Here is a 49,610-nt window from a genome sequence, read left to right on the forward strand (position 1 = left end):
GCTGAAAACTTGTCTGGGCTATCAGAGGTCAGCTATCAGTTATCAGATGATTTCGTTTAGGATACACGTATCCATATTCAATGTTAATCCTCAATAGACTTATTATCTCTGAACAGGAGCGGCAATGGCTGAAAGCTAAACGCTGATTGCTGAAAGCTGGCTACTACCCCGAACAGGAGAAGGCCCAACTGAAAACTAATAACTGAAGGCTGAAAACTAATCACTCCCACTAAATCACTTCGGCGGTGGTTTCAGATTGATCTCCGGCTCCAACGTCCAGTTGGCTTTAAAAGTAAGCTTACGATCCAGGGGCACAATGATCTCGGGCTGTATATGTTTGAGAAAATTTCCGGCATCCCATTTCCCATTCCCGTTCCGGTCAAAAAGCACCTGCAGATCATAGTCGCCCGGAGCGTATAAATCAATCTCAAGAATATTCGAGTGGAGCGGGAACGCATTTTTCAGTTGATCGCCCTGCGAAATCAGCAGCACCGGATGTACGGACGTATCCAGGTTATTAAAAGTGATCCGTGCCTGCCCGTAATCTTTCCTTGCCAGTGTTGAAAACTTCAACGTATCGGGTTTTAGCAGGCCCCGGTCCAGGCTGTCGGAGGCAAAATCCTTTGGCAGGATCAGGTTATACTTTGTGCCCTCCTGCCACTGGATGTTCATGGTAATGATTTTCCGGGTACTGTCCAGTGTAAATTTATACCCGGTGGCGGGCGTAAATGTACTGTCCGTTGTCAGCACCATTTTTTCCGGGAAATAGTTCTTTAAAGGCGTTGGGAATGTGATCCTCAGCGGCGCCAGCAGGTCCTGCTGTTGCGACTGTAAATTGGTTTGAAACTTCAGCCGTTTTTCTTTTTTGTCAATCTCCTGCTCTTCGGCGGCGCCTTTGCCTTTTTGCTCTTCTTCTTCTACATAAGCGTAAAGCCGTACCGGCGGAGGCGGAATGGGGCGCACAACAATGGGCGTATCGGCAAACGCAAATACCTGTTGTTTGCTGGTATACATATAAGAGCTGCCTTCGCTCTTAATGGCATAAAGCCGGTATGTGCCGGGTCTCAGGTAACGAAACAGGAAATTGCCGTTGCTGTCCAGTTTCGCAATATAATCGGGGTTTTGTTTATACACGGAGCTGTCTTCCAGGTTGGAATGCAGCATTACCGTTAAGGTAGAATCCGGTTTTACGGTTCTCGCCATTTTTACGTTGCCGCTCAGCTGAAGCGAATCAAAATAATCGCCGGTGGTAACCACATACAACATATCCTTGGCCTTATTCCCCTCGGTAATATCTTTAATTACATTGGTAAAATTAAGCACATAAGTAGTGTTGGCTTTCAGACTGTCCTTAAGACGCACGGTAACTGTTTTCAGTTTGCGGTCTACCTGGGGCATCACTTTAGGAAGGGGAGAAATTACCAGGTTCTGGTACACATCATTCAGATCCACATATTCGTCAAAGTAGAAGGTGATCCGCTGCTGGTCAAAATGTTTGGTTTCATTCGGAGGGGTCACCCGAACGATCTGCGGCGGCAGACTATCTTTTGGTCCGCCCGTAGGGGCAATGATATTGGCGCATCCGCCGCCTGAATAAATCAACACGATAACAGCAGCAGCAGCGAAAAATAAACCCGTAAGACGCTTTATTTGCATATGAATTGCAAACATAATCGCTTTTAGGGAAATGGAACGCGTCGCGGTGCTTAGTGATTGTTAATATCTGTGGTTTATAAACCGGAAAAGGCTTTCCCTGAGCCAATTAAACAGGCTAACAGGTGTTTTGTTCCGCTGGATTGACAGGATGGGGGCCGCATTTTCTGTTTTCCGGTGTATCTTTGCAGGATGCAATTTTCTTCCGGTTTATTGGAGTCAGCGGTTAATGAGTTTGCAAAACTTCCGGGTATTGGTAAAAAAACGGCGCTGCGCCTGGTGCTGCACCTGCTGCGCCAGGAGCCGGGGGAGGTGAGTCGTTTTAGCGAAACCATCGACCGGATGCGCAGGGATATTTGCTTTTGCAAACGCTGTTTTAATGTAGCAGACGGTGATTTTTGTTCGGTTTGCTCCAATTCGCACCGGCAGCAGCATACGATCTGCGTGGTAGAAACCATCCGGGACGTGATTGCTATTGAAAGCACCCAGCAATATAATGGCACATACCATGTGCTGGGTGGGGTTATTTCCCCGCTGGATGGCGTAGGCCCGGATCAGCTGAATATCGGATCCCTGCTGCACCGGGTGGAGCATGAAAAGACGGAGGAGCTTATTTTTGCCTTAAACCCTACCATCCAGGGCGATACCACTATTTATTATATTCAGAAAAAACTGCAGGATCAATCCATACGTATTACAACCATTGCCCGGGGCATCGCTTTTGGCGGTGAGCTGGAATATGCAGATGAGTTAACCCTGGGCCGCAGCCTGCAAAACCGGCTTCCGGTGGAGAAGTATATGAGCCGGTAGGCAGGCTTTTAGCAATCAGCTATCAGCATTCAGTCATCAGGCACAGGCCGGAGCTTTGGCGCTGAAAGCTAATTGCTGATCACTGAAAGCTAAAAAAACCTACCTTTGCACCCGCAGGCGGATTTGTTTATTGTTCAGCCTGTTTAAAAATCTGAACTAATAAACGTTAGAATTCCTGCTAAAGATTTTCCACGTTTATTTTTTTGGGTTACAGATTCCGGCAACTTCGTTGCCATCACTAAAATTTTGTACAATGAGCAAAATAAAGGAACTGTTACAGCAACGCATACTGGTACTGGATGGTGCTATGGGTACCATGATCCAGCGGTATAAACTAACAGAGGAAGATTACCGGGGTGAGCGGTTTCAGAACTGGCACTCCGATGTAAAAGGCAACAACGACCTGTTAAGCCTTACACGGCCGGATGTTATTAAGGCCATTCATAAGAAATACCTGGAGGCGGGATCGGATATTATCGAAACCAATACCTTCAGCTCTACTTCTATTGCACAGGCTGATTATGATATGCAATCCCTGGCTTATGAACTGAATGTGGCTTCTGTAAAATGTGCCCGCGAAGCGATCGATGCCTTTGTAAGTGAGCATCCGGAGACCGGCCCAAAGTTTATTGCTGGTGCTATCGGACCACTGAATAAAACGCTTTCCCTTTCGCCGGACGTAAACAATCCCGGTTACCGGGCCGTAACATTTGACGAAGTGGTAGCCGCCTATACGGAACAAATTCACGGACTGGTGGATGGCGGAGCCGATCTGCTCCTGATTGAAACCATTTTTGATACGCTCAATGCAAAGGCGGCGATTTTTGCTGCCAAGAAATTTTTCAGGGATCACCCGGAAAAAGCAGCCCGTTTTGAAAATGGTACGGAAGGCGCGCCGGTAATGATCAGCGGTACCATTACGGATGCTTCCGGAAGAACGCTGAGCGGTCAAACGCTGGAAGCCTTCTATATTTCAGTAGCGCATGCAGCCCCGCTGAGTGTGGGATTGAACTGCGCGCTGGGCGCCAAAGAAATGCGTCCGCATGTGAGCGAGCTGGCCCACCTGGCCGGTTGCTATGTGTCTGCTTATCCCAACGCCGGGTTACCCAATGCGATGGGCGAATATGACGAACTTCCGGAAGAAACGGCGGCGTTCCTGGAAGACTGGGCGAAAGAAGGATATGTAAATATTGTAGGCGGATGCTGTGGCACCACACCCGAACATATTGCCGCCATTGCCAAAGCAGTAAAGGGGGTAACGCCACGGGCATTACCGGAAGTTGCGTATAATTAGTGGTTGCGACAAACTGCAACCGGATGATCGTATAACATTTTAGCGTCACCGTATGCCGCGGTGGCAGGTGACTCAAAGAAGTATTCATGTCAGCAAGTACAAAAATTCATTCTTATTTAAGTTTATCGGGGCTTGAACCATTGGTGGTACGGCCGGAAACGAATTTTATAAATGTAGGGGAACGAACCAATGTAACCGGCTCCAAAAAGTTTGCGCGCCTGGTCCGTGAAAACCTATATGAGGAGGCGTTGAGCGTGGCACGTCAGCAGGTAGAGAACGGGGCACAGGTCATTGATATCAATATGGATGATGCCCTGCTGGATGGGGTGCAGGCCATGACCACCTTTATTAACCTGGTACAGAGCGAACCGGATATTGCCAAAGTACCGGTAATGATCGATTCATCAAAATTTGAGATCATCCAGGCGGGACTTAAATGTGTGCAGGGAAAATGTATTGTTAACTCCATCTCCATGAAGGAAGGAGAGGAGAAGTTTATAGAACAGGCCATTATCTGCAAAAGCTATGGTGCCGCAGTGGTGGTGATGGCTTTTGATGAACAGGGACAGGCCGATACGAGGGAACGCAAAGTGCAGATCTGTCATCGTGCCTATAAAATACTGACCGAAAAAGTGGGGATCGCTCCACAGGATATCATTTTTGATCCGAATATTTTTGCCATTGCCACCGGCCTGGAAGAGCACAATAATTACGGGGTCGATTTTATCGAAGCGGTTAAAGAGATCAAGCAGCTGATGCCGGCTGTAAGTATCAGCGGTGGTGTAAGTAATTTATCGTTTTCCTTCCGGGGCAATGAACCGGTACGGGAGGCCATGCATGCTGTATTTTTATACTATGCCATCCGTGCGGGAATGAATATGGGAATTGTGAACGCCGGACAGCTGGTAGTATACGATGAAATTGAGCCCCAGCTGCGCCAGTTATGCGAAGATGTGATCCTGAACCGGAACAATGAAAACAATGAGGCCACGGAAAAACTGCTGGCCTTTGCCGAAACCGTAAAGGCATCTGGTAAGACCGAAAAAAAAGACCTGGCCTGGAGAAATACACCGGTAGAAGAACGGCTGAAACATGCACTGGTAAACGGTATTACGGATTATATCGATACCGATACGGAAGAGGCCCGTTTGAAATATCCGCGCCCGCTGGATGTGATTGAGGGCCCGCTGATGTCAGGAATGGATGTGGTGGGTGACCTGTTTGGTTCGGGCAAGATGTTCCTGCCACAGGTGGTAAAGAGCGCCCGGGTAATGAAAAAAAGTGTAGCCTGGCTCACGCCTTTTATTGAGGAAGAAAAGCTGGCCAATCCCGACCTGGACGAAGATACAGCGCCTACTATTTTGTTGGCGACGGTAAAAGGAGATGTACATGATATTGGTAAAAACATTGTGGGAGTGGTGCTGGCCTGTAATGGCTATAAGATCATCGACATGGGAGTAATGGTACCCACGGATAAAATACTGGATACAGCAGAACGGGAAAAAGCGGATATTATCGGGCTTAGCGGGTTAATTACGCCTTCCCTTGATGAAATGGTGAACGTAGCGCATGAAATGCAGCGGCGCAATATGCCGCAGCCCCTGCTGATTGGAGGCGCCACCACCTCCCGTATGCATACGGCAGTAAAGATCGCTCCGCAATTTGATAAAGGAGTCGTACATGTGCTGGATGCTTCCCGTAGTGTAACTGTAGCCGGCTCTTTGTTAAGCCCGGAGCAGAAGCCACAGTTCCTGGAAAACATCAAAGCAGAATATACCAGGCTGGCAGAAGATTTTGCCAGTAAGAAAAAAGTAAAAGAATTCCTGCCATTCGGGGAGGCACAAAAAAATAAAGCAGCCATTGACTGGACCGGTTTTGAGCCGGTGGCACCTTCTTTTACCGGCGTGCGCAGTTTTAGCAATTATGATCTGTCGGAAATACGGAAATATATCGACTGGCAGCCATTTTTTATTTCCTGGGAGCTGCATGGCAAGTTTCCGCAGATACTGGAAGATCCTGTTGTAGGCAAAGAAGCTACAAAGCTGTATGAGGATGCCAATAAGATGCTGGATCAGATCGTTGCGGAACAATGGCTTACGGCCCAGGGCGCTGCCGGGTTTTGGCCGGTAACAAAAACGGCAGATGACACGGTATTGGTACATCAAAGCGAGGGAGAAACCATACCGCTTCAATTCCTGCGTCAGCAGATTAAAAAAGCAGCAGGGCAGCCCAATCTGAGTCTGGCAGATTTTATTTGCCCATCCCCTGAGTCTGATTTTATCGGCGCTTTTTCAGTAACTATACATGGTATAGAGCCGCACCTGGAGCGGTTTATTGCGCAGAATGATGATTATAGTAAGATCAATTTACAAGCCTTGTCCGACCGTTTTGCAGAGGCCTTTGCCGAGCTGCTTCATGAAAAAGTACGGAAGGAACTATGGGGTTATGAAAAGGAAGAAACCCTGTCGAACGAAGAGCTGATACAGGAAAAATACCGGGGCATTCGGCCGGCACCCGGCTACCCGGCCTGTCCGGATCATACCGAAAAATATAAATTATTCAACCTGCTGGGCGGGGAAGCCGGTACCGGTATTCACCTGACCGAGTCCCTGGCGATGTACCCGGCTTCTTCGGTATGCGGCTGGTATTTCAGTCACCCCGAAAGCAAATACTTCGGCGTTGGAAAGATCCAGGAAGATCAGTTCCTGGATTATGTGCAACGAAAGGAAATGCCGGAAGATGAGCTCCGGCGCTGGCTTCGGCCCGTGCTGGAATAAGGCATCAGGCTTCCAGCTCTTTCAGCAGCGAATCAAAATAATGGTCAAAGGAGGCGGTGGCATAGCCCAGGAGGCGACCGTTCTTTCCCAGTTCGGAAGAAACGATGGATGCTTTTTCCCGGATCTGTGTCATGCAATAGGTATTAATGGCCTGCTGCATGGGCAGCGTGATATACTGTCGGGCTTCGGCAATCTTACCCCCCAGGATGATCAGTTCCGGGTTAAACAGCTGGATGAGGGTTGAAATGCCTTTTCCCATATTGGTGCCAATATTGGATAATAGCTTGATGGCATACTGATCACCGCGGTTGGCGGCTTTAATGACCACTTCCGCCTCAATATTATCAATTTCTTTTTCAGAAAGCTCTGCCAGTATCGAATTCTTCCCGGAAAGGATCCCTTCCTTGGCCATCTTGGCCAGTGCCAAACCGGAGGCTACCGTTTCCAGGCAACCGTGTTTGCCGCAATAACACAGATCTCCATTATCAATAAACGGAATATGTCCCATCTCTCCGGAAAAACCGGAGGTGCCCTGCCGTACCTTTCCATCCATGATAATGCCCAGGCCAACACCCCAGTCCATCAGCAATACCAGCGCATTCTTTTTGCCCAGGGCCAACCCATGCCGCAGTTCGGCCAGGGCAGTGCCTTTTACATCATTCTGCAATACCACCGGCAGGTTAAATTTTTCTTCAAACGCGTGCTGGAGTGTTTTCCCCGGAATATCGTTGGTGAGATAGCTGTAGTTTTCACCCTGGAAGGAGTCTACCAGTCCCGGCATGCCAATGCTGACACCGATCAGGCGGCTTTTATCGATGCCCGACTGATCCAGCAGGGCTACGGCTGTCTGGTGCACCTGGTCGATCCCCTGCCGGTCTTTCGATAAGGTATGCACCGTAGTTATAATGGGCGTGCTTTCCTTGTGCACATTGTCCATAATAACCATCTTCACACTAAACAATTCAATATCGATACAAAGCGTGTATAGCGACCCGGCCCTTAAACCAAACAGGTCGGGCTTTCTGCCACCCATTGATTTGCCAAAACCTCTTTTTTCGATCCAGTGTTCCTTGCTCAGTTCGCCCAGTAGTTTGAGTGTGGTGGGTGTACTTATAGACAATGCTTTACAGATCTCTCCCACGGATGCGGCGTCTACTTCATACAAATATTTCAGCAGCCGTACTTTAAAAAGGTATTGCTTCCTGCTTTCAGATAGCAATAAGGGTTGTTCGCTCTCTACAATCGTTTTTGATTTCATGATCCGGTCTGTTTCGTTAAGGCTACCGAAAATAGCTAAACTTATTTTAAAAATTTAATCAAGAATCGAAAATCGATCAAAAAATAAAGAAGATTTTATTATTAAATGTTTTTTTTGCTTAAATTCTATATGAATGATGCTTTATAATCAGGATCTGTAAAAGTTTTTTAATTCCCGGAAACCCTGCAGGATCCTTACGGGCCGAAAATTATAAAAGAGGATCACCGGGGAAGAAAAAAGAAGTCAAAAGCGATGAAAAATAACAGTGGGTTAATAGGATAAGCCTTACTTTTACACATCGAAATCCAAAACTGGCCAGGAAAACAATCAAAAAGATAACTATAATATATACCGGCACACCGTTCTGTGTGCCCGGAGACACAATGTGGCTGCTCTTAGCCCTCTAAACCGCAGGCCGCCGGAGTTATAAAGCCGGCGGCTATCTTTTTTTGTAGGTGATCTTTACCGGAACCACGCCGTCATCCAGCATACCAAGCTTCCGGGCCGTTTTTTTGCTTAGATCAATGATCCGTCCCCGAACAAATGGACCGCGGTCGTTGATGCGGACCTTTACCCGGCGCCCGTTCTTCAGGTTGGTAACTTTAACGATGGTGCCAAAAGGCAGGGAGGGATGTGCCGCCGTCTTTTTGTTTTGACGGAATACGGCACCGCTGGCTGTTTTCCGGCCGATAAAACTGTCTGCATAGTAAGAAGCCTTACCTGTTTCGCTGATCCTATGGCTGCAGGAAGCGCCAATCACCAGTAATGCAAGCAACAGGAACAAACAGCGCATCATGAGGACGGGTGTTTATGAGCGTAAGCAAACTTGAGGTAGATCATGGTTAACGACAGGCAAAGAATGACCGCATTGGTTAAAATGATCACCCAGTCGTTTTTGAGAGCGCCGTAAATGATCCACAGGATCTCATTCACTGCGGCAATGACAAACATCATCAGCGAAATGTCTTTTACCGATTTTTCGCGGATCGTTTTCAGTACCTGGGGCAAAAATGTAAGGGTGGTAATGGCCCCCGCAACATAGCCTAAAATATCAACTCCGGATATAATCAGTGACATATGATTGATTTTATTGCTTGGAAAGCCTGCTGTTTGTAGCGGTCGGTTTTTTCTTATAGTAAGGACTCAGATCGATGATTTCCACTTTCCTGAATTCAATAGGATGGCCTTCGCTTTGCAATGAAATATACCCCGATTGTAAAAGTTGCCCGTCTTTCTTTACGGCCGGGTCAAAATGGGTAACACTACCGCCTCCGATCTGTGGTTTCTGGTAAACCAGCACCGTGTCGCCATTGGCGATATGTTTCACCACCGAATCACCCAGCACTAATATTTCGGCCCGTACCCATTCCTCGTTACGAAAGGTTTTTGAGGTAGAGTTGATGCAATGTTGCGTAACCAGTTTCCCGTTCATTTCCACATTGGTTCCGGGCGTGCACAAATTACAGGTGCTGCGTTCACCGGTAGAATCGCCGCCCAGCAACTGTACTTCAATGGAAATAGGAAAGTCCTGGTCCTTGCCCATGGTAGCCGGGGGCTGGCAGTGAATCATAACACCGCTGTTCTTGTAAGCCCATCCGGGTGCACCGGGCGTCTGTTTACCTACAAAACGGTATTCCACCGCCAGCAGGTAATAAGAGAACGGAATTTTATAGAACAGGTGGCCAAAACGGTCATCGAAGGTTTTATAATGATCGTAGTTCACCGTAAGTTTTTTATCCACCACCCGGAAGGTATTGCCAAAATTGTCGCCATAAGCATAACCGGTGATCTTGGGTGCCCATCCGGAAAGATCCTTCCCGTTAAAAAGCTGTACCCATTTCCGGGGAAAATGCTCCTGGGCATTTGAGAAAAAGGAAACGGCTGATAAAAACAGGAGGAAAAAGATCCGCATAAAAAATAATTTTTTGAATAATGATATCGAACGTTTAAAGGTAGTATTTTATAAAATTCCTGCAAAAACGGGTATGCTAATGGGAATATTCAAATTTTCACCGTATTAAATCAATGCCCTCTGAAGCCGGTCTGTCGCTGCGAAGCTGGAAAAGTTGTTTACAAAAGATTTGTTGACAAAATTTTTGTAAACAAAAAAACTGTCAACAAAACGGGCGTAATCAAATTTGTTTACAACAGTGCGCGTTTAAAAAAAAACGGTCAACAGCAGGAGGTCCTGCCGGCAGATACATGGGTTGCCGGACGGTCTGGCAATGGAGCGATCCTCCTGCTTCGGTTGTTTTGTTCAGGGCACCGGTGGAGAGCGTTGTCATTACCCGGTATGCCGGAATGAGCCGCTAACGTTTTTCAAACAGCCAGGGAATACGCCAGCGCTTCTTGATTTTGTAGTTGGTAGTGATGTACTGGCTGATGTGGCGCATGGCTTCATCAATATCGTCTGTAAGCAACACCAGGTCCAGATCTTCTTTTGAAATGGTTCCCTGGGCTGCCATACTTTCAATAGCAACCATCAGCTCTTTGTAAAATTCCTTCCCAAACAGTACAATGGGAAACTGGGTGATGGTTTTAGTCTGGATCAGTGTTACCGTTTCAAAAAACTCATCCATTGTGCCAAAGCCGCCCGGCATAATGATAAAAGCATAGCTGTACTTTACCAGCAGCACTTTTCGTACAAAAAAATGATCAAAAGTTACCGATGCGGTAAGGTATTTGTTATAATGTTGCTCAAAAGGTAGTTTTATGTTGCAGCCCACTGATTCACCACCGGTTTCAAAAGCACCCCTGTTTGCCGCTTCCATAATGCCCGGTCCGCCACCGGTCATAGTGGTAAAGCCCAGTTCCGCAATCCTCTTTCCGAATTCCGCTGCCTTTTTATAGTAGATATGATCTTCTTTAAAACGGGCCGACCCAAAAACGGTGATGCAGGGGCCTACAAAGTGAAGGGTTCTGAATCCTTTTAAGAATTGCCACAGCACATGAAAGGCAAATCCCAGTTCATAGGTCCTGCTTTTAGGTCCGTCTAAATAAATATGTTCCTTGGCCGGGATGATCCGATCGGCGCCGCTGTTCTTTTCTTTTGGATCCATATATTGTTTTATCAGGGATACGAATATAACTTATATAATTTTTTAATAACGAAATCCTTTTATTTTTGTTTTGTTTAATCAACAGTACTCTACACTATGCGAATTATAAGCTATAATGTTAATGGCATCCGTGCGGCCATAAAGAAAGGTTTTTGCGATTGGTTAAAGACCGATCCGGCAGATGTCATCTGCGTGCAGGAAACAAAAGCCCTCAAAGATGATGTAGATACCCGCCTGCTGCGGGACCTGGGTTATGAAGACCATTGGTTCTCTGCACAGAAAAAGGGATACAGCGGCGTGGCCGTATTTACAAAAGTGAAACCGGATAATATTATTTACGGTACCGGTCATCAAACCAGCGATGAAGAAGGGCGGGTATTGCAATTGGACTTTGGAGATATAAGACTGATCAATGCTTATTTTCCCAGCGGTACCAGCGGGGATCTGCGGCAGGCGTTTAAATATATGTGGCTGGATGAGTTTTATACCTACCTGTCGGAGCTCAGCAGAACAGTGCCCAAGCTGGTGCTTTGCGGCGACTATAACATTGCGCATGAAGCCATCGATATTCATGATCCCAAGGGCAATAAGAACTCTTCGGGCTTTCTTCCGGAAGAGCGGGAATGGATGACCAAATTTCTGCAGAATGGATTCAATGATACCTTCCGGATGATTCATCCGGATGAACCGCACCGCTACAGCTGGTGGAGCCAGCGTTTTCCTTCTGTAAGGCTGAATAACAAAGGATGGCGCATCGACTACATCACGGTTACCGATGCATTGAAGAAAAAGGTGGAAGATGCGGAGATCTATCCGGATGTAAAGCATAGCGACCACTGTCCTGTTTACCTAAAATTAAAACGCTGATGAAACCTGAATATATATGGAATATTACCACTAAAGTGGCTGCAGCTGTGCATGACCGCTGGTTTACCTGGCTGAAAGAAGAATATATACCTGCTTTTTTGGCCACGGGCTGTTTTTATGATGCCATGATCTTAAAACTGATGCACCATGAAGAGGATGGAGACGTTACCTACGCGGTACAGTTTTACGCCCGGTCAGGCGCAGATTACCGGCAATTTGCCGAATTGCATTACGCAGCATTAAAGGCCAAAATGAGAACCACCTGGGGTACGGATTGCTATAGTTTTGATTCGGCATTACAGGTTGTGAATTGAATGTGCATAACATTTTTGGCGGCTGGCTGAATGTTTAAAATAAGTTGTATATTCCCTGAAAGCCTTGTCCCGCGTGGATTTCAGGCGATGATATGCTGAAAGCCTTGCCCGTAAAGGGTTTCAGCGGGATTGGATATTTTGAAGACATTTTTAATGACCCTGGTTTTTTGCTGGAAGTCTTATCAGGAGCGGGTTTGCGGGGTAATTAAATAAATCAAAAAGTTTGAAGTTTTTTGTTATGGTCATTAAAAACCCTCTAATTTTGTTTCGTTATAAAAAACACTCTTTAAATATTTTATTATGAACAAAGCAGAATTGATCGACAAGTTATCCGGAGATGCCGGTATTACAAAAACACAGGCAAACGCAGCTTTAGATTCTTTTGTAGATGCCGTTACAAGAACATTGAAAAAAGGTGATAAAGTGACACTGGTAGGGTTTGGAACATTTTCTGTAACCAAAAGAGCAGCACGTAACGGCCGTAACCCGCAAACCGGCGCTGTGATCAAAATCAAAGCAAAAAAAGTTGCCCGCTTTAAAGCTGGTAAAGAGCTTTCTTCTAAGATCTAACAGCTTGCTGAAAAAAAATGGATGCTCCGTAATCTGCATTACGGGGCATTTTTATTGAAGCTATAGCCTTCCGGATACCCGGTATTTACAATTTCATCGGTGTATTTGGAGGTAAAAAGGCAAGAAACCGTACATTTGCAAAAAATTAAACCATGGGTAGAGGAGATAAAAAAACCGCAAAAGGAAAGCGTTTCCAGGGATCATTTGGCAAAAGCCGCCCTGCAAACCCTAAGAAGGCAAAAGCCGCAACAAAGAAAAAAGAAGAGGCTTAACCGGGTTGATGGTTTATAGATCATGGATCATAGAATTGCTATGAACTGTGATCTATAGGCTATGAACAGATTATGCACGCTCAGCCGGCAGGTTTGGGCTTTTTCTTTTTCCGCCTTCTGCCATACCACACCAGAAAGCCCGTTACCGGAAGCGAGGCACAGATAAGGCTTGCCACAAACGCAATAATTTTTGTGGGGAGTCCTAAAATAGCGCCTACATGTATATCATAATTAGCTCCCACTGCTTTTTCCCCTAAGTTTTTATCTTTATAGTTATAGTTTTTTAAAAGCGCACCGGAATTTTCATCAAAGATCAGCTGGTGCATGATATGATAGGAGTACCCCAGCTGTTTTACATATACTGAAAAGTTGGGGTGTTCATGGCTATCCATATGTTCATTACCCAGGTCTACGGAGTAGCCGAATGCTGTTGGATAAAGCGCTTCTACCTGGCGTCCTATTTTATCAAGGGTATGTACATTCCGCATACTATCCGGAGCCTTCGTGGTAATATGTGAAAAATCGGGGAGCCCGGTTTTTCCGCCGGAGAAACTAAAGTAAACCGCTTGCTGTATGAATGTAAAAGCATAGAACAGGCCGGTTATAGCGAGGAGCAATGCAATAAAAGAAGCATAAAACCCCAGGATACTGTGCAGGTCGTAATTTTTCCGGCGCCAGGCCTTTACGTTCTTCCATTGAAACCAAAAGCGCTGTTTCCGGGCTTTTTTATTTTTGGGCCACCAGAGGATGATGCCGGTGATGAGCATCACAAGAAAAATAAGCACCGGTATGCCGGTTACATATTTACCCCAGCCGCTGTTTAGCAAAAAGCTCCAGTGAATGATTTTAACAATGTTGAAAAAGCCGTTTTTCTCATCATACACAGCAAGTACTTTCCCGGTAAAGGGATTTACATAAACCGACTTATAGATAACGTATTCTCCGAAATAGTTCCACGCACGGGGATTGGTTTCATAATAATAAAACTGGTAAGACCGTTTTTTGTCAATGGGTACGTTCACCCAATGAATGGGATAGGACTCGCGGCATTGCTCCTGTACTTTTGCTTCCAGTGTTTTAAGGGGAAGAACGGTCTTTGTTTCGATGGAAGGCTCCTGGTGAAAGATGGCTTGTTTGCGCAGCCGGTTTTCAACTTCATCTTTAAATACATACAGGCAGCCGGTAATGGCGATTATAAAAACAAGCAGGCCGATGATCATTCCCAGCCACAAATGCAGCCTGGAGGCCCATTTTTTAAAAAAGCCCGGGGTCTTTTTTTTGTTCCGGTTTGCCCTGGAAGGGGGAGCGGAAACCTTGCCTGTATCCATAGTTGAAACAAAAATCGGTCAGGACACCGCAATATCTTTTCGCAATCCGGAGTTTCGTTTACGAGATCGGGAATTTTTCCGGTGGGCAAGCTTAGGGTGCCAGCCGCTCAATTTTCCACTGGCCGCCGGTCAGGGTATAACGCAACCGGTCATGCAGGCGACTGGGCCGTCCCTGCCAGAATTCAACAGCCGTGGGAGTTACCAGGTAGCCACCCCAATGCTGAGGACGGACAATGGGCTGGCCGGCTGCGGCAAGATCGGTAATCGATTTGGTTTGTGCATCAAGGAATGCCCGGTTAGGGATCACGGTGCTTTGCGGAGAGGCAATGGCCCCGATCTGGCTGCCGACCGGTCTGGAATAAAAATACTGATCGCTTTCTGTTTCGGACACTTTAGACACTTTACCTGTAATCCGTACCTGCCGTTCCAGTTCCTTCCAGAAAAAAACCAGGCAGGCATAAGGATTTTGCTTCAGCTCTATACCTTTTCTGCTTTCATAATTGGTAAAAAATAAAAAACCTTCTGGCGTAACGCCTTTTAATAAAACGATTCGTGCATCCGGAAGTCCGTTGGCATCAGCGGTGGCCAGTGTCATAGCGTTCACTTCAGAAAGCTGGCTATCGATGGCTTCCTGCCACCAGCTGCCAAACTGGGCAATGGGATCGGCGGCAACGTCTGTTTCCGAAAGACTTTTTTTTGAATAGTTGATCCGTATATCGGCAATTTCCTGTTTCATACCTGTTGATTGTTTTTCGGAGCCTACTGCTGGCGCTTATCCTTCAGGGTCTTCGCCGGCTCCGTTTCTGAAATAACCTAAAGGAGGGTAAACGGTCCATTGTCCGTCTTTTGACGGATCATAATCTTTTTTTATCCAGGCTTCGCTTTTATAAAATGTATCGCCAACGGGCCTGTACGTTTGATCTGAAAGATTCAGCTGGTCGTTAAATAGTGCATTGAATATGCTGGGTAACCTGGTTTCGTTTTGATGATGCAGATAAAGTCCCTCAATCTGCTGCTGACAGATCCAGTATGGAACAAACCTGTAGTGCTCAAAACGGGTTTCAATTGCCTGCTCAATCTGCCGGAATGGTACTGCAAACCCATCGTGAGGGGCTGATACCAGATAGTTCGTTGTCTTGTAGGTGGGAAAAACTTGTTCTTCTTCCGGTATAACCAATGTGTTCTCACTTTCGCCAATGACTGTATAAAAGGGTCCCAGCAGGCTTACAAAAAAATGGACCAGGTGCCGGTGCGTGAAGTTTTCATTAACATGAACCTGTAATGTTACATAAGCACTATAACAGAACTGTTGTCCGTAAGTGGTTCCGGTCACCGGTTTTCCGGTTGTTGCTGCGATCTCCTGTTCAAAACGTTTCCAGGTGGATGCATATTGCACGTCATCGTGAATGTTGTCAACAAGAATATCGGTAAGCGCCTTGCGCCCGGGATAGGCAGCATAAAAAGCCGGATCAGCAGCAACGCCGATGGGATAATATTTTTTTATCGCCTCATAAATGGGCCAGAAATCGAACTTTGCGGTATTGAATTGAAACCCATTCATCCATTTTGATTAGTGAATCAGGGTACCCACTTTTTCTCCGTCAACCAGTTTTTTCAGGTTACCCTCTTTGTTCATATCAAACACAATAATCGGGAGATTGTTTTCCATACAAAGGGTAAAGGCGGTCATATCCATGATCCGCAGGTTCTTTGTAAGGCACTCCTGGTAGCTTACCTCCTCATATTTGGTGGCGGTAGGATCTTTTTCCGGATCAGCCGTATATACACCATCCACCCTTGTTCCTTTTAAAATTACATCGGCACTGATTTCAATCGCCCGGAGGGAACCGGCAGTATCGGTTGTAAAATAGGGGTTACCGGTACCGGCACCAAAAATGACTACACGCCCTTTTTCCAGGTGCCGGATAGCCCTGCGGCGGATATAGGGTTCTGCGATCTGCTCCATTTTTATGGCACTCTGCAACCGGGTAAACAATCCCATTTTTTCCAGTCCGGCCTGTAGTGCCATGCCATTGATCACGGTAGCCAGCATGCCCATATAATCTCCATGTGCCCGCTCAATGCCGGTTTCGGCTTCATTCATTCCCCGGTAAATATTTCCTCCGCCAATGACCAGGGCTACTTCCACACCCAGGTCTGTTACGGATTTAATTTCACGGGCATACTGCGAAATGACTCCGGAATCCATTCCAAAATTTTTATTTCCCATCAATGCTTCCCCGGAGAGTTTCAGCAGAATCCTTTTATATTTAGGCATGAATGTTCTTTTTGAATGTAGGTGATTATTTGACGCAGCGAAGATACTGTTTCCAGACAGTAAAATCAACACGCGGATTTTCAGAATGTTTCAATGGCTTATTGAATCTGTAAAAATGATTGTAACTTCACCTCCGGTACTATTTCCGGATATTTTTTTACTACCTGAAAAGAATTATGATGAAAAATAAGATCGGTACAAGCGATGTTTCCATAACAGCCATTACCCTTGGTGCCTGGGCCATTGGGGGAGCGATGTGGGGCGGCAATGAAGAAGCCGATTCGCTGGCCGCAATTAAAGCGTCGATCGATAACGGGATCACTTCTATTGATACAGCGCCGATTTATGGCATGGGCTACAGTGAAGAGCTGGTAGGCAAGGCTATAAAAGGATACGACCGCAGCCGGCTGCAGATTCTTACAAAATTTGGGATGGTATGGGACCAGGAAAAAGGTGATCTGGCTTTTGAGCGAAAAGACAACGCCGGTGTTTTAAGAAAGATTTATAAGTATGGAGGCTACGAAAATGCGATCAGGGAAGTAGAGATCAGTTTAAAGCGGTTGCAAACCGACTATATCGATCTGATCCAGCTCCACTGGCCCGACAGTACGACGCCTATCAGCGAAACGATGGAAGCCATGCAAAAAATGCTCGATGAGGGCAAGGTAAGAGCTATTGGTGTTTGTAATTACAACGGTGCCCAGCTGGCAGAGGCAGAGCAAACGGTAAAACTGGCTTCGGACCAGGTACCTTACAGCATGCTAAAGCGGAAGATTGAAACGGATGTGGTGCCTTATGCGCTTACAAACGGCCTATCTGTTATCGCGTACAGCCCGATGGAGCGGGGATTGCTTACCGGGAAATACAATGCATCGTACCGTTTTGCGGCAGACGATCACCGGAACGATTACTTTAAGCAATTTGATATGAATAAAGTGGCGCAGCTTACGGCGCACCTGGCAGAAATGGCCTCCGGGCACCAGGTATCCGTGGCACAGCTGGTGCTGGCCTGGACCTTTCATCAGCCGGCGGTTGCCGCCGCGCTGGCCGGAGCCCGCAATGCAACGCAGGCCACCGAAAATGCCAAAGCCCTGGAGGTAAAACTATCGGAAGCGGATCTGGCGCAGATCGAAAGCTGGCTGGCCGCATAAGGGTGGTTCCCGCAGGCGTTACCGTTTTGAAACGACAGGAACGGATACGGTGTTCTGCTGTTCTTGTAGGTTAAGCGGCGCAGATTACTGAGGCAAAAAGTAAAGCAAATAGAGACAAAAAAGCAGGATAGCATTCCATTAAAAATAAGATCTTCGTTCCTGGCATCGTTTTGCTTCGCGGCAGATGATTACCGGCACAATCGAATACAGTACGAATAAGAAAATGATTGCGGTTATGTGGAAAAAAATAAAGAGAGCAGCGGGGCTGGCAGGCATGTTGTGCCTGGTTACCGCTGTTAACGGGCAGGAACAAGGGATCCATCAACAATCGGCCCTGTATGAATCGCCTACAGATCCACTCGTAAAACAAAAACTGGATCAGTGGCAGGATCAGAAATTTGGCATGATCATCCATTGGGGATTATATGCCGTACCGGGTATTGTAGAATCCTGGTCTATTTGTTCCGAAGACTGGATCGGCCGTGATAGTACAATTCCCTATGATACCTACAAACAATGGTACTGGGGATTAAAAAAAGACTTTAACCCGGTTCATTTTAATCCGGATCAATGGGCTGCCGCTGCAAAAGCAGCCGGTATGCGGTACCTGGTGTTTACCACCAAGCATCACGACGGGTTTAATATGTTTGATACCAAACAATCGGATTTTAAGATATCCAATGGTCCGTTTGGCAGCAATCCCAAAGCCGATGTGGCAAAATATGTATTTGATGCATTCCGCAAACAGGGATTTATGATTGGAGCATATTTCTCCAAGCCCGACTGGCATAATGAGAACTACTGGTGGCCGATGTATGCAACGCCGGACCGGAATGTGAATTATGATATTAAAAAATTCCCCTGGAGATGGCAGAAATATAAAGACTTTACCTATAACCAGATCAGCGAACTGATGCACAATTATGGCCGTATGGACATTCTTTGGCTGGATGGGGGATGGGTACGCCCGATATCTACCGTAACGGATGAAGTGCGGGCCTGGGGTGCCAGGATTCCCGAATCGGGACAGGATATTGATATGCCGAAGATCGCGACCATGGCCCGGGAGGCGCAGCCGGGTATCCTGATGGTTGACCGTACGGTGCACGGGCCTTATGAAAATTATCAAACACCGGAGCAGCGGGTACCGGATCACCGCATCAACAATCCCTGGGAAAGTTGCATGACCCTGGGTGGTGCCTGGGGCTATGTACCCGGCGACCGGCTGAAACCGGCGTCAAAAGTCATTCATACGCTGGTGGAAATTGTTGCCAAGGGAGGCAGCCTGTTACTGGGTGTAGGCCCCAGTGCGGATGGAACCTTAACCGAAGAAGCCGTGTTGCGGTTACAGGAAATTGGCTTGTGGCTGAAGGATAACGGCGCCGCCATTTATAACACCCGTTCCATCGAACAATACAATAGCGGTCAAACCTATTTTACCCGTTCAAAAGATGGAAAAACAACCTATGCCATCGCCCTGATCGAAGAAGGCCTGCCGGCATCCATCCGGTGGCAGGGGAACCTGCCCCGTAAAGGATCTGTGATAAAATCAGTGGCCACCGGTGAAAAAGTAAAATGGACGGTAACCGGTGATCAGGTAACGCTCCAATTGCCTGCGAAGCTAAGGGCAACAAAGCAAACAGCCGCGCTGGCGTTTTCTTTTGTAAATGACTAAAAACGGTATATGAAGAAAATTGTAATCAGTTCATTTTTATGTATGGGGCTATGGGTATGTGGCTTCAGCCAAAAAGTAACACCTCCGGCACCGGTATATCCCATACCTTCCGCCCGGCAGCTGGCCTGGCATCAGCTGGAAACCTATGCATTTATCCATTTTACCACCAATACTTTTACCGATAAGGAATGGGGGTTTGGAGACGAGGATCCAACGATCTTTAACCCCACAAAAGTAGATGCCGGTCAATGGGCATCGGTGTTGAAACAAACGGGTTTTAAGGCCATGATCCTTACAACCAAACACCATGACGGCTTTACGCTCTGGCCCAGCAAATACACGGAACATTCTGTAAAGAACAGCCCCTGGAAAAACGGCAAAGGCGATGTGGTAAAAGAAGTCAGCGATGCAGCACGGAAGGCCGGACTGAAATTTGGTGTATACCTGTCGCCCTGGGACCGGAACAGGGCCGATTATGGTACGCCCTCTTATATTACCTATTACCGGAACCAGTTAAAAGAGCTGTTTACCAATTATGGCCCCATCTTCGAAATGTGGTTTGATGGCGCTAACGGCGGCGATGGCTACTATGGCGGGAAGAAAGAAAAACGGAAAATCAACGGTGCTACTTATTACGATTGGCCTGCAACCCTGAAACTGGTGCGCAGCATGCAGCCCGATGTGTTGTTTTTTAGTGACGCCGGACCCGATATCCGCTGGGTGGGGAATGAAAGAGGCGTTGCCGGTGAAACGAACTGGAACAGCATTACCCCGGATACCCTGTATGCGGGTAAACCCGGTATTGAAAAGCTGCTGAATACCGGATCGGCCGATGGTACAAAATGGATCCCTGCGGAAGTGGATGTTTCCATTCGCCCGGGCTGGTTTTATCATGCTTCGGAAGACAGCAAGGTAAAAACACCGGAGCAGCTGTTTGCTATTTACCTTAGTTCCGTGGGAAGAGGCTCTAACCTGCTGCTGAATATACCACCGGACCGCAATGGTGTCTTTCATCCTACCGATGTAGCCGCCCTTGAAGGGTTTAAAAAATTACTGGATGAACGGCTGACCCATAACCTGGCAAAGCATGCCAAAGTGATGGTGAGCAATACCCGGGGAAATGCAGCTGCCTACAATGGTGCAAAAATTACCGATGAGAACAATAATACCTATTGGGCCACGGACGACGGCGTAACAACGGCCGATATTGAATTGCAGCTGCCCGCAGCAAAAAAGATCAGCTATATTTTGTTGCAGGAATATATTGCGCTGGGTCAGCGTGTGCGCGGGTTTACCATAGAAGCAGAAGCAAACGGCAGCTGGAAGCCGGTTGCATCAGGCACAACCATCGGGTATAAACAGATTTTAAAGATCGACCCGGTAACAACCGGGAAGATCCGCGTGCATATTACGGATGCAAAAGCATGCCCGCTGATCTCAAACATTGCCCTGTATTAGATGCGACATGCCGCTGCTGGTATGAACTTTGCGCATTAAACGACAAACACGGCATATGATGACGGAACCAATTTATACGGCCATTTGTTTTGGTGAAATTCTCTGGGATATGCTGCCGGATGGCGCACAGCCGGGAGGAGCACCCATGAATGTGGCCTATCACCTGAATCAGCTGGGCATTGCCACCGGTGTGATATCGAAAAAGGGAACGGATGTAGAGGGCGAGCAGTTGCTCCGTTTCCTGGAAGCGCATCATGTGGATACGGGATTGATACAAACCGACAGCATTTATCCAACGGGAAAAGTGCTGGCCACACCAGGAAAGAACTATGAGATGCAATATGATATTATCGCTCCGGTTGCCTGGGATTTTATTGATGTGACGGAGGCAGTACCGGAAACGGTAGCGGCCTCGGAACTGTTTATTTTCGGAAGCCTTGCGGCCCGTGATGCGCATGCGCGTAATACCTTGTTTACCCTGTTGGAGCGGGCAAAAAACAGGATCATGGACATCAACCTGCGTCCGCCCCATTTTACACAGGAAATCATTGAAGCCTTGCTGCAGAAGGCCACCGTTTTAAAACTCAATGAAAATGAATTGGAGTTGCTCAGTGGCTGGTACGGCTTTACCGGTAATATGCGCCAGCAGGCGGAAGCCTTAGGGCATCGTTTTTCGATACCGGATATCATGATCACCAGGGGTGCGGATGGCGCAGCGTATTATACGAATGGGGCGTTTTATGAGCATGCGGGGATAAAGGTAACCGTAGTGGATACGGTGGGCAGCGGCGATGCATTCCTGGCAGGGTTTTTATCCCGCCTGCAGCAAGGCAGCGGGCCTGAAGCCGCCCTGGACTTTGCCTGCAGACTGGGCTCTTTTATTGCTACACAAAAAGGCGCCTGCCCCGATTACGATATTCGCGCAATATAAAAGATGCAGCCGGCAGTCAGATAGTTTGAAGATTTGGATCCCGATGGCTATAGGAAGGGGCAATGGCATTCATAAACAATATCCAAATACAAAGAGTGACGGACCCAAAACCATTTTGCCTGTTTTGTTCCATCGGAACAATCTATTGGTTGTAGTAGCTACAGGGGTATAAGATAATTTTGATACCTGATAATAAACCGCGATCAAAATGATCATTATGGCATTTCATTGAGCAGCCGGTATACAGCAGGCGAGCTGTTCCAATATAGGGTTCTAAAAGAGGCAATGGCATTCATAAACAATGTCCAAATGCAAAGCGTGACAGGCCCAAAACTATTTCTCCTGTTTTGTTCCATCGGAACAATCTATTGGTTGTAGTAGTAGCTACAGGGGTATAAGATAATTTTGATACCTGATAATAAACCGCGATCAAAATGATCATTATGGCATTTCATTGAGCAGCCGGTATACAGCAGGCGAGCTGTTCCAATATAGGGTTCTGAAAAGAGGCAATGGCATTCATAAACAATATCTAACTACATAGCGTGACAGGCCCAAAACCATTTCTCCTGCTTTGTTCCATCGGAACAATCTATTGGTAGCCGGGTTACGGCCGAAGATCATCGGGTGTGCCGTAGGTACACCCCTGCGCAAGTCAGCAGGAAAAAAGCTGTATCAGGAAAATCCCATTTTCAGACCGCTTCTCAAAAAAAGCGTGCCTTATAGAGTTTTACATCCGGGATGGTAATCGTTTGATCCGGATTACGCTGGTAAATATGATAGGTCCACCAGCTTTCTTCTGCCTGCGTAAACAACAGCCGCTTCTTTATGGGATTATAATTGACCGACTTGATATTTTCCCGGCCTTTTAAAGGCTCAAAATCGTCAAAGCGGGCGCTGGGAATATGAAAGGTAAACACGTGCTCGTGCGTGGTAACGATCATGTTTTCCGGGTCAATCTCAGAGAGGTCATGTCCGCCTTCCGATGGAATCTTCCAGTGTTCCTCCAATTGCAGTCCTGGATGAGGGCTGTCCCAGTCTTTTAAAGAATAAGCCCGGAGTTCATTAAATCCCAGGGCAAAAAGCCGCTTGTGTTTTTCATTCCACACCACACCATGTCCGGAATAAAGCGAATCCCTGAACAGGCGCTGTTCCGGCTGGTTCAGGTTATAAAGCTCAATGCTGTTTCCCTGTGGATGGGTGGAAAGCGCCACCACCACACGGTTGCCCGGCAACAGGGCAGCAGAATGCGCCATGGGCACATGCGCATAAAAAAGTGGTTTACGGGATTTAATATCCAGCAACAGCACCCCTCCGCCGGATGAAGTAAGTAACAGGGCCGACCGGTTCAATGCCGGCTTGCATTCATCCAGTGGTACCATCCATTTCTGATAAGCGGAAGGCAGCTCACGGGCTTCGGAAACCTGCCAGCGCCAGGTAACGGCGGGTGTGGTGCCCGATTGATGGCTGTTTAGCAGCAACACCTTATTGTCGCCGCATACTACAATATCTGCATCCCCTAACGCTGTGGTGGTTTTAGAGGCGCAGGAGGTAATCGACAGGGAAAAAATAACCAGGGCGTAGACGGAACGTATCTTTTTCATGATCTATGATATGGCTTGTAACGGTTGTGTATGCTGATAAAATGCTAAAATTAGGGCATCTGCCGGTTGGGCGCAAATTTCCGGCAGGATCCTGACATCCATTTTGCTAAAAGCCAAACGCATTTAAGATCAAAATATCGTTATATGGCCAATCCCGGAGGGATGAGGGCATTTATAGAAAATGTTTGATGATCTTTTTGAACCCCGAAGGGGCGATAGCTGGCATATCCGGCCCCGTCAAGCCGTTTTCATGTATCAATAACAGATGCGTTTGCGCAGGACTGCTATTGTTTAGAGGCATTGAAACCGGTATTTTTGAACGATTAAAATCAGCTGAAATGTCGTATAAAGAATTTAAAGGCTTGTTGGCGTTTGATGTTCCGCCCGCCGGTATCAGTGTATTGCAACAGGGACTTTGGTATGCTGCCAAAGGCAACTGGGAGGCTGCGCATCAGGTGGCCCAGGATCATGAGGGCGAACAGGACTTCGACCGGTTGCATGCCTACCTGCACCGGGTGGAAGGCGATGCCTGGAACGCCAATTACTGGTACCGCCGTGCAGGTGCCACAATGCCTGATCAACCTGTTGAAGAGGAGCTGGAATCGCTGATACAGCGCTGGGGATAGCAATTTGAGACCCGCTATCGGGTACAGAACATTGTTTTCTTTTTAATTTTGGCTTATGGAATTCAGGATTTTAAATCAATCAAAAAACAGCACTTTGAATCAGCTGGCGATTGTTACTTTTTTTCAACCGGCCAATTTGATCACGGTGCTGATTGGGCTTTATTTTTTTCAAAAAGGCCTGCATTTTTTTTATACGATCCAGGATGGTGTGCCCACATTCGGCAACCCTGAGTTTTTTGCGGGTCTGGTTCTGTTAGTGGTTACAGGGATCCGGTTTAAACAGGCTTTGAGAAATGGACGTTTTCTCAAAAACATTACCTACGTTTTCAATGAGGAAGGTGTATCGGTAATCGGAGATGGTATAACCCGTTTTGTAGAATGGAGGAAAGTAGCACAATACAAGGAAAAGTTTGGGTTCCTGATCCTCGAACTGGGTAACAAGGTAGGCGGACTCTATATAGAAAATGATCTGCTAACTCCAGCCCAGCGGCGCTTTATACAAGAAAAAGTTCATCAATCGGAATAATTACTGCACTCCGATCTCCGCTGCTTTTTTCTTAAGAAACTCCAGCCCCGCTTCCCTTGTATTGGGTATTTCGCCATCAAGAATGGCATCTTTGAGGGCATCTTTTAAAATGCCCACCGGTTTGGAAGGCGCAAGATTGAACAACTGCATGATCTCGATGCCATCGATGGGTGGCTGCCAGTTGCGGATCTGGTCTTTTTCTTCCACCTCTTTACAGCGCTCACGTACCAGTTTAAAGTTATCCAGGAAACGCTGTACTTTCTTTTTATTCTTGCTGGTGATGTCGGCTTCGCAAAGCAGCATCAGTGCGTCAAAATCTTCACCGGCATCAAACAGCAGGCGCCGGATGGCGGAATCGGTAATTTCTTCTTTGGAAAGACTGATCGGCCGGAGGTGTAGTTCCACCAGCTTTTTTACAAACCGCATTTTTTCATTTTGCGGCAGTTTGAATTGCGCAAAGATCCTGGGCACCATACGGCCGCCCACCACCTCGTGCCCGTGAAAGGTCCACCCCGTGCCTTCTTCAAAACGTTTGGTAGCGGGTTTGGCAATATCATGCAGGATCGCAGCCCAGCGCAGCCATAGGTCATCGGTAGTGGTACTGATATTATCCAGCACCTGCAGGGTATGGTAAAAATTATCTTTGTGCCCGATCCCTTCCTTAAATTCTGCTCCGGCCAGCTCCACCATTTTTGGAAAAATGATTTTGAGCAGCCCTGTCTTATACAGGAGGTCAAACCCTATGGAGGGCTTAGGCGCCCGGATGATCTTATTCAGCTCATCCGTAATGCGCTCCTGTGAAATGATCCGGATGCGTTCTTTATTTTTTGCAATAGAAGCCAGTGTGGCCGGCTCAATCACAAAGTTGAGCTGGGTAGCAAAACGGATGGCTCTTAACATCCGTAACGGATCATCGCTAAAGGTTTGATCCGGTTCTAATGGGGTAATGATGATCTTTTCTTCCAAATGCTGCTGCCCGTTGAAGGGGTCTACAAGCTGACCATAGTTTTGCTTGTTTAAACTGATGGCCATCGCGTTGATGGTAAAATCGCGGCGGTTCTGATCATCTTCCAGGGTACCCGGACTTACTTCCGGTTTGCGGCTGTTACGCTGGTAACTTTCTTTGCGCGCGCCTACAAATTCCACATCAAAACCGGCACTATGGATATGGGCGGTGCCAAAATTCTTAAAATAATTGACCTGGGGTGTGGGCACACATCTGGCGGCTACGGCCCTTGCCAGTTCAATGCCATCTCCGATCGTAACGATATCTGCATCCTTTGTAGGCCGGTTCAATAGTTTATCCCGCACAAATCCGCCCACGAGGTAGCTCTCCATTTCCAGCTCCTGCGCAGCGGCGGCTACTTTGTTGATCATTTCCCGCTCCTGGTCGCTTAGTTGAATATCCATCTGACCGGCAAATATAACGCAGGATCGGGATTTGTAATTCAATGTCGTTTCCTTAAAGCCGCAGATGCGCAGATTTGGTATCGGCTTTAACGGCAACAATATCGCAGAAAAGCGCCGCAGGAGCAATCAGCGTATCTGCGGCAACCATAAAAATCGCGAAGGAAACGACATTGATTTGTAATTTGGGATTTGAAATTTGATCCGAAAGGGGCTCTATCGGATCACTTCTATTTCCCCGTTTTTCCATCGGATGATCGATGAGGGTTGGTGCGGCGTATGATCATCGCGCCGGTGCTCCACCACAAAATCCGCCTGATCCCTGATCGTACTGGAAATGGCATCAAAACGGGCCGGAGTGGCTTCTCCCGAAACGTTGGCGGAAGTAGAAACGATGGGTTTGCCAAAGCGTTTGATCAGTGCCCGGCAAAATTCATCCCCACAAATACGTATAGCAATGCTGCCGTCTTCCGCCGTAAGGTTTTCCGCAAACCCGATCCCGTGTTCATAAATAACGGTAGTCGGACGCTCAACGGTTTCCAGGTAGTCGAATAAACTAAGATCTGCAGCTGCAGTATATTGCATGATATCGCGTTCACCGGTTACCAAAACGATCATGGCCTTGCTGTCGCTGCGCTTTTTTATAGCATAGATCTTTGCCACGGCTTCCGCATTGGTAGCGTCACAACCCAGGCCCCATACAGTATCTGTAGGATAAAGGATCACACCTCCCTGCTCCAGTATGGAAACGCTTTTTTTGATATCCTGTTCAAAAGAATGCATATTATAGAATCGATTGATATAGTTTCATTACATCGCCGGCATAGACCTCCGGCCGGAAGCGCTGTGCGTTTTCCAGTCCCTTCCGGCGCATATCAGCGGCAAAGGAAGCATCGGCGCAGATCTTCCGGAAGCCGGCAGCCATTTCCTCCGGGCTATCCGGATCGGCCAGCCATGCGGCGGTACCGGCAATTTCCGGCAGGCAGGAAGTAGTGGAAGTGATTACGGGCACACCTCCGGCCATAGCCTCGATGATTGGCATGCCAAATCCTTCAAAATAAGAAGGGTAGATCATGGCAGTAGCTAATTGGTACAAAGCAGGCAGGTCTTCAGTGGCAACAAATGGTTTCTTTCCCGCAAGGGCCAGCTGCTCCGATAAAAAGTAAACCCGGTCTTCCAGTCCTGCTTCTTTCAGGTATGCTTTTACCTTGTCTTTAAACCCGCCGTCATTACCCACCACCACCAGCGGAATAGTTACTTCATTGCGGATCAGGTTCAGGGCCTTACAGATATTCAGCAGGTTCTTCCGTTCAATGATGGTACCTACGTGCAGGAAGAAGGTCTCCGGCAGTTGGTATTTTTTTCGAACCGCTTCTTTTTTTGCTTCCGGTTCCATCACCATAAATGCAGGTGCACAGCTTTGGTAGATCACATCGATCTTTTCGGGATCCGTACCATAGATTTTTACAATATGACGCTTGGTTTCCTCACTGATGGCCATCACCCTGGTAGCATTTCCACAGGCATAGCGCAGTTTTGCCCGGTAAATCTTTACATCAATGGGCTTATATTGTTCCGGGTAGATCTCCGGAAACAGGTCATGGATCGTTACTACGGAAGGAATGCCCGTTTTTGGCAAACCAGCGGGGATCTCATGACTCAATCCATGATACAGGTCGATGCCCATACGGGTGAGGTCCCTGGTTACCCAGCGGCTTCTCCATGCCGCGCTCAGGAGCCGGTGTAAAGGCGCCTTGGGCAACACTTCCCGGATATTCGCCTGGTCTGGTTGGAACGACTTGCCGGGCCTGGGATTAAACAGGTAGTAGGTATGCTCCGGGTATTGACCGGCCAGCAGGCGGATCAGCACCCGGCTGAAAAAACCCAACCCTGTATTGTTATGAAATGCCCTTTTGGCGTCGAACCCGATATTCATAGTTGCAAAGAAAGACATTTTTAATTTGAAAATGTATGAATGTGAAAATGTGGGATTGTGAGGATCTTTTCCGGTACATCGGGATGTATTTCTGCCAAACTTACCAGGATACAAAGGCCGCGTTAATGGCCCAACATCAAACCTCAGACTTCAAATCTCAAACGGTTACAGTGAATAATCAATAGTCAATGGATCATCGGGTTTAAAAACGTGAACTTTAAACATGAAACTTTGAACCTGGAACTTTAAACGTTCCTCAAAACGCTATCTTTGCCCGAACAAAAAGAACAAAAAAAGGATTATGCAAGACTTGATTACCACGGCCTGGGCCAACAGGGAATTGTTAAAAGACAGTAAGTATACAGATGCCATTCATGAAGTAATTGCGGCATTGGATAAAGGAGAACTGCGTGTTGCAGAACCCGATGGCCGTAAATGGAAAGTGAATGAGTGGGTAAAGCAGGCTATCCTGATGTATTTTGGTATTCAGAAAATGCAAACCTGGGATGTACCTCCTTTTGAGTTCTACGACAAAATGTTGTTGAAAAAAAATTATAAGGATATTGGTGTACGGGCCGTTCCGCATGCGGTGGCGCGGTATGGCGCCTACCTGGCTCCTAATGCGGTGCTGATGCCGTCTTATGTAAATATCGGGGCCTATGTTGGCGAAGGCACCATGGTAGATACCTGGGCAACCGTAGGCAGCTGTGCCCAGATCGGGAAGAATGTGCACCTGAGCGGCGGTGTGGGCATTGGTGGTGTATTGGAACCACTGCAGGCCAGCCCGGTAATTATCGAAGATGGTTGTTTCCTGGGAAGCCGCTCGATTGTAGTAGAGGGGGTTATTGTAGAGAAAGAAGCGGTATTGGGAGCAAATGTGGTATTGACCCAAAGTACCAAGATCATCGATGTAAGTGGTGCTATTCCTATTGAAGGAAAGGGAAGGGTGCCTGCAAGAAGCGTCGTGATCCCCGGTTCTTATGCAAAGAAATTCCCGGCAGGAGAATATCATGTAAACTGTGCCCTGATCATCGGTAAGCGGAAAACAAGCACCGATCTGAAAACCAGTCTGAACGACGCTTTGCGCGATTTCAAGATCAGCGTATAAATACTGTTTGACGTTTGAGGTTTAATGTTTGATGTTAGACCTCAAACGCTAAACTTCAAACCTGCCCGTCCGGTCAGGCGGGCGTTAAACTTTGAAAGCTTTAGTCTATAAATCAACCGGTAGCTGGTATACCGTTAAAGATGAAACCGGCAGGTTTCACAACGCCCGTATAAAGGGCGTTTTTAAAATTGACGGCATCACCAGTACCAACCCGCTTGCTGTGGGCGACTGGGTAAATATTGAAACCGAAGAAGGGGCGGAGGGCTCAGCAATGATTGATGAGATCTTTCCCCGCTCTAATTACATCAACCGGCAATCGCCGCGTGTAAAATACCAGCAGCACATCATAGCGGCCAATCTGGATCAGTCGATACTGATTGCTACCTTAAGGGAGCCACGTACTTCCCGGGGCTTTATCGACCGCTTCCTGGTAGTTTGTGAAATGTACCATGTGCCTGCCATCCTGTTATTTAATAAAACGGATATTTACCGCGAAAAAGAATGGGCGGCTTATGAAGCACTATCGACCGTTTACCAGTCGCTGGGATACCCGGTGTATGCCGTGAGTGTGGAAAAACAAAGTGGCCTGGAGGAACTGGGCACATTATTACAGGGCAAAACCACGCTCATTAGCGGACATAGCGGTGTGGGGAAATCATCGCTCATCAATATGCTCCTGCCAAAGGAAGGCATAAAAACACAGGATGTAAGCGGCTGGAGCGGCAAGGGCATGCATACCACTACTTTTGCCAATATGTACGATTTGCCGGAAGGCGGCCGCATCATTGATACACCGGGCATCCGGGAGCTGGCCATTACCAACCTCGAACGGGAAGAATTGTCGCATTATTTTCCGGAAATGCGCGAACGGCTGAAAGATTGCCAGTACAATAACTGTATCCACGTAAACGAGCCCAAATGCGCGATAAAACAGGCGGTAAGCGATGGAGAGATAGAAGAAGAGCGCTATATCAGCTACCTGAATATCCTGGAAAGCCTTAACGAAAATAAAGGCTATTAACCGTTCAGGAAATCGTTCAGCGGTTCCACGGTTATGACTTTGTTGCCAGTGGCCAGCTGGTCGCGTTGGTGAAGCGTTACAATTTTTCCCGTTTTTACTTTAAAGAAGTCCAGCGCAGCAGTCAGCCCGTTCAGCTCCCGGTCCATATTGTCTGCACCAAGCTCATAGCATACCTGTATCAGCTCTTTCGGACGCCCCTTTTCCAACGCGATAAAGTCACATTCACCCTGGTCGGAAAAATAATAAAGCTCCCGGTATTTTCTGCGGAGGTGCAGGAATACAGCATTCTCCATCCTGCGGCCCTTTTCATCAGTAAAAACAATGGAGTTTTCCGTAAAAAGCCCCGGGTCTATAGTATAGACTTTCTTCATATTCCGGATCTGCTTTTTAACAGAGTGGCTAAACAATGGCAGGAACTGGACAATATAGGCGTTTTCCAGGTGGGAAAAGTAGTCCAGCATGGTGCTGGTGGCCTTTATATTAAACAGCCGGGTAAGATTATTGGCGGAAACGGGTTTCCCGATATTGGAAATAAGGTACACCGCCAGTTGTTTTAATGATTTTACATCCCTCACGGAGTAGCGAACAGCGATATCGCGATAAAGGATATCTTCCAGGAGCTGGTTGAGCAGAAAGCCATTCTCCGTTTTCAGGTACTCCGGAAAGCCACCTTTTTGCAGGTATTGCAGGGCCGTTTTTTCTCCATGCTTCAGCTTTTTGAATGCACTGAATTCCCTGTAAGAAAAAGGGAAAAGCTCCACGGAAAGATGCCGGCCGGTAAGTTTGGTCCCCAGTTCCCTGCTCAGCAAAGTGGCATTGGAACCGGTGATGATGACTTTATAGTTTTCATCCAGCAGATGCCGTACAAATAGCTCCCACTGGTCCAGGACCTGTATCTCATCAAAAAAAAGAACAGCCGGTTTTCGGCTTTTTATTTCATTGTTGAGCCGGGTAAAATCATTGGCTTCAAACCCCGCCAGCCGCGGGTCTTCAAAATGGAGGTAAAAAGCATTCTTATACCGCGTCTGCAATAATTGCAGCAGCAACGTGCTTTTACCACAGCGGCGTATACCTGTTATGATAAGGGCGTGGTGGTCGGGTATTTTTAGCTGTGATAACAGCTCCCGGGGCTGACCGGTATCTTTGTTTAAAAAGTTTTGAGCCTGCGCGTCCACAACTTCCGCTATCTGGCTTTGTAGAAGCATAAGATCTTTTGGTATAAAGATAATAAATCTTTTGATGCTATCAAACAATATTATTTGATAGTATCAAACAATATCTTTTTCTGGTATCAAACGATAATGATAAAAAACAGCGTACACCTGGTTTTATTTTTTAGAAACACTTTCTGCTTCATTGGCATCTTTAAACCAGCCGGCGTATTTGATATAATTATTAGCGATCCGGTCGATCTCGCCGCTCAGTAATTCCTGCGAAATGTCTTTGATCTTTTTGGCCGGTGTTCCGGCATAAATGCTGCCCGGGCTGCAAATGGTATTTTCCAGCACCACCGCACCAGCGGCGATAATGGTATTGCTATGCACTACTGCATTGTCCATAATAATGGCGCCCATACCTACCAGCACATTATCGTGGATCGTACATCCATGCACAATGGCATTATGTCCGATGGATACATTGTTGCCGATGGTAGTGCCACATTTCTGGTAGGTACAATGGATCACTACCCCGTCCTGGATATTCACCTTGTTCCCGATACGTATAAAGTTTACATCGCCCCTTACCACCGTGTTAAACCAAAAACTGCAGGCATCTCCTGCGGTTACGTCGCCAACAATAGTAGCATTCGGCGCCACAAAACAACCGGCACCCATCTGTGGGTACTTTCCTTCTACAGGTAATATAACAGCCATAAGAATTGCTTTGCTGCTAAGGTACAAAAAGGAAATTTGAGAATTTGAAAATTTGAAAATGTGGAAATGTGGGGATTTGAAAGTGTGAGAATTTGTCCCGGTTTGGCGGGATGAAAATGCGGAGAACTGCTATCCGGGTATTCAGCTGATCGCTGGCGGGAAAATTCTCAGACGGCCATAGCTGAAAGCTGATTGCTAAAAGCTATTTTTGCCGCATGCAGGATAAAATAGAAAAAATAACCGCACTGTTTCAACAGTGGAACGGGCAGGCGCCGGACTCCGTGGATGTGTTGCAACAAGCGGGCAGCGAACGCCGGTATTTCCGTATCTGGAAAAATGGTCAGTCCGTTATCGGCACCTATGGCGCAAATATTAAAGAGAACGAATCCTTTTTTTACTTCTCGGAGCATTTCCGGGAACGGCAGCTTCCGGTTGCCAATATCCTGGCAATCAGTGCCGACCGGGCCTGTTACCTGCAGGAAGATTTTGGCAACATATCCCTTATCAATCACCTGGAGGAACAGGGAGAATGTACACCGGTGTATGACCTGTTTAAAAAGAGCCTTGGCGAACTGGCCCGGGTACAGGTGCTGGGCGATAAAGGCCTGGATTATGACAAATGTTTAACCAATAAGGAATTTGGCAAGCAGGCGATTATGGCTGACCTGCTGTATTTTAAATATTATTTCCTGGATGCGTTAAGAAAGCCCTACGATAAACAGGCGCTCATTGATGACTTTGAAGCCCTGAGTACGTATTTAACACATACTGATCATAAATTTTTTATGATGCGCGATTTTCAGAGTCGCAACATCCAGGTGATGGAAGATGGCTCCGTTCATTTTATCGACTACCAGGGCGGTATGAAGGGCGCTCCCCAGTATGATGTAGCCTCGTTGCTATGGCAGGCGAGGGCAAACTTGTCGGAAGGCTGGAAAGAGGCACTGCTGACGGATTATATGGATGCCCTGGAACCGTTGTTAAGCCGGCCATTGAACCGGACGGCATTTGTAAGCCAGTATAACGGCTATGTGCTTATCCGGCTATTACAGGTGCTGGGTGCCTACGGGTTTAGAGGATTGTTCGAACGGAAGGCTCATTTTTTAACCAGTATTCCGCTGGCCTTAAAGAACCTTAGGGCCTTTATTCAGAAAAATGCGATGGGGATATCGGTACCGGAATTTGATAAAGTGCTCCGGCTTTGTATTGCTGATGAGATCATTGAACAGTTTACACCGGTACAAGCCACAGACGCAACGCCATTGGTGGTAAAGGTTTCCAGCTTTTCATTCAAGAAGGGGCTTCCGGCTACCGATGAGGAAAATGGCGGTGGTTTCGTATTTGATTGCCGCGGTATCTTAAATCCGGGACGGATCGAAAGTATGAAGACCAGGACCGGGCGCGATAAAGAAGTGATCCAGTACCTGGAGCAGCAGACAAAAATGCCCGAATTCCTGCACAGCGTTTTTGATGTGGTAGACATTACTGTGGAAGATTTTATAAAGCGGGGATTCGATAGCCTGATGGTAAGCTTCGGTTGTACCGGGGGACAGCACCGCAGTGTATATGCGGCGGATGCGCTGACCCGCCATCTGAAAAATAAATTCAAAGTAAAAGTGGAACTGAACCACTGGGTGCAGGATGCAAAGAACTGGATCAATGAAGCGGTGCACAAAGATCCGGCAAAGGCCGCAAAATAAAACGGCAACTCGTTTCAGTGATTCAATGGAAGTGTATAAATGAAGATCATGACGAACAAACAAACCTTTAATCAGGCCCTTATCTTCTGCGCCGGTCTGGGCACGCGTTTTAAACCCTGGACCGACAAGCATCCGAAGGCCCTGGCGGTCATCAACGGAAAAAGCCTGTTGCAACGGAATATTGAATATTTACAACAGTATGGCATTACCCGGGTCATTGTGAATGTACACCACTTTGCAGATCAGATTGTAGATGCGGTGGAAAAAAACAAGGGCTGGGGCAGCGAAGTGCTGATCAGCGATGAAACCGATGCGGTACTGGAAACCGGCGGTGGCCTGCTAAAGGCAAAGCCGCTTTTTACGCCCGGAGCACCGTTCCTGACCTGTAATGCGGATATCCTTACAGACCTGGACATTCATGCGTTAACGCGGTTTCACAACGAAAACGATGCGTTGATTTCCATGACGGTCAGTGAACGGAAAACGTCCCGCTACCTGCTTTTTGATACCGAAAATACTTTGTGCGGATGGCGCAACAATGCCACCGGCGAAGAGCGGATCTCGAAAGCCGTTCCATCTATGCAGCAACGTTCTTATGATTGCGTGGTCGCATTTGATTATAACGTATTTGAACTCATTCCTTTTACCGGTAAGTTTTCGCTCATCGATCTGTACCTGCACCTGGCAAAGGATCACATTATAAAAGGACTGCCGCATAAAGACGATCGCTGGGTGGATGTGGGCAAGCCCGAAAGTGTTCCGGTGGCGGAGGCGATGTTCCCCTGACACGCAAAGAAAGCCGGTGGCCGCAGATGCGCTGATTATTAAATCATATAAGGTTCAGCGGGAAAACGCGCGAAGCAATCTGTGCATCAGCGGCATTAAAAACACATAGCGGCCTGTTTAAAATGTATGTAGTGCTCAATACCGGTAAATTTGGCCGATGCATTATTGTGACGCCGCAGATGCGCTGATTACGGAGTCATTTAAGGTTCAGCGGAAAACGCGCGAAGCAATCTGTGCATCAGCGGCATTAAAAATCATAGCGGCCTGTTTAAAATGTACGTAGTGCTCAACTCAATACCGGCGAATTTGGCCGATGCATTATTGTGGCGCCACAGATGTGCCGATGAATTGAATCGTTTAAGGCTCAATGGGAAAACGCGCGAAGCAATCTGTGCATCAGCGGCATTAAAAACACATAGCGGCCTGTTTAAAAAGCTATGTAGTGCTCAACTCAAAACGGGCGAATTTGGCCGATGCATTATTGTGGCGCTACAGATGCGCTGATTATTGAATCGTTTAAGGCTCAATGGGAAAACGCGCGAAGCAATCTGTGCATCAGCGGCATTAAAAAAACACATAGCGGCCTGTTTAAAAAGTATGTAGTGCTCAACTCAATACCGGCGAATTTAGCCGATGCCCTATTGTGGTGCCGCAGATGCGCTGATTATTGAATCGTTCTCCCGCCTTGGCCAGTGTCCGCACTGGCCGTCAAACGAACTTGTTTGTTTGATTTCCGTAACTTTGAGCCATGGAAAAACCAGAAACCGTCGAAGCATTCTATAAACGGATCAATCACAATACCTCCAAATTATCCCTTCATAATGTAGGGCTGGGGCTGGGGCATTTTAATATTTTCCCAAGATCATTCTGTTCCCCGCACACCAGCTATTCCCGGCGCGATTATTACAAAGTGTCCTATATTATCGGCACCGGCAAATTGTATTATGCCAATCAATGGATCCATATCGACCGGCCTGCACTCATGTTTTCCAATCCCCTGGTGCCTTATTCCTGGGAAGCCGAATCGGCCGAACAGGGCGGATGGTTCTGTTTGTTTACCGAAGAATTTATCCGGCATGATGAGCGGATGATCAGCCTTCAGGATGCTCCTTTGTTTAAAGCGGGTGCCCGGCCGGTTTATTTTTTAAATGAACAACAGCAGGCGGAGATCAGTAATATTTTCCGGAAAATGGAAGCGGAGCTGCATTCCGACTATGCCCATAAGTTCAGCGTGCTGCGCAATTACCTGCACCTGGTCATCCACGAAGCCATGAAATGGAATGCAACGGCGGCATTTGAAAAGCCGGTCAATGCCAGTGCACGGATCACCCACCTGTTCCTGGAGCTGCTGGAGCGCCAGTTTCCCATTGACGCGCCGGATCTTACGTTACAGCTGCACAGTCCGCAACAGTATGCGCACCAGCTGTCCGTACATGTAAATCATCTCAACCGGTCGGTAAAAGAAACCACGGGCAAAACAACGTCCACGCATATTTCAGACCGGGTGTTAAAGGAGGCCATAGCCCTTTTAAGACATTCCGACTGGAATATTTCGGAGATCGCTTATAGCCTGGGCTTCGAATATCCTGCCCACTTTACTAATTTTTATAAAAAGAAAACTGGTCAGAGTCCCGCAGCCCTGCGGAAGGCAATTGTTTGATTTTTGTAAGTATTGGTTTGATTGGGGTAACCGGGAAATAAAAGTGCCGCTCTAATTTTGTGGCGTAAAACAACCACATGATCCCGACTCAATCAATGATATCCCGTCAACAACAACCCGGAGTAAAAAGACTGCAGGAAAAGAATAAAAGGGCTGCTACCCTCATTTCGTTCCTGCTCATTCCGCTATCCGGGCTCATCACCGATATCTACATTCCTTCCATGCCGCATATGGCGCAGGAGCTGCACCGGCCGGAGGGCGCAATCCAGCTTACCCTAACCCTTTTCCTGGTGAGCTATGGCCTGGCACAGTTCATTACCGGAAGCCTCATCGACAGTTACGGGCGGTTTCGCCTTACATTGGTTTCCCTTGTGGTTTTTATCGCCAGCAATTTTGTAATCATTTTTACCCGGCAGATCGAAATGATCTATGCCATGCGTATTGTACAGGGCATTACCACCGGTTTTATCATCGTGGCCAAACGGGCGTTTTTTGTAGATGTATATGAAGGCGAAGAACGGAAGCATTATCTCAGCCTGATGTCCATCGTGTGGTCCTCTGCACCCGTAATTGCGCCCTTTATTGGCGGTTATTTGCAGTTGTATTTCAACTGGCAGGCCAATTTTTACGTACTGGCTATTTATGGTACGCTCATGCTGGTACTGGAATGGATCTTCTCCGGGGAAACCGTTCCCGTATACCGGTCTTTTAAATGGAATACATTATGGAAAGACTATCGTTTCATGCTGCAAAGCCGCACCTTCGCTTATGGACTGCTGATCTGCGGCCTCTGTTATGGCACTACCATGATCTTTGGCCTGGCCGGCGCATTTATCATCGAGCACCAGATGCATTATTCATCCGTAGTAGCCGGGTATGGCGCGCTGATAATGGGATTGGCATGGATGTGCGGGGGCTTCCTGGGTAAAGCCAGTTTAAACAAGGCCTTCCTGCCTAAATTAAGGAGAAGCAACGCTGCCCAGTTGCTGTTTACCATCGGCATGATTGTAACTGCGGTATGGTTGCAGAATTTATATACCCTGTTATTCTTTGCCTTCCTCATCCATGTATGTGTGGGCTTCATCTTCAATAATTATTTCGCCTATTGCCTCGGCCGCTTTCCGCAGATGGCGGGCCTGGCCAGCGGACTAAGCGGCGGTGCCAATTTTATTGTTACAGCCGTTACCAGTTATACGGTGGTAGGTCTGTTGCATCCCCAGTCGCAGGCAGTGCTGGGCTATGGATATCTTATCATGGGCATTATCGCGCTGCTGATATTACAGCTGCTGGTAAAAAAAGAACGGGCGCAGGTTTAAAGGGGTAATAATTTTTATGACACCAGCCGCAGTGCCCGTAGCAGCCGGGTTGCTACGCTCAGTTCATCGTTCCCCTCATCGCTCATCAGGTCCGTAATTAATGATTATTGATCATTCGCATCGCACCACTAAACATCTCACTAACAACTTCTCACTAAAAAAAAATATATATGCAATACAGAAAACTAGGAACAACAGGAGAAAGCCTTTCCGCTATCGGGTTGGGTTGCATGGGTATGAGTTTTGCCTATGGTCCCACCGATGACACGGAGAGTATTGCCACCTTACACAAGGCACTGGATCTGGGTATTAATTTCTGGGATACGGCCGATATGTATGCCGATGGTGCCAACGAAGAACTGATCTCAAAAGTACTGGTGTCCAACCGCGACAAGGTATTTATTGCGACTAAGTTCGGGTTCCGTTTTAAAGACGGGGTGGCCGGGCCGGGCAATGCAGCGGGTACCTATTTCGATGGCCGGCCGGAATGGCTGAAACAGGCGGTAGATAAGAGTTTGCAGCGATTGAAGATCGATACCATCGACCTGTACTACGCGCATCGGATAGACCCCAATGTACCGGTGGAAGAAATGGTAGGGGCCATGGCCGACCTGGTAAAAGAAGGAAAAGTACGTTACCTGGGGCTCAGCGAAGCTTCGGCAGCCTCCATCCGTAAGGCGCATGCCGTACATCCGATTGCAGCATTACAAAGTGAATATTCATTACTTTCTCGTGACGTGGAAGGAGAGATCCTTAATACCGTTCGGGAGCTGGGTATCACCCTGGTGCCCTATTCACCGCTTGCAAGAGGATTAGTGACCAATACCCTGGATACGACGGCCTTGGCCGATAATGATTTTAGAAGAACCCTGCCGCGTTACCAGCAGGATGTTGCCGAAAATAATAACCGGCTGGTACGGGAGTTTGCTGCGTTGGCGAAGGATAAAAGCTGTACACCGGCGCAACTGGCCCTGGCCTGGGTACTGGCCCAGGGTGATGATATCATCCCGATTCCCGGAACCAAAAAACGGAAATACCTCGAAGAGAACGCAGGCGCAGTGAATATTGCTTTAACAGCCACAGAGCTGGAGGCCATCGAAGCCCTGGTTAAAAAATACCCGGATACCGGTGCCCGCTACAGCGAAGGTGCCATGAAACTGGTGAATCATTAAGGTAACGCCGGAATTTTAAAAACAAAAAAGGTTATTGCAATATCGTACGTGAACAGAATGATTAGCCAGTAAATTAGATTATGAACCGAAGAAAAATGTTAAGTGGCATAGCGCTGGCCGGACTGGCAGCGTCATTGCCGGTTGGAAAATTATCCGCCACTACAAAAGAAGCCGGTGCAAAAGACAGCGTAGCCGGTGGGTTTAAAAAATTAAAGATTGGTGATCTGGAATTGTTTGTATTAACAGACGGATTCTTACAGGATAAAAGCACCTCCTTTGCGCCACATGCGGATATTGACGCTTTAAAAGAAATATTGGCGGCGAATTTTCGCAGTACGGAACAGGTGGAGATGGCCATGAACGTGCCTTTAATAAAAACAAAGGACCGACTGATATTGCTGGATACGGGTATGGGTGTTTTTGCTGACGGCAACACCGGCCTGCTGCTGAAAAGCATGAGGGATGCCGGTTTCGCAGCCGGTCAGGTTACGGATGTATTAATCTCGCACGCGCATCCGGATCATATTGGTGGTGTGGTCGATCCGCAAAATAACCTCGTGTTTCCAAATGCAAAGATCTTTATTGCTAAAGCAGAGTACGACTTTTGGATGCAGGCAACCCTGGCCGATTTTAACAACAGCGCATTAAAAAAGGAGCCGGAGTTTTTAAAGATGTTCATTCCAAAGGTTCAAAATATATTAACCACTATAAAGCCCCGGCTGAATTATTATGATTTTGAAAAGCCGCTGTATGATACTTTTAGTTTTCAGCTTGCGCCGGGACATACACCGGGTCTTACACTAATGAAGATCACTTCAGGAGCGGATACACTTGTTTATATTGCGGATCTGATCCATTCTGATATCTTATTGTTTCCCCACCCGGAATGGGGATTTTCCGGAGACACCGATCTTACCCTTGCGGCAAAAACAAGGAGGCGTATGCTGGAACGGCTCACAGCTGAACGGGTGCTCGTATGCGCGTATCATCTTCCCTGGCCAGGACTTGGGCATGCACGCGGGAAGGGCACTGCCTTTGAATGGGTGCCCCAGGTATATATGACTCCATAGCATATAGCCTTTTGTACGGTCCTGGAGCAGTTTGTCATATTTTGCTGGTGCAAATGGCAAAAGACGTGTTATTTTGCTATTTTCATCCGGTAAATGTTTTTATATATGAAGAGAAGCAGCCTGCTGGCAATTTTTGCGCTGGCATCCGTTTTTGTTGGGGCACAGTCGAAATACCGTAATACAGAAGCCTTTGCGCCCTTTTTCTATCCGTCTCCCGGAAATGAATACAGAAGTGCATCCGGGGAACCCGGACCTAAATACTGGCAGAACCGGGCAGATTATACGATCAACAGCACATTGGATACCGCCGGTCATACCGTTACGGCAAAAGTAGAGATCCTGTATACCAATAATAGTCCGGACAATTTAAAATTCCTTTGGCTGCAGACCGATCAGAATGCGTACCGGAACGATTCACGGGCCACTGCCACAACCACGGCAGCAGGCGGTCGCTGGGCCAATGCCATGTTTACCGAAGGGGATGTGATCCAGTCAATGTCGATTGAAGAGAATGGTAAAAAGTACACACCGGAGTATACCACCACCGATACCCGTACACAGGTATGGCTGGCCAGTCCGCTCAAATCCGCCGGTGGAAAAGTAAAACTGACCATTGAGTACAAGTTCCAGGTTCCGGAGTATGGCAGCGACCGTATGGGAAGGTTGAATACAAAGAATGGATGGATCTATGAGATCGCGCAATGGTTTCCCCGTATGGCGGTATATGACGATATCCAGGGATGGAATGTGCTGCCCTATCTTGGACAGGGCGAGTTTTACCTGGAGTACGGCGATATCAGTTTCAATATTACGGCGCCTGCCAATATGATTGTGGTGGGTTCCGGGGAGCTGTTAAACCCTGCCGAATGTTTTAAACCGGAAGAAGCAAAACAGTATGCTGCGGCAAAGCTTAGCGATAAAACGACTATGATCCGCGACGCAGCAGCTATCGGCAAAAAAGGGATCAGTACTAAAAAGGGACTAACGACCTGGCGGTATAAAATACAGAACACCCGTGACGCTGCCTGGGGCGCGTCTGCCGCATTTGTGCTGGATGGAGCAAAGATTGACCTGCCCAGTGGTAAAAAATCCTTCGCGCTCAGCGCCTACCCTGTTGAATCGATTGGGGCCGATGGCTGGCAGCGCAGTACAGAAATGGTAAAGGGATCCCTCGAGTTTTATTCCCGCCAGTTGTTTGAATTTCCGTACCCGGTGGCCACCAATGTGGCCGGTATCGTGGGCGGAATGGAATATCCGGGCATCGTGTTCTGCAGCTATAAAGCAATGGGCAGCGAACTTTGGGGTGTAACCGATCATGAGTTCGGACATACCTGGTTCCCGATGATCGTAGGCAGCAACGAACGCAAATATGCCTGGATGGATGAAGGCTTTAATACGTTTATCAATGATCTGTCCAGTGCGGCATTTAATAAAGGCGAATTCAAAAAACAAAGTTATTTTGATGATCCGGCGGCAGCCAAAACCGTTCAGTCCGTTTTTAGCGATGCCGGTGATATTTTACTGACCGAACCAGATGTGGTACAACAGGCTAACCTGGGAAATACGGCCTACTTTAAGCCGTCCCTGATGTTACATTCCCTCCGGAATACGGTGCTGGGGCCCAAGCGCTTTGATGCGGCGTTCCGGGAGTATGTCAACCGTTGGGCATTTAAACACCCCACACCCTGGGATTTTTTCCGTACCATGGAAAACGTAGGCGGCGAAGACCTGGCCTGGTTCTGGAGAGGCTGGGTGTTTAACAACTGGAGAATTGATCAGGCAGTGAGCAGCGTAAAATATAAGAACCGCATACCGGCCAACGGAGCGCAGATCACCCTGGAGAACCTGGAACAAATGCCGATGCCGGTAACCGTTCTTATAAAGGAAAGCAATGGCAAGCAGCAAACCATTAACCTGCCGGTTGAAATATGGCAGCGCGGCAGTACCTATGCATTTGAAGTAGCCACCACCACGCCAATCGTGGAAGTAACAATTGATCCGGAAAAGAAAGTACTGGATTGGGATCGATCCAACAATACCTGGACGGGTAAATAGGATTTTGTCAAAGAGACGCAGAAGCACTGAGCTTTGTTGTTTTAAACAGCAATTAGGACAAGCCTTTTCAGGGTTTCTGTGTTTCATTGGCGATTAAAAAAAGGAAATACAAAGGGCAAAGAAAGCAGCGCAACACTGCGGCGCTGCTTCTTTGCGTCGTTGGGTGAAATAAAGCTGCCCGTTATCGCTTATTGAATCACAATATCATACTTGTCCAGTAAACCGGTGATATGGGGCAAGCTGAAGATGGCCTTTTTGATCTTGTTTTTTTCAGGGTTGATCGAATAATGAAACGCTGTTCGAAGATCCGCTTTTTCCAGGTTGGTGTTTTCGAACCGGGCTCCTGAAAGATCACAGTTGCCGAATACAACGGCGCCGCAGTCGGCATCCACAAAATCCACTTCCTGCAAAACACAGTCATGAAAAGAAACGTGTTTCATCTTTACTCCATAAAAAGAGCTGAGGGTTAGCGTGGATTTTTCAAACCGCGGCGAAAATAAAAAGGTATGTGCATCTTCGAAATGTACGCCCACTAGCTTGCAGTTTTTAAATATTGTATCCCGGAACGATGCCTGCTCTACATGTACCCCGCTGAGGTCGCAGTCTTCAAAACAACAGTCGATAAAATTGACTGCAGAAAGGTCGGAAGATGAAAACCCGCACCCCTTAAAACGGCAACCTTCATAATCGCCTTTTGGCAAAGGCGTTTGAACATAGTCCTGTTTTTCATAAACCATATCTTCAAAATAGCGGCCCATATCTTTTTGATCAAAGATAGCTTTTCAAAAAAGGAACAATAATAATTTATGGAATTATGACCGTGCCCGGTCTAATAGGTAAAAGCATACACTATGAGCAGCATGGAAACCATTCTGGAGCCTGTTGGCCGCAAACGCAGCAGGGGCGCATCTTTTAACCGGCCTGCCATACGAATCGATATGACACCGATGGTGGATCTGGGCTTTCTGCTGATTACCTTTTTTATTTATACTTCTGCAATGAGTGATCCTTCCACAATGAACTTATTTATGCCCAAGGATGGGCCGCCGGCGCCCACCGCCGCTTCCGGGGCGCTTACCATCCTGGTGGGAGATCATGGAAGTCTTGCCTATTACGAGGATCAGTTGGAACCTGGTGGCGCCAACCTGCATCCAATAACACCAGGTGCGCTTAGAACAACATTGATCAGCAAAAAGAAAGCAGTGATGGCGGCAACTGTACCAGACCCGGCCTGCGAAGCCAGGGCGTTGGCAGAAAAGCGTTCACCGGAAAGCTGCCGCCAGGGCAAACTGATGGTAATGATCAAGCCCGGTAAGAATGCCGACTATAAAACCGTTGTGCATGTACTGGATGAAATGCTGATCAACAAGATCGCGCGGTATGCGCTTACGAAACCAGAGGCTGATGAGCTGAAGTACATTCCCTGATTGATTGTATTCCCTGACCCTACTTCTTTTCTGAACCTCCTGGTTTGGGAACAGGGCACCGCATGCATTTTAACAACTAAAACATAAATTATGGAAACAACAAAAATCCTGTCTGCTTCTTTCCTCGATATCCTGTTTGATGGAAGAAACAAGTCCTATGGCGCTTATGAATTGCGCAATACCTATAACGGCCGGCTGGTAAAAGCGCTGGGCGCCACCGGCCTGGTCATTGCAACCTTTATGGGTGCATCCGCATTAAAAGGTGCAGAACCCAAAAAAGCACCGGTTCCCATTATCACTACGGTAGTCGATCTTACCAAAATAGAAGAACCGGAAAAAGTAGAGCCGCCGGCACCACCGGCACCCAAATTACAGGAGCCCAAAAAGATTGAAACCATACAATTTGTGATCCCTAAAATTGTCCAGGATAAGGATGTAACAACACCACCACCTTCCCAGGAAGACCTGGTAGATGTAAAGATCGGTTTGAAAGACATAGAGGGGGAGAAAATGGGAAATATAGTTGTGCCGCCGGATGGCGTAAAAGACGGGAAGGGGATCTTAGAAATTAAGCCTAAAGAAAAGGAACCGGAAATCGCTACGTTTGTTCAGGTTGAAGCGAGCTACCCGGGCGACTGGAACAGGTTTCTGACAACCAATCTCCGTGGTGAAATACCCGTAGACAATGGGGCTGCTCCCGGAAACTATCAGGTGCTTGTACAGTTTGTGGTAGACGTAAACGGAACGGTAAGTGATGTTAAGATACTAAAAGATCCGGGTTTTGGCATGGCGGCAGAAGCCATCCGGGTAATTAAAAAGTCCGGCAAATGGAAAGCTGCTATTCAGAACGGATACCCGGTAAAAGCTTACCGGAAACAACCGATCACCTTCCAGGTACTGGAACAATGATAAACGCAAGACCCTTTCCTTAATTGTTAAAAATAAGTTATAGCTGCTTCGCGGTTGTGTTGATACCTGAACTGCTTTTGTGCGGTAAAAAAGCTGTGAAAATAGGGCTTTTAAATGCCGGCTGGCCCAGTATATTCACTTTCAACAATATGGAGCAACTGTAGTACGCAAATTTTAAAAGCTGGAGCCAGGTTGGCCCCGGCTTTTTTTCAGCGGCAGCGTAAAAGCGCCGTGCTTCACTCAAAACCTGTGACAAAGATCTGTGACAATTTTTTTTTGTCACAAAAAAGCTGTCACAGGTTTCGGGGGCTGTACTCCGGGAAAACAGGTTCTTAAAATCTCCTGTACCGGGTGGTTATGAAGCACAAAACCTCGCCGGTTTTGCGTAATTTTGCGGCCTAAACGAAAGTAAATGACATTACACAGGGAAGGCAACGCTACCATCACCATCAGTACGGTGCTGTTTTTAATCATAAGTTTTGTACTGTATTATTTCCTGTTTCAGGCTTACCCGGTTATTTTCTGGATCCTTGAAGCGGCATTGGTGGTGGTATTTGCACTGATCATTTCCTTTTTCAGAATTCCCGGCCGGAACTATACGGTGGATGATGCAGCCGTTATTGCTCCCTGCGATGGCAAGGTGGTGGTAATTGAGGAAGTGGAAGCCGACGAGTATTTTAAAGACCGCAGGATACAGGTATCTATTTTTATGAGTCCGCTGAATGTGCACGTAAACCGCAATCCCGTAAACGGAGAGATTGTATATAACCAATACCATAAAGGGAAATACCTGGTGGCCTGGCATCCGAAATCTTCCACAGAAAATGAACGCCACTCCAATGTGTACCGGCATCAGAGCGGGAAGGAAGTACTGACCAAACAGATTGCGGGTGCCTTGGCCAAGCGGATCGTAAACTATAACCAGGTAGGAAAGAACGTAAAGCAGAACGACGAAATGGGATTTATCAAGTTCGGCTCCCGGGTAGACCTGCTGTTGCCCTTAGACGCGAAGATCAATGTAAAGATCGGTGATATAGCCATCGGCGGGGTTACCGTGGTGGCCCGCTGGTAATAAATATATAACCTGACAGGCCCCATCCGGACGTTACGGATGGGGTTTTTTTATGCATTCCGGGCGTCTATATGAAACGATATTTTATAGATTTTATCTATGGGCTATAGAAACTATCATTTGAACTCCCTTGCTTTTTGTGGTACTTTTGCACCGCAATTGAAAAACATAATCATATTTTATAAAATCATAAAACAGAAAGTATGCCTTTAGTAGGAAAGAAGTTCCCCAGTGTGGCCATTGATGCGATGTCTGATATGGGAGATACGTTGAAGATCGATGTATACAAAGAAGCGGTAGAAAATAAAAAGAAAGTGTTATTGTTCTGGTATCCGAAAGATTTTACGTTTGTGTGTCCCACGGAACTGCATGCGTTCCAGGAAGCTATCCAGGAATTTGAAAAACGCAATACCCTTGTTATTGGTGCTTCCTGCGATAGTGCAGAAGTGCATTTTGCCTGGTTAAATACCCCCAAGGACAATGGCGGTATTGAAGGAGTTACTTATCCCATCCTTGCTGATACGCACCGTTACCTGGCGGGTGAACTGGGAATACTGGATGCCGACTATGAAGTAAATGATGAAACCGGCGAAGTAAAGCTGAGCGGATCCAATGTAAGCTATCGCGCCACTTATCTTATTGACGAGGACGGCAAAGTGTTTCATGAAAGTGTAAATGATATGCCGGTGGGGCGCAATGTTCAGGAATACCTGCGTTTGATTGATGCGTATACCCACGTACAAAAACATGGGGAAGTGTGCCCTGCAAACTGGGAAGAAGGTAAAAAAGCAATGAACGCAGATCGCGAAGGTGTTGCTGCTTATTTTAGCCACAATTAAAACGAAACAAAATGTACGTAGAATTAAGTGAAGATAATTTACAGCAACTGGTTGCAGATAATGAGAAAGTGATGGTGCAATACGGTGCAGGCTGGTGCGGCAACTGCCGGATCATGAAGCCCAAATTTAAAAAACTGGCCGGCGAAAATGAAGGCGTGGCGTTTATTTATGTGGATGCTGAAAAGCTGCCGGAATCCCGTAAGCTGGCAAAGGTAGACAACCTGCCTACGTTTGCGGTATTTAAGAATGGCCAGTTGTTAAACCAGGTGCAAACCAACCAGGCTGCATCTTTAAATGAATTATTCAATGAAACGTTCATATAAAAAGTTTCAGTTTCTTTAAAACTGCTGAAAATTTTTATCCTGATAAGTTCCGTTGGGCCATTAAAAGAAAAATAAAAAATATTCGAATGAAATTACCAATAATTAGAAAATTATACCAGGCAGCCCCTGCTGAAAAACTTCAGGCAACGGTAGACGTGCTGGAAGCATTTTGTGAGATGAATGTAAAGGATGAGGAGCTGGATGTGGCTGGTGAGCTGATCACCAACCTGTGCGGAGCGATTGAGGTGCATGAACTGGTGAAGAGCGGAATGCGGGAATCTGATGCACTGAACACTTTTTCAAAGAAAGTGCTGGGATCGATAGACCGGTAATGGATTACAATGATCTTTTTAAGCATCCTGTCAAAAGCAGGATGCTTTTTTTATGACCTATTGTGGGGGTACCGTCGCGCCTTTGTTTATTTGTTTTTATTAGATACCGTGTAAAGCACAGCGCCGGTTGTCAGCGTGTTTTATGCTGATGTGATTGCTTTATCGAATACGCCTTATTCCAATACCCGGATGATCTTCACAAATTGTTTTTGGTAATAGCCCGAAAAGGTAGAGATGATCACGCCGGTACCGGTTCCTGCGGCATGAATAAAGCTCAGGGGAATTTTATTAGAGGTGATGATCCCGATATGCCCGATCCTGCGGCTGTTTTCTCCCCTGAATAAGATAAGGTCTCCCGGTAATGCGTGCTGCAGACTTACTTCCTGCCCTACATATTCATAGTTATAAGAACTGCGGGGCGATTTTACATGATAATGCTGAAAAATATGATAGAGAAAACCGGAACAGTCGAATCCTTTATCCGGATCCGCAGACCCGTATTTGTAAGGGGTGCCCAGGAAGGTTTTTGCATATGCTGTAAATTCCTTCCGGTCTATATGCAGCGGACGGTCCATGGATACGGATATAGGTGCATCCGGAATACGGTTTGTTTGCTCCGGCGGATCTGTGGTTGTTGCGTTGGAAGCAGGTGTATGGACGGGCACAGGAGCGCGCCTGCTTTTTTTTGACGCTGTGCAGGCACCCAGGGCCAGTAACCATATAATTGCAAATCGCCGGAGTGGATATATCATTTGTCACCATCAGCAGCAATTATAATGCCGTACCGGCGTATAGCCGTTCAAATAGAAGCTGCTTCATTTTGAAAAATTATCGGGTATATTTGTGGGTTAAACAATGATCTTATGCGTGTACGATTTTTTGCATTCTTTTTGGCAATGCTGCTGACTTCCGGTACCACTTTATTTGCGCAGGGAAAGAATACCCGCCAGGTAGAAGTGGCTGTTAAAAAACTGACCAAGGCCATGCTGGATAGCGATATACCGGTATTAAGCGCTTTGGCATCGGAGCAACTGACCTATGGACATTCCAGTGGTAAAGTGCAGAATAAAGCAGAATTCCTGGAATCATTTAAAACCGGGGCCAGCGATTTTACAAAAATCGATATTAAAGATCAAACCATTTATATCGTAAACAATACGGCGATCGTACGTCATTTGCTGGATGCGGATACCAATGACAATCAGCAACCAGGACATACCACATTAAAAATAATGACCGTTTGGACAAAAGCGGGCAACCAATGGGTATTGATCGCCCGTCAGGCAGTAAAGGCCTTATAAAACAAATACATACATGAAAGGATGCTTTTTAGCAATAGCGGTTGCTGTTGGAGTGGCAGTGTCTGCCCAAACAAAAGCCATTGAAATCGTCAACCCGTCAGCTATAGAACGGAAAGATGAGTTGGTGGTATTAAAACGCGCATGGATAAAGCGCAAACTGCCGGCATTGAAAGATGCGCAGTACCTGGTGATCACCGATAAAAAGACGCCGCAGCTGGTGCAGTTCGATGATCTGGATGGAGATGGGGTATGGGATGAGGCGATACTGCTGCTGAACCTGGCGCCCAAACAAAAGCGGGTGCTTTCGGTAGCACCCAGCGATCATCCGGCTGCAATAAAAGCGGTGGTACGTGCCTATGTTAGGCAGAAGCACCGGTTACCGGATGGCAGCTTTGGAAATAATGTGATGACGGATACCATGCCGTATAACAATATTCCTACAGATTTTTCAAAACAGCAATTGCCGCCTTATTTAACGGAAGGACCGGCCTGGGAAAATGACAGGGTAGGCTTTCGTAAGTATTTTGATGTTCGAAATGCGAATGATATATGGGGCAAACGCGTATCCTATATGGTTTTGGATGAAGTAGGCGCTCATCCGGGCAATAGCTATCATAATTTATCAGATTGGGGAATGGATATCCTGAAGGTAGGAAAATCGCTGGGAGCCGGTGCATTGGCGTTGCGTACAACTGTAAATGGAAAAGATACCCTGATCCGGTTTGGGCGCAATGTACAACAGGTGGTATACCGGGAACTGAGCTCCGGACCGTTGCGGTCTGTGTTTGAAATCCGGTATAAAAACTGGCAGTATTTACCAGGAGCGGCGCCCATCAATGTAACTGAACAGATCAGCATCTGGGGCGGACAGTATTTTTTCGAAAATAAAGTAACGTTCAGTAATCTTCCTGCGAATGCGTCGCTGGTGACCGGCACGATCGATTTTTTCAGCAAACAGGATTATAAAATAAACCGTTTAGGTATCGCAGGTCTGTATACCTATGACCGGCAGAGCGAAAATAAGGATCAGCTGGGCCTGGGAATTTTAACAGCGGCTGCAAATGTAAAAGGATGGGGGCATATCACGGCACAAAATACGGATGTAACCAATGTATTCACCCTGGATATGAAGGCATCGGCCGGTAAGCCGGTTGTATACCGCTATTATGTGGGCTGGGAGGTAACCGATAAGGCCTTTGCTACCCAGGCAGGTTTTGAAAAAATGATGACAACAGAAACGGAAAAGTTTGCAAAACCGTTGGTGATCCGGTAGGGAGCATTTGAAGATTTGAAAATGCGGGAATGGTGAATAGTTAATAAATGCCATTTCCTTAAGGCCGTCGGTGCACGGATGTGGAGGAGTTTTAATAGTGACCAAAAATATCTCAGAGACGGTGCCGCAGGCGCTATCAGTGGCTGCTGTAAAAGTTATAACACAACGAATCAGTGACTCAGTGTTTCAGTGGCAACCATAAAAATCGCTAAGGAAACGACATTGAATAGTGAATGGTCAATAGAGCGTCAATGTCGTTCCCTTAAAGCCGCAGATGCGCAGATTTGGTATCGGCTTTAACTACAACAATGGCGCAGAAAAGCGCCGCAGGCGCAATCTGTGCATCTGCGGCAATCATAAAAATTGCTTAAGGAAACGACATTGAATAGTTAATGGCCAATAGTGAATGGTCAATGGCTGGCAATCAGTGATTTTGTGAGAGTGTAAAATAAATTGTGTAAACAGTTTTTAAGCAACTGCATTTAGAGGCGGCATCTGTTGTCAAAGATAGTTAAGAACTGATGGAGTATGAACCCCCAATTTTGGATGGGCATGCTCCATTTTTTTTCGATATTAGT

49 protein-coding genes are annotated in these 49,610 nt (G+C 47.0%); 30 read left to right on the forward strand and 19 right to left on the reverse strand.

Going from position 1 to position 49,610, the window contains the following annotated elements; genetic code table 11:
• Positions 1-234 precede the first annotated feature (234 nt).
• Complete coding sequence (locus Q1V85_RS15545) at positions 235-1,671, reverse strand: Ig-like domain-containing domain (protein ID WP_300601387.1); 1,437 nt, start codon at positions 1,669-1,671, stop codon at positions 235-237.
• A gap of 174 nt (positions 1,672-1,845) precedes the next feature.
• On the opposite strand from Q1V85_RS15545, the gene recR reads away from it, so the two are divergent.
• The 3 genes from recR (at position 1,846) to metH (ending at position 6,534) form a co-directional block, all read left to right on the forward strand.
• Positions 1,846-2,463, forward strand: a complete 618-nt coding sequence (gene recR / locus Q1V85_RS15550; protein ID WP_300601388.1) for a recombination mediator RecR — start codon at positions 1,846-1,848, stop codon at positions 2,461-2,463.
• Between the two features lie 253 nt (positions 2,464-2,716).
• Entirely contained in the window at positions 2,717-3,757 is a 1,041-nt protein-coding gene (locus tag Q1V85_RS15555) for a homocysteine S-methyltransferase family protein (RefSeq protein ID WP_300601389.1), read from the forward strand.
• Positions 3,758-3,843: 86 nt separating this feature from the next.
• Positions 3,844-6,534, forward strand: coding sequence for a methionine synthase (gene metH / locus Q1V85_RS15560; protein WP_300601390.1), 2,691 nt, complete (start codon positions 3,844-3,846; stop codon positions 6,532-6,534).
• Between the two features lie 4 nt (positions 6,535-6,538).
• Here the strand turns inward: metH and Q1V85_RS15565 are convergent, their stop codons facing one another.
• From Q1V85_RS15565 to Q1V85_RS15585, 5 genes are all read right to left on the reverse strand, one after another.
• Positions 6,539-7,792 carry an ROK family protein gene (locus Q1V85_RS15565; RefSeq protein WP_300601391.1) on the reverse strand — a complete coding sequence of 418 codons (1,254 nt, stop codon included), beginning with the start codon at positions 7,790-7,792 and terminating at the stop codon, positions 6,539-6,541.
• 439 nt (positions 7,793-8,231) lie between these two features.
• The gene (locus tag Q1V85_RS15570; protein ID WP_300601392.1) at positions 8,232-8,588 is read right to left on the reverse strand and encodes a septal ring lytic transglycosylase RlpA family protein; all 357 of its coding nucleotides are present in this window, start codon (positions 8,586-8,588) and stop codon (positions 8,232-8,234) included.
• Positions 8,585-8,869 carry a SemiSWEET transporter gene (locus Q1V85_RS15575; protein WP_300601393.1) on the reverse strand — a complete coding sequence of 95 codons (285 nt, stop codon included), beginning with the start codon at positions 8,867-8,869 and terminating at the stop codon, positions 8,585-8,587. The genes Q1V85_RS15570 and Q1V85_RS15575 overlap by 4 nt, the downstream gene beginning before the upstream one ends.
• A gap of 10 nt (positions 8,870-8,879) precedes the next feature.
• Positions 8,880-9,704: a DUF1080 domain-containing protein gene (locus Q1V85_RS15580; protein ID WP_300601394.1), complete on the reverse strand. Its 825-nt coding sequence runs from the start codon at positions 9,702-9,704 to the stop codon at positions 8,880-8,882.
• Positions 9,705-10,101: 397 nt separating this feature from the next.
• The gene (locus Q1V85_RS15585; protein ID WP_300601395.1) at positions 10,102-10,851 is read right to left on the reverse strand and encodes a TIGR00730 family Rossman fold protein; all 750 of its coding nucleotides are present in this window, start codon (positions 10,849-10,851) and stop codon (positions 10,102-10,104) included.
• Positions 10,852-10,947: 96 nt separating this feature from the next.
• On the opposite strand from Q1V85_RS15585, the gene Q1V85_RS15590 reads away from it, so the two are divergent.
• From Q1V85_RS15590 to Q1V85_RS15605, 4 genes are all read left to right on the forward strand, one after another.
• Positions 10,948-11,718: an exodeoxyribonuclease III gene (locus tag Q1V85_RS15590; protein ID WP_300601396.1), complete on the forward strand. Its 771-nt coding sequence runs from the start codon at positions 10,948-10,950 to the stop codon at positions 11,716-11,718.
• Entirely contained in the window at positions 11,718-12,032 is a 315-nt protein-coding gene (locus Q1V85_RS15595; protein WP_300601398.1) for a DUF4286 family protein, read from the forward strand. The genes Q1V85_RS15590 and Q1V85_RS15595 overlap by 1 nt, the downstream gene beginning before the upstream one ends.
• Positions 12,033-12,332: 300 nt before the next feature.
• A complete protein-coding gene (locus Q1V85_RS15600; protein WP_231007561.1) occupies positions 12,333-12,602 on the forward strand; it encodes an HU family DNA-binding protein in 270 nt (89 codons plus the stop codon).
• Between the two features lie 152 nt (positions 12,603-12,754).
• Positions 12,755-12,874, forward strand: coding sequence for a 30S ribosomal protein THX (locus Q1V85_RS15605; RefSeq protein WP_300601399.1), 120 nt, complete (start codon positions 12,755-12,757; stop codon positions 12,872-12,874).
• Between the two features lie 80 nt (positions 12,875-12,954).
• On the opposite strand, the gene Q1V85_RS15610 is transcribed toward Q1V85_RS15605, so the two are convergent.
• The 4 genes from Q1V85_RS15610 to pyrH form a co-directional block, all read right to left on the reverse strand.
• Positions 12,955-14,202: a PepSY-associated TM helix domain-containing protein gene (locus Q1V85_RS15610; protein WP_300601400.1), complete on the reverse strand. Its 1,248-nt coding sequence runs from the start codon at positions 14,200-14,202 to the stop codon at positions 12,955-12,957.
• A gap of 91 nt (positions 14,203-14,293) precedes the next feature.
• Entirely contained in the window at positions 14,294-14,938 is a 645-nt protein-coding gene (gene pdxH / locus Q1V85_RS15615) for a pyridoxamine 5'-phosphate oxidase (RefSeq protein ID WP_300601401.1), read from the reverse strand.
• Between the two features lie 36 nt (positions 14,939-14,974).
• The gene (locus tag Q1V85_RS15620) at positions 14,975-15,763 is read right to left on the reverse strand and encodes a hypothetical protein (protein ID WP_300601402.1); all 789 of its coding nucleotides are present in this window, start codon (positions 15,761-15,763) and stop codon (positions 14,975-14,977) included.
• A gap of 9 nt (positions 15,764-15,772) precedes the next feature.
• Positions 15,773-16,480: a UMP kinase gene (gene pyrH, locus Q1V85_RS15625; RefSeq protein ID WP_300601403.1), complete on the reverse strand. Its 708-nt coding sequence runs from the start codon at positions 16,478-16,480 to the stop codon at positions 15,773-15,775.
• 176 nt (positions 16,481-16,656) lie between these two features.
• Between pyrH and Q1V85_RS15630 the strand changes: the two genes are divergently transcribed.
• The 4 genes from Q1V85_RS15630 (at position 16,657) to Q1V85_RS15645 (ending at position 21,695) form a co-directional block, all read left to right on the forward strand.
• Positions 16,657-17,631 (forward strand): aldo/keto reductase, encoded by a 975-nt coding sequence (locus tag Q1V85_RS15630; protein ID WP_366914011.1) that lies wholly within the window; start codon positions 16,657-16,659, stop codon positions 17,629-17,631.
• Between the two features lie 235 nt (positions 17,632-17,866).
• Complete coding sequence (locus Q1V85_RS15635; RefSeq protein WP_300601405.1) at positions 17,867-19,306, forward strand: alpha-L-fucosidase; 1,440 nt, start codon at positions 17,867-17,869, stop codon at positions 19,304-19,306.
• A gap of 9 nt (positions 19,307-19,315) precedes the next feature.
• Positions 19,316-20,764 carry an alpha-L-fucosidase gene (locus Q1V85_RS15640; RefSeq protein WP_300601407.1) on the forward strand — a complete coding sequence of 483 codons (1,449 nt, stop codon included), beginning with the start codon at positions 19,316-19,318 and terminating at the stop codon, positions 20,762-20,764.
• A gap of 55 nt (positions 20,765-20,819) precedes the next feature.
• Positions 20,820-21,695 (forward strand): carbohydrate kinase, encoded by an 876-nt coding sequence (locus tag Q1V85_RS15645; protein ID WP_300601408.1) that lies wholly within the window; start codon positions 20,820-20,822, stop codon positions 21,693-21,695.
• 704 nt (positions 21,696-22,399) lie between these two features.
• Here Q1V85_RS15645 and Q1V85_RS15650 read toward each other — a convergent pair.
• Positions 22,400-23,299 carry a DUF6528 family protein gene (locus Q1V85_RS15650; protein ID WP_300601409.1) on the reverse strand — a complete coding sequence of 300 codons (900 nt, stop codon included), beginning with the start codon at positions 23,297-23,299 and terminating at the stop codon, positions 22,400-22,402.
• Between the two features lie 338 nt (positions 23,300-23,637).
• Between Q1V85_RS15650 and Q1V85_RS15655 the strand changes: the two genes are divergently transcribed.
• Positions 23,638-23,925 (forward strand): hypothetical protein, encoded by a 288-nt coding sequence (locus tag Q1V85_RS15655; RefSeq protein WP_300601411.1) that lies wholly within the window; start codon positions 23,638-23,640, stop codon positions 23,923-23,925.
• Positions 23,926-23,980: 55 nt separating this feature from the next.
• Entirely contained in the window at positions 23,981-24,451 is a 471-nt protein-coding gene (locus tag Q1V85_RS15660) for a hypothetical protein (protein WP_300601413.1), read from the forward strand.
• Here the strand turns inward: Q1V85_RS15660 and Q1V85_RS15665 are convergent, their stop codons facing one another.
• Genes Q1V85_RS15665 through Q1V85_RS15680 form a run of 4 tightly spaced genes read right to left on the reverse strand, consistent with a single transcriptional unit; the run spans position 24,452 to position 27,812 of the window.
• Entirely contained in the window at positions 24,452-25,861 is a 1,410-nt protein-coding gene (locus Q1V85_RS15665) for an HD domain-containing protein (protein WP_300601414.1), read from the reverse strand.
• A 52-nt stretch (positions 25,862-25,913) separates the two neighbouring features.
• Complete coding sequence (locus Q1V85_RS15670) at positions 25,914-26,108, reverse strand: hypothetical protein (protein ID WP_300601415.1); 195 nt, start codon at positions 26,106-26,108, stop codon at positions 25,914-25,916.
• Positions 26,075-26,641: an L-threonylcarbamoyladenylate synthase gene (locus Q1V85_RS15675; RefSeq protein WP_300601416.1), complete on the reverse strand. Its 567-nt coding sequence runs from the start codon at positions 26,639-26,641 to the stop codon at positions 26,075-26,077. The genes Q1V85_RS15670 and Q1V85_RS15675 overlap by 34 nt, the downstream gene beginning before the upstream one ends.
• 1 nt (position 26,642) lies before the next feature.
• Entirely contained in the window at positions 26,643-27,812 is a 1,170-nt protein-coding gene (locus Q1V85_RS15680; RefSeq protein WP_300601418.1) for a glycosyltransferase family 1 protein, read from the reverse strand.
• A 283-nt stretch (positions 27,813-28,095) separates the two neighbouring features.
• On the opposite strand from Q1V85_RS15680, the gene Q1V85_RS15685 reads away from it, so the two are divergent.
• Positions 28,096-28,902 carry a 2,3,4,5-tetrahydropyridine-2,6-dicarboxylate N-succinyltransferase gene (locus tag Q1V85_RS15685; protein WP_300601419.1) on the forward strand — a complete coding sequence of 269 codons (807 nt, stop codon included), beginning with the start codon at positions 28,096-28,098 and terminating at the stop codon, positions 28,900-28,902.
• 91 nt (positions 28,903-28,993) lie between these two features.
• Positions 28,994-29,923 carry a ribosome small subunit-dependent GTPase A gene (gene rsgA, locus Q1V85_RS15690; RefSeq protein WP_300601420.1) on the forward strand — a complete coding sequence of 310 codons (930 nt, stop codon included), beginning with the start codon at positions 28,994-28,996 and terminating at the stop codon, positions 29,921-29,923.
• Here the strand turns inward: rsgA and Q1V85_RS15695 are convergent.
• Both Q1V85_RS15695 and Q1V85_RS15700 read right to left on the reverse strand, forming a co-directional pair.
• Positions 29,920-31,128 carry an ATP-binding protein gene (locus Q1V85_RS15695; RefSeq protein WP_300601421.1) on the reverse strand — a complete coding sequence of 403 codons (1,209 nt, stop codon included), beginning with the start codon at positions 31,126-31,128 and terminating at the stop codon, positions 29,920-29,922. The two genes, rsgA and Q1V85_RS15695, sit on opposite strands and share 4 nt — an antisense overlap.
• Before the next feature lie 123 nt (positions 31,129-31,251).
• Positions 31,252-31,797: a gamma carbonic anhydrase family protein gene (locus Q1V85_RS15700; RefSeq protein ID WP_300601422.1), complete on the reverse strand. Its 546-nt coding sequence runs from the start codon at positions 31,795-31,797 to the stop codon at positions 31,252-31,254.
• Between the two features lie 215 nt (positions 31,798-32,012).
• On the opposite strand from Q1V85_RS15700, the gene Q1V85_RS15705 reads away from it, so the two are divergent.
• From Q1V85_RS15705 to Q1V85_RS15735, 7 genes are all read left to right on the forward strand, one after another.
• Positions 32,013-33,497 (forward strand): RNase adapter RapZ, encoded by a 1,485-nt coding sequence (locus Q1V85_RS15705; RefSeq protein ID WP_300601423.1) that lies wholly within the window; start codon positions 32,013-32,015, stop codon positions 33,495-33,497.
• A 48-nt stretch (positions 33,498-33,545) separates the two neighbouring features.
• Positions 33,546-34,283: a sugar phosphate nucleotidyltransferase gene (locus Q1V85_RS15710; protein ID WP_300601424.1), complete on the forward strand. Its 738-nt coding sequence runs from the start codon at positions 33,546-33,548 to the stop codon at positions 34,281-34,283.
• Between the two features lie 748 nt (positions 34,284-35,031).
• Entirely contained in the window at positions 35,032-35,943 is a 912-nt protein-coding gene (locus Q1V85_RS15715; RefSeq protein ID WP_300601425.1) for a helix-turn-helix domain-containing protein, read from the forward strand.
• Between the two features lie 77 nt (positions 35,944-36,020).
• Positions 36,021-37,259 (forward strand): multidrug effflux MFS transporter, encoded by a 1,239-nt coding sequence (locus tag Q1V85_RS15720; protein ID WP_300601426.1) that lies wholly within the window; start codon positions 36,021-36,023, stop codon positions 37,257-37,259.
• A 170-nt stretch (positions 37,260-37,429) separates the two neighbouring features.
• On the forward strand, positions 37,430-38,431 hold the full coding sequence (locus Q1V85_RS15725) for an aldo/keto reductase (RefSeq protein ID WP_300601427.1): 1,002 nt from the start codon (positions 37,430-37,432) through the stop codon (positions 38,429-38,431).
• An 80-nt stretch (positions 38,432-38,511) separates the two neighbouring features.
• The gene (locus tag Q1V85_RS15730; RefSeq protein WP_300601428.1) at positions 38,512-39,501 is read left to right on the forward strand and encodes an MBL fold metallo-hydrolase; all 990 of its coding nucleotides are present in this window, start codon (positions 38,512-38,514) and stop codon (positions 39,499-39,501) included.
• Positions 39,502-39,606: 105 nt separating this feature from the next.
• Positions 39,607-41,556, forward strand: a complete 1,950-nt coding sequence (locus tag Q1V85_RS15735) for a M1 family metallopeptidase (protein WP_300601429.1) — start codon at positions 39,607-39,609, stop codon at positions 41,554-41,556.
• Between the two features lie 188 nt (positions 41,557-41,744).
• On the opposite strand, the gene Q1V85_RS15740 is transcribed toward Q1V85_RS15735, so the two are convergent.
• Positions 41,745-42,314, reverse strand: coding sequence for a pentapeptide repeat-containing protein (locus Q1V85_RS15740; protein WP_300601431.1), 570 nt, complete (start codon positions 42,312-42,314; stop codon positions 41,745-41,747).
• Positions 42,315-42,407: 93 nt separating this feature from the next.
• Here Q1V85_RS15740 and Q1V85_RS15745 point away from each other — a divergent pair, with 93 nt between their 5' ends.
• The 6 genes from Q1V85_RS15745 (at position 42,408) to Q1V85_RS15770 (ending at position 46,458) form a co-directional block, all read left to right on the forward strand.
• Positions 42,408-42,983, forward strand: a complete 576-nt coding sequence (locus Q1V85_RS15745; RefSeq protein ID WP_300601432.1) for a biopolymer transporter ExbD — start codon at positions 42,408-42,410, stop codon at positions 42,981-42,983.
• 90 nt (positions 42,984-43,073) lie between these two features.
• Positions 43,074-43,892 (forward strand): energy transducer TonB, encoded by an 819-nt coding sequence (locus tag Q1V85_RS15750; protein WP_300601433.1) that lies wholly within the window; start codon positions 43,074-43,076, stop codon positions 43,890-43,892.
• Positions 43,893-44,304: 412 nt separating this feature from the next.
• Positions 44,305-44,964, forward strand: a complete 660-nt coding sequence (locus Q1V85_RS15755; protein WP_300601434.1) for a phosphatidylserine decarboxylase family protein — start codon at positions 44,305-44,307, stop codon at positions 44,962-44,964.
• A gap of 203 nt (positions 44,965-45,167) precedes the next feature.
• Positions 45,168-45,803, forward strand: a complete 636-nt coding sequence (locus Q1V85_RS15760) for a peroxiredoxin (protein ID WP_300601435.1) — start codon at positions 45,168-45,170, stop codon at positions 45,801-45,803.
• A gap of 11 nt (positions 45,804-45,814) precedes the next feature.
• Positions 45,815-46,126: a thioredoxin family protein gene (locus Q1V85_RS15765; RefSeq protein ID WP_300601437.1), complete on the forward strand. Its 312-nt coding sequence runs from the start codon at positions 45,815-45,817 to the stop codon at positions 46,124-46,126.
• An 86-nt stretch (positions 46,127-46,212) separates the two neighbouring features.
• Entirely contained in the window at positions 46,213-46,458 is a 246-nt protein-coding gene (locus Q1V85_RS15770; RefSeq protein WP_300601438.1) for a hypothetical protein, read from the forward strand.
• A gap of 173 nt (positions 46,459-46,631) precedes the next feature.
• Here Q1V85_RS15770 and Q1V85_RS15775 read toward each other — a convergent pair whose 3' ends face one another.
• Complete coding sequence (locus Q1V85_RS15775; protein ID WP_300601439.1) at positions 46,632-47,123, reverse strand: C40 family peptidase; 492 nt, start codon at positions 47,121-47,123, stop codon at positions 46,632-46,634.
• A gap of 198 nt (positions 47,124-47,321) precedes the next feature.
• Here Q1V85_RS15775 and Q1V85_RS15780 point away from each other — a divergent pair, with 198 nt between their 5' ends.
• The gene (locus Q1V85_RS15780) at positions 47,322-47,759 is read left to right on the forward strand and encodes a nuclear transport factor 2 family protein (protein WP_300601440.1); all 438 of its coding nucleotides are present in this window, start codon (positions 47,322-47,324) and stop codon (positions 47,757-47,759) included.
• 13 nt (positions 47,760-47,772) lie between these two features.
• Positions 47,773-49,032: a DUF4861 domain-containing protein gene (locus Q1V85_RS15785; RefSeq protein ID WP_300601442.1), complete on the forward strand. Its 1,260-nt coding sequence runs from the start codon at positions 47,773-47,775 to the stop codon at positions 49,030-49,032.
• Positions 49,033-49,610 lie beyond the last annotated feature (578 nt).

Source organism: Niabella sp. (genome assembly GCF_030150205.1).
Lineage (GTDB): Bacteria > Bacteroidota > Bacteroidia > Chitinophagales > Chitinophagaceae > Niabella.

Coding starts and splice junctions, on each gene's coding strand:
- Q1V85_RS15785 (WP_300601442.1), top strand. CDS start 47,773: ATGAAAGGATGCTTTTTAGCAATAGCGGTTGCTGTTGGAGTGGCAGTG.
- Q1V85_RS15635 (WP_300601405.1), top strand. CDS start 17,867: ATGTGGAAAAAAATAAAGAGAGCAGCGGGGCTGGCAGGCATGTTGTGC.
- Q1V85_RS15780 (WP_300601440.1), top strand. CDS start 47,322: ATGCGTGTACGATTTTTTGCATTCTTTTTGGCAATGCTGCTGACTTCC.
- Q1V85_RS15590 (WP_300601396.1), top strand. CDS start 10,948: ATGCGAATTATAAGCTATAATGTTAATGGCATCCGTGCGGCCATAAAG.
- Q1V85_RS15670 (WP_300601415.1), bottom strand. CDS start 26,108: ATGGAAAAACGGGGAAATAGAAGTGATCCGATAGAGCCCCTTTCGGAT.
- Q1V85_RS15565 (WP_300601391.1), bottom strand. CDS start 7,792: ATGAAATCAAAAACGATTGTAGAGAGCGAACAACCCTTATTGCTATCT.
- Q1V85_RS15580 (WP_300601394.1), bottom strand. CDS start 9,704: ATGCGGATCTTTTTCCTCCTGTTTTTATCAGCCGTTTCCTTTTTCTCA.
- Q1V85_RS15765 (WP_300601437.1), top strand. CDS start 45,815: ATGTACGTAGAATTAAGTGAAGATAATTTACAGCAACTGGTTGCAGAT.
- Q1V85_RS15665 (WP_300601414.1), bottom strand. CDS start 25,861: ATGGATATTCAACTAAGCGACCAGGAGCGGGAAATGATCAACAAAGTA.
- Q1V85_RS15700 (WP_300601422.1), bottom strand. CDS start 31,797: ATGGCTGTTATATTACCTGTAGAAGGAAAGTACCCACAGATGGGTGCC.
- Q1V85_RS15705 (WP_300601423.1), top strand. CDS start 32,013: ATGCAGGATAAAATAGAAAAAATAACCGCACTGTTTCAACAGTGGAAC.
- Q1V85_RS15715 (WP_300601425.1), top strand. CDS start 35,032: ATGGAAAAACCAGAAACCGTCGAAGCATTCTATAAACGGATCAATCAC.
- Q1V85_RS15710 (WP_300601424.1), top strand. CDS start 33,546: ATGACGAACAAACAAACCTTTAATCAGGCCCTTATCTTCTGCGCCGGT.
- Q1V85_RS15575 (WP_300601393.1), bottom strand. CDS start 8,869: ATGTCACTGATTATATCCGGAGTTGATATTTTAGGCTATGTTGCGGGG.
- Q1V85_RS15680 (WP_300601418.1), bottom strand. CDS start 27,812: ATGTCTTTCTTTGCAACTATGAATATCGGGTTCGACGCCAAAAGGGCA.
- Q1V85_RS15725 (WP_300601427.1), top strand. CDS start 37,430: ATGCAATACAGAAAACTAGGAACAACAGGAGAAAGCCTTTCCGCTATC.
- metH (WP_300601390.1), top strand. CDS start 3,844: ATGTCAGCAAGTACAAAAATTCATTCTTATTTAAGTTTATCGGGGCTT.
- Q1V85_RS15570 (WP_300601392.1), bottom strand. CDS start 8,588: ATGATGCGCTGTTTGTTCCTGTTGCTTGCATTACTGGTGATTGGCGCT.
- Q1V85_RS15610 (WP_300601400.1), bottom strand. CDS start 14,202: ATGGATACAGGCAAGGTTTCCGCTCCCCCTTCCAGGGCAAACCGGAAC.
- Q1V85_RS15730 (WP_300601428.1), top strand. CDS start 38,512: ATGAACCGAAGAAAAATGTTAAGTGGCATAGCGCTGGCCGGACTGGCA.
- Q1V85_RS15735 (WP_300601429.1), top strand. CDS start 39,607: ATGAAGAGAAGCAGCCTGCTGGCAATTTTTGCGCTGGCATCCGTTTTT.
- Q1V85_RS15675 (WP_300601416.1), bottom strand. CDS start 26,641: ATGCATTCTTTTGAACAGGATATCAAAAAAAGCGTTTCCATACTGGAG.
- Q1V85_RS15740 (WP_300601431.1), bottom strand. CDS start 42,314: ATGGGCCGCTATTTTGAAGATATGGTTTATGAAAAACAGGACTATGTT.
- Q1V85_RS15660 (WP_300601413.1), top strand. CDS start 23,981: ATGGAATTCAGGATTTTAAATCAATCAAAAAACAGCACTTTGAATCAG.
- Q1V85_RS15600 (WP_231007561.1), top strand. CDS start 12,333: ATGAACAAAGCAGAATTGATCGACAAGTTATCCGGAGATGCCGGTATT.
- Q1V85_RS15755 (WP_300601434.1), top strand. CDS start 44,305: ATGACATTACACAGGGAAGGCAACGCTACCATCACCATCAGTACGGTG.
- Q1V85_RS15545 (WP_300601387.1), bottom strand. CDS start 1,671: ATGTTTGCAATTCATATGCAAATAAAGCGTCTTACGGGTTTATTTTTC.
- Q1V85_RS15645 (WP_300601408.1), top strand. CDS start 20,820: ATGATGACGGAACCAATTTATACGGCCATTTGTTTTGGTGAAATTCTC.
- Q1V85_RS15685 (WP_300601419.1), top strand. CDS start 28,096: ATGCAAGACTTGATTACCACGGCCTGGGCCAACAGGGAATTGTTAAAA.
- Q1V85_RS15720 (WP_300601426.1), top strand. CDS start 36,021: ATGATCCCGACTCAATCAATGATATCCCGTCAACAACAACCCGGAGTA.
- pdxH (WP_300601401.1), bottom strand. CDS start 14,938: ATGAAACAGGAAATTGCCGATATACGGATCAACTATTCAAAAAAAAGT.
- Q1V85_RS15695 (WP_300601421.1), bottom strand. CDS start 31,128: ATGCTTCTACAAAGCCAGATAGCGGAAGTTGTGGACGCGCAGGCTCAA.
- Q1V85_RS15655 (WP_300601411.1), top strand. CDS start 23,638: ATGTCGTATAAAGAATTTAAAGGCTTGTTGGCGTTTGATGTTCCGCCC.
- Q1V85_RS15760 (WP_300601435.1), top strand. CDS start 45,168: ATGCCTTTAGTAGGAAAGAAGTTCCCCAGTGTGGCCATTGATGCGATG.
- Q1V85_RS15605 (WP_300601399.1), top strand. CDS start 12,755: ATGGGTAGAGGAGATAAAAAAACCGCAAAAGGAAAGCGTTTCCAGGGA.
- Q1V85_RS15585 (WP_300601395.1), bottom strand. CDS start 10,851: ATGGATCCAAAAGAAAAGAACAGCGGCGCCGATCGGATCATCCCGGCC.
- Q1V85_RS15620 (WP_300601402.1), bottom strand. CDS start 15,763: ATGAATGGGTTTCAATTCAATACCGCAAAGTTCGATTTCTGGCCCATT.
- Q1V85_RS15750 (WP_300601433.1), top strand. CDS start 43,074: ATGGAAACAACAAAAATCCTGTCTGCTTCTTTCCTCGATATCCTGTTT.
- pyrH (WP_300601403.1), bottom strand. CDS start 16,480: ATGCCTAAATATAAAAGGATTCTGCTGAAACTCTCCGGGGAAGCATTG.
- Q1V85_RS15770 (WP_300601438.1), top strand. CDS start 46,213: ATGAAATTACCAATAATTAGAAAATTATACCAGGCAGCCCCTGCTGAA.
- Q1V85_RS15555 (WP_300601389.1), top strand. CDS start 2,717: ATGAGCAAAATAAAGGAACTGTTACAGCAACGCATACTGGTACTGGAT.
- recR (WP_300601388.1), top strand. CDS start 1,846: ATGCAATTTTCTTCCGGTTTATTGGAGTCAGCGGTTAATGAGTTTGCA.
- Q1V85_RS15595 (WP_300601398.1), top strand. CDS start 11,718: ATGAAACCTGAATATATATGGAATATTACCACTAAAGTGGCTGCAGCT.
- Q1V85_RS15745 (WP_300601432.1), top strand. CDS start 42,408: ATGAGCAGCATGGAAACCATTCTGGAGCCTGTTGGCCGCAAACGCAGC.
- Q1V85_RS15630 (WP_366914011.1), top strand. CDS start 16,657: ATGATGAAAAATAAGATCGGTACAAGCGATGTTTCCATAACAGCCATT.
- Q1V85_RS15650 (WP_300601409.1), bottom strand. CDS start 23,299: ATGAAAAAGATACGTTCCGTCTACGCCCTGGTTATTTTTTCCCTGTCG.
- Q1V85_RS15640 (WP_300601407.1), top strand. CDS start 19,316: ATGAAGAAAATTGTAATCAGTTCATTTTTATGTATGGGGCTATGGGTA.